Genomic DNA, 54,616 nt, shown 5'->3' on the forward strand with positions numbered 1-54,616 from the left:
CCACGTCAGATGGCCGACGCCTCGTGGCAGCAGCGGGTCGACGCCCTGGGACGCGGCGGCTACCGGCGTTACGACGAACGGACCGCGACCCAGCTCGGTGACGGCGCCCGGCTGGTGCTCGACGAATGGGGCGGGGACCTGCGCAGGATGCGTGAGAAGGCCGACGGCGACGTGGCGGCCCTGAAGCGGCTGCTGCGCAAGGTGCCTGGCCTCGGCCCCACGGGCGCGGACATCTTCCTGCGCGAAGTGCAGGACGTGTGGACCGAGTTCGGGCCCTACCTCGACGCCAAGACACTGCAGGGAGCCGAGCGCCTCGGGCTGCCGCAGAACACTTCCGGGCTGATGCGGCTCGCGGGCAAGGAGCAGCCGGGCGTTCTGGCCGCGGCGCTGGTCCGGGCCGCCCTCGACCGGCAGTTGGCGAAGGACAGCGTCGACCGGGCAACCGACCGCTCCCCCGCCTGATCCAACCGTCGTTTCGGTTGTTCCGAGTGAGAGAGCGACCGACGGGTACGCGGAGGGCCGCCGCACAGAGCGAGGAGACACAGAGGAGACGCATGAGCCCCGACAACAACCGCAAGCACCGGCCCTCGCACGGCGAGGAGCATGCCGAGACGGCCGCCGACGAGGTGTTCCACGAGGTGGAGGATGCCGAGATACGTCTGGTGGACGGCGGTGAGCGGCCCCGCAAGGACGGTGAGGCCGCTGACGCTCTGACGCCGAACGAGGACGCGCAGGAGGACGTACACGAGCGGGACTCCTGACCGCCGAAACGGACAGCTGCAGCACCGAAGACGTACTGGATTCCACCATCAGGAAGGACGACTCACCATGAACACCACGACGGCACGGGACATCATGACCGGCGGGGCTCAGTGTGTGCAGGCACACGACAGCGCCCGACACGCGGCACTGAAGCTGAAGGAGTTGCAGGTGGGCGCCCTGCCCATCTGTGGCGAGAACAACCGGCTCGTCGGCGTCGTGACCGACCGGGACATCACGGTGAAGGTCCTCGGAGAAGGGCTCGATCCGGATGAGGTGGAGATGGGCACTCTCGCGCAGGGAGAAGCCGTGACGATCGGCGCGGACGACGACGTGGACGAGATCTTCGCGACCATGACCAAGCACAAGGTCCGACGCCTGCCGGTGATCGACGGCACCGACCTCGTCGGCATGGTTGCCCTCGCGGACGCCGCCCAGGCCCTGGACGCGCCCGAAGCAGGGCGCCTGATCGAGGCTCTCTCCACCGACTGAGTTCAGCTGACTCAATGCGGCGGGATGAGTAGTTCACGAAGACGAAGGCCGGGCCCGCGCCGCTCACTCCGCCAAGGTCCGCAGCCGCCGGTCCGCCGAGGTCACGCCTCGCGCGCGGCGTGCGAGTCCCGACCAGGGGTTCTTCTCGAGGCGGTCGCCGAGGTCGGTCACCGTCCAGCGGCGGGCGGTCAGTTCGGGTGCGTCCAGTTCATCCCAGGCCAAGGGAACCGCGACGGGAGCGCCCGGCTTGGCCCGGACGGCGAACGGAGCGACGACGGTCTGGGCGTAGCCGTTGCGCGCGACGTCCAGGTACAGCCGCCCCTTGCGGGCGTCCTTGCGGGGCTCGGTCGTCAGCTCCCGCGCGTACCGTGCCGCCAGCGTCTGTGCGACAGAGCGCGCGAAGGCGAGCACGTCGTCGACGTCATCGCGCCGGTTGAGCGGTACGACGACGTGCAGACCGCGTGAGCCGGTGGTCATCAGGCCCGAGGGAAGGTCCAGTTCGTCCAGCAGCTCGTGCAGGCGGTGCGCCGCGCTGCGTACGGGCTCGAAGTCGTCGGCGGGCGGGTCCAGGTCGAAGACCAGGCGGTCCGGGTTGCGCGGCTTGTCGGCGCGGCTCAGCCAGCGGTGCGGGGTGATGCACGCCTGGCCCGCGAGGTAGACCAAGGTCGCGGTGTCGTCGCAGAGCACATGCGTTACCTCGCCGCCTTCCTTGGCCACCGCGGCGCGATGAATCCAGTCGGGGAAATAGTCGGAGACCTCCTTCTGGTAGAAGCGGTTTCCGTCGATGCCGTCCGGCATCCGTTCGAGCATCAGTGGCCTGCCGCGCAGCTCGGGGAGCATGCGTGGTGCCACCCGCCGGTAGTGCTCGGCGAGATCGGCCTTGGTGATGCCGTCCTGCGGGAACAGCTTCTTCTCGGGCCGAGTTACTTCCACCTTGCGTCGTCCGACGCGTAGCTCAAGGGTGGGGCTCATGTGTCACCGCCTCCTTCGCACCGCCCTGGTCAGCCGTTTTCCAGCGTCGTAAGCACACTGTCGTCGAGCCGCGCGAGCAGATCAGCGGGGTCTTCGTAGACCGCGACCGCGCCGGCGCCTTCCAGGTCGGCCCGCGGGATACCGCCCGACAGCAGGGCGACGGGACGGACCCCGGCCCGCACCCCGGCCCGCATGTCCCAGACGGTGTCGCCGATGAACACCGCATCGCCGGCATCGGCCCCGGCCAGCTCCAGCGCGCGACATACCGGGTCCGGGGCCGGTTTGCCCTCAGCCACGTCATCCGCGCTGGCCGTTCCCCCGATCACCTCGTCCGCGTCGATCGCACGCCGCAGTGCTTCGAGTTCCCGGCCACCGGCAGAAGTGGCGAGGATGTTGCGCCAGCCTCGGCCCGCCAGTGCGCGCAAGAGATCACCCGCACCGTCGAGCGGCGCCAGGCGTTCGGAGTAGGCGCCGTACAGCGTCTTGTGCGCGCCGCTGATCTGTTCGTCCTGTTCCTTGTCCCGGTCTTCACCAAGCAAGTGCTCGATGAGGTCGTCGGATCCGAGTCCGATCGCCCGGTGGATGGAGTGCGTGGAAACCCTGTGACCGGCCTGGCGAAAGGCCTCCCACCAGGTCGTCACATGCAGGTGGTTCGTGTCCGCAAGTGTTCCGTCGACATCGAACAGCGCCGCGCGGACCGCGCGTCCCTCAGTCATCTGCCGCTCCGGAGCCGCGGAAGCACGCTGGTTCGGTAGAAGTCGAAGAAGCCCTGCTGGTCGGTACCGATCTGGTTGACGTACACCTCGTCGAAGTCGGCTTCCACGTAGGCGCGAACCGCGCTCACATGCTCCTCCACGTCGTCACCGCAGGTGAAGGCGGAGCGGATCATGTCCTCGGTGACCAGCTCGCAGGCCTGCTCGAAGTGTTTCGGTGTCGGGAGGAGTTGTCCCAGTTCACCCGGCAGGGCCATGTTCGGCCAGAGGCGGTGCACGGTCCGGACGGCCTGGTCACGATCGTTCCCCCAGCAGACCTTCACACCTCCGACAACCGGCTTGTCGGCGCCTCCCCCCTTTCGGAACCGCCCGACCAATTCACGGTCAGGGGTCATGGTGATGAAGCCGTCTCCGATACGTCCCGCCAGCGCGGCCGCTCGAGGGCCGAACCCGGAGATGTAGATGGGCGGTGGCTCGTCCGGCAGGGTGTAGATGCGGGCGTTCTCCACGGTGTAGTGGCGCCCGTCGTGGGTGACCTGCTCGCCCGTAAGAAGCTGACGGATGACTGAGACGGCCTCTTCCAGCATCTCCATCCGCGCCTCGGCGTCGGGCCATCTGTCACCCAGCACATGCTCGTTGAGCGCCTCGCCGGTCCCCACGCCGAACCGGAAACGGCCCTCTGTCAGCGCGGCTGACGTAGCCACCGCCTGCGCGTTGACCGCAGGGTGCATCCGGATCGTGGGGCAGGTGACCAGTGTCGTGACGGGAAGCGAACAGACCTGCGACAGGGCGCCGATAATCGACCATACGAAGGGGCTCTGGCCCTGTTCATCGTTCCAGGGGTGGTAGTGGTCCGAGATGGCGAGAGCCTCGAATCCGGCCTCTTCGGCTGCCCTGGCCTGCGACAGGAGGTCGGTGGGCCCAAACTCCTCGGATGCCAGGAAGTATCCGTAGACGGTCATGGCTCGTTGCGCTCCTTCGTAGCGATCCCCCTCACAGGCTCACGCAGTCCGCGGCGCGGCACCCACTGGAGGGACCTGATGGGTGAACCGTGCCGGTCCGGGGCACTCGGCAGGCGGCCAAGCGCGACGGACAACGTGGAGGGACGCGAGGTCGGCGTCGTCCGGTGGTGGCGGCATCCCATCAGGCTCACGGTGGACAGGCGCCCCTACGTAGTCCCGAACCACGACAGGAGGTTTACATGTTCGACAACACGCTGCCGCTGCTCACCCAAGGCTATGCGTGGCTTCCCGATCTGAGCCGCCGCAAGGGGCCGGGCCTGGTCCGCACCCGGTTGCTGGGCAAGCCTGCCATCGCTCTGCGGGGGCCCGCCGCGGTGGAGTTCTTCTACGACGAGAACCATGTACGGCGACGCTCCGCACTGCCCGAACCGGTCCTCAGCACCCTCTTCGGCAAGGGCGCAGTGCACACGCTTGACGGGGCGGAGCATCGGCAGCGCAAGGCTCTCTTCGTGACGGTCCTCAAGGAAGCGGCCGCCGTCGCGGCGCTGGCGCGCCACGTCGCCGAGGAGTGGGAGCGGTCGAGCCGGCAATGGCCGGGCCACGGCCGGATCACACTCTTCGACGAAGTGAGTGTTCTGCTCACACGAGCCGTGTGCGCTTGGGCAGGCGCCCCCATCGACCACCGATCCGGTGAGGCCGAACAGATCACCCGCGACCTCATCGCCATGGTCGACGGATTCGCGACCGCGGGACCGCGACACTGGCAGGCCCGACGCGCCCGGCAGCGTCAGGAGAAGCGACTGGCCCAGCTGATCGAGGAGGTCCGCGCGACATCGGACCACAGCGCGCAGAACCCATCCGCAGTGCGGGCCGTCGCCCTGCACCGGGACGCCGACGGCGAACTGCTCGACGCACGGACCGCCGCCGTCGAGGTCCTCAACATCCTGCGGCCCACCGTCGCCGTCACCTGGTACGCCGTGTTCGGCGCGCACGCACTGCACCGGCGACCTGAGCTGCGAAAGCCGCTGGCCATGAACGGGGACGACTACGCCCGGGCTTTCGCCCACGAGGTACGGCGCTTCTACCCGTTCGCGCCGTTCGTGGCCGGTCTGGCCCCGCACGACGTGGAGTGGCGCGGAGAGCCGATTCCCGAGGGCACCCTCGTACTGCTCGACCTCTACGGCCAGAACCACGATCCGGGGCTGTGGGAGGCGCCGTACAGCTTCGACCCGGAGAGGTTCACCGACCGTGAGCCCGGCCGCGATGAACTCGTGCCCCAGGGCGGCGGCGAGGCCTCCCGAGGCCACCGCTGCCCTGGTGAAGACGTGACCTTGGCGGTGCTGAGCACCGTACTTCCGCGCTTGGCGCAGTTGGAGTACGACGTTCCCGAGCAGGATCTGCGCATCCCGTTGAAGCGGATGCCCACCAAGCCCCGCAGCGGCTTCGTAGCCGACTTCCCTCCGGAGGATTCCGCTCGGTCACAGACCACGCGTCCTTGACCAACGCCTCAAGACCTGGGCCGGCTGCTCCCGGGTTTCGGAGTGCTGTTCCACGCACCCCTGAGTAAAATCTGCGAAAGCGGGTTACCGACTTCTGAGAGTGAAGGCGGTGGACCACCATGACCCTCGATTCCGCGGAACCGCTCGTTTCGCCGGTGAATTCCCACAATGAGTGGGACCCTCTGGAGGAGATCATCGTCGGGCGCCTCGACGGCGCGACGATCCCCTCCAGCCATCCCGTCGTGACCTGCAACATTCCTCCCTGGGCAGCCCGCCTGCAGGGGCTTGCCGCCGGCTTCGAGTACCCGAACGTGCTGATCGAGCCGGCGCAGGAAGAACTCGACCAGTTCATTGATCTCCTGCGCTCCCTTGAAGTCACGGTCAGACGCCCGGACACGGTCAAGAACAAGGAGACCTTCGGCACCCCCGACTGGTCGTCGCACGGCTTTTGCAACGCCTGCCCGCGTGACAGCCTGCTCGTCATCGGCGACGAGATCATCGAGACGCCGATGGCGTGGCCGTGCCGATACTTCGAGACCCACTCCTATCGCGCGCTGCTCAAGGACTACTTCCGGCGCGGCGCACGCTGGACCGCGGCGCCGAGGCCGCAACTCACCGACGCATTGTTCGAGGACGATTTCTCCCTGCCCGAGGCCGACGAGCCCATGCGCTACATCCTCACCGAGTTCGAGCCCGTTTTCGATGCGGCGGATTTCGTGCGGGCGGGACGCGATCTGTTCGTCACACGCAGCAATGTCACCAATCGGATGGGCATCGACTGGCTGCGTCGCCATCTCGGCCCCGGCTATCGCATTCACGAAATCGAGAGCCGCTGCCGCGCGCCCATGCACATCGACACGACATTCATGCCTCTCGCGCCCGGCAAGGTGCTGGTCAATCCCGAGTACGTCGATGTCGACCACCTGCCCGACGTCCTGAACTCATGGGACGTTCTCGTCGCCCCCGAGCCCAATCCGATCGACGCGCGTCTGCTCAAGCTCACCTCGATGTGCGGCAGGTGGCTCAGCATGAACGTTCTCATGATCGACGAGAAACGGGTGATCGCGGAGCGGCACCACACCAACATGCTGCGCGCGCTCGAAGGTTGGGGGTTCGAGCCGATCCCGTGCGACCTGCTGCACTACGCCCCGTTCGGCGGCTCATTCCACTGCGCGACACTCGACATCAGGCGTCGCGGCACGCTCGAATCGTACGGTCAGTGATCTTGCCCCTCGCTGAGACGGCCGGCGCATTCCAGGAGCAGTGCGTGGACGAAGGCCTGCGGGAGGTTGCCGCGCAGTTGCCGCTGGATGATGTCGTACTCCTCGGAGAACAGGCCGGGAGGTCCGCAGGCGGCCCGGTTCCGTTCGAAGAAGCGCAGGGCGCTCGCCGTGTGCCCCTGTTGGTGCTCGGCCAGCGCCATCATGAAGCCGCACAGCAGGAACGCGCCCTCTGTTTCGGCCAGCGGTCGCGCGTCATGGCGGAAGCGGTAGACGTACTCGTCGCGGGCCAGTTCATCGCAAACGGCGCGCAGGGTGGCGAGAGTTCGGGGGTCGGACCCCGGCAACGCGCCGCGGACGGGTGGCAGCAGGAGCGCCGCATCGACCCCCGGCATGTCCGGCGCCCGCTGCCAGTAGCCGTCGGCGTGCAGGCTGGTACGTGCCGTCTCGGCGTGGACCGTGTCGGCGAGTGAGGTCAGGCGCGCGAGTTCCCTGCCGACGCCGGGCAGCGCGGCGACCGCGCGCAGACCCGCGACGCAGCTGAGCCGGGAGTGGGTCCAGAGCCGGTCGTCGATCTCCCAGATGCCGGCATCGGGCCGGTTCCACAGCTGTTCGACCGCGTCGACCGCAGCCTGGACGGCGCGCCAGCCATCAGGGTCCAGCCGGTCGGATCGGCCCGCGACAGCCAGCAGTTGCAGGGCCTCGCCGTAGACGTCGAGCTGGAACTGCTGGTTCACCCAGTTGCCGATCTTGTCGGTTCCCCCTGGGTATCCGGGCAGATCCAGCGTCTGCTCGGAGGGCACGGCACGGCCGGTGACGGTGTAGGCGGGCTTGAGCTCCGGTCCGTCCTGGAGAAGTCTGGCCGAGACGAAGCCGACCGCGGAGTCGAGCAGGCCGGTGGCTCCGACGCCCGCGGCGGCGATGCCCGCGTAGCACTGGTCGCGGATCCACGCATAGCGGTAGTCGTAGTTGCGGCCCGCGCCCGCGCGTTCCGGCAGACACATCGTGGCGGCGGCGACCATGCCGCCGCCGCTGCTGGTCAGACCGCGCAGGACGGCGAGTGCGTGGTGGGCATCGCGTGTCGCGATGGTCTCCGGGGGCTCGGGGCAGTTGCGTGCCCAGGACGCCTCGGTGGCGGCCCATGCGGTGTCGGGAAGCACCGGCTCCTCGGGCAGCGCGTTGGGCGAAAGTTCCAGTACGAGGTCGTGATGTCCGCCCGGAGGTACGGTCAGATCGAGGGTGAGCAGCTCGCCGCCGCCGTTCGGGGCGCGGGTCGCACGCGCCGCCGTCGCGCCGGTCCAGCGCCAGTTCAGCGGGCCGGTCTTCCCTGTCCACACACCCTGGTGGCCCCGGACGTGGTCACTGCTGTCGCCGCCGAACGCGCCGCGCGGCTCGAGCAACACCCGTACCCGTGCGGGGCAGTCCGTCGCCAGGATCCGGCGCAGCAGCACCACGCGGTCGGGTTCGCCGGGAAAGGCGAGGGCTTCCCGGCACTCGACGGGGCCTTCGCCGGTGATGAAGCGGCTGCGCCAGATCAGGCTGCCCGTCTCGTAGAAGCCGCCCCATACGTGCCGAGGGTCGAGCGGTGTGACGGCGTAGGTGCCGCTGCCTCCCACGAGCGCCGAGAACACGGCGTCGGAGTCCCACCGCGGCGCGCACATCCAGGCGATGTCGCCGTGCGGGCCGATCAGAGCGCCCCGTTCGCCGTCGGCCAGCAGCGCGTATTCCCTCAGCACGTGCGGAGGGAACTCAGGGCCCGCGTCGATCGTGTCCGGCGTCGGCATGACGTGGGAGTCCTCTCCGTCTGAGTCAGGGGGCGGATGTTGAGGGGCCGTCAGGAGCCACCACCGGACCCGCGCCCCGGCAGCATTTCCTGCACCTTGGCCTTGAGACCCTGCCGGATCACGCCGACCCGGTCACTGTCGCCCTTGAGGATGGCCGACGCCGCGGCTTCGATCTGGTCGAGGCCGGCGTGCGGGGGGATCGGCGGTACCGCTGGGTCGGTGCGGAAGTCGATGACGAACGGCCGGTCGGCGCCGAGTGCGCGGTGCCAGGCCGCTTCCACGTCTCCCGGCTTCTCCACCCGTACGCCGTCGAGTCCGATGGATGTGGCGAAGTCGGCGTAGGGCACGTCGGGCAGTGCCTGTGAGGGCAGGAACTGCGGGGCTCCGGACATGGCCCGCATCTCCCAGGTGACCTGGTTGAGGTCCTGGTTGTTGAGTACCGCCACGATCAGCCGCGGGTCCTGCCACTCACGCCAGTACTTGGCGACCGTGATGAGCTCGGCCATCCCGTTCATCTGCATGGCGCCGTCACCCACGATGGCGATGGCGGGGCGTCCGGGATGGGCGAACTTGGCCCCGATCACGTAGGGAACGCCGGGCCCCATGGTGGCGAGGGTGCCGGACAGGGAGCCGCGCATCGTCCCGCGCATGCGCAGATGCCGGGCGTACCAGTTCGCGGCGGAGCCGGAGTCGGCGGCGAGGATCACGTCGTTGGGCAGCAAGGCGTCGAGCGCGTGCACGACGTACTCGGGGTTGATGGGGTCGGCCTCCACCGCGGCACGCCGCTCCATGACCTCCCACCAGCGCGCGGTGTCCTTCTCGATCTTCTTGCGCCAGGAGCCGTGCTTCTTTTTCTTCAGCTGCGGCAGCAGGGCGTTGAGCGTCTCCTTGGCGTCACCCACCAGGTTGACCTCGAAGGGGTAGCGCAGCCCGATCATGTGCGGATCGATGTCGATCTGTACCGCTCGGGCTTGGTCAAGATCGGGCATGAACTGGGTGTAGGGGAAGCTGGAGCCGATGACGAGCAGCGTGTCGCAGTCCTGCATGAGTTCGTACGAAGGGCGGGTGCCAAGGAGGCCGATGGACCCGGTCACGTACGGCAGATCGTCGGGCAGCGCGTCCTTCCCCAGGAGCGCCTTGGCGACCCCGGCGCCCAGCTTCTCGGCGAGCACCTCGACCTCGGCGCGTGCACCCCGTGCGCCCTGGCCGATGAGGATGGCGACCTTCTCTCCCGCGTTCAGGACTTCGGCGGCCCTGGTGATCTCGGCCGCGGCGGGAACGGGCGCGTACGAGGCCATGCCCAGGCTTGACGGCACCATCTTGAACGCGTGGGTCGGCGGTGAGTAGTCCAGCTCCTGCACGTCGGCGGGGATGATGATCGCGGTCACCGTCCGGCGGGCGTAAGCGGTACGCATGGCCCTGTCGATGGCGTTGGGAAGCTGCTCGGGAACCGTCACCATTTCGCAGAAGTCGGAGGCGACGTCCTTGTAGAGGCTCACCAGGTCGACTTCCTGCTGATAGGAACCGCCCATGGCGGTGCGGTTGGTCTGTCCGACGATCGCGACCACGGGAACGTGGTCGAGTTTCGCGTCGTAGAGACCGTTCAGCAGATGGATGGCCCCCGGCCCCGAGGTGGCAGCGCACACACCGACCTTGCCGGAGAACTTCGCGTATCCGACCGCCTCGAAGGCGGACATCTCCTCGTGCCTGGACTGAATGAATTGCGGCTTGTTGTCTGCTCGCCCCCAGGCGGCGAGCAGACCGTTGATGCCGTCACCGGCGTAGGCGAAGACGCGTTCGACATCCCACTCACGCAGTCGCTGAAGGACGTAGTCGGAGACTTTCGTGGACACAGGGTCGGCCTTCCTACTAGGGACGGGACGGGTTAGGGCGGGGCGGTGGGGCGGAAGCTGAGTCTCTCCAGGTGGGGTCGGCCGGCAGCCGACCGTCGGTCCGCCGTCGGTTCGGAAGCCGGGTAACCGCCCGACCGCCCGGGGAAACACCGAGGCCATCCGGCCTTGCCTGGCTGTGAAGGTGCTAGGGCGCGGGGGGGGCGGCTCGGGCGTCGGCGGTACGGGGTCGGGGCCAGGGACGGGGGGCTTGGGGGGCACGGGGTCGGGGCCGGGCGGCGGCACTGGGCCGGGGGCAGGGCCGGGTTCCGGGCCGGGAGGTGACGGCGGGGGCGTGGGGTTCGGCGGGACCGGGTCGGGGTGCGTCGGGTCAGGCCTGCCAGGCGGCTGCGGGACGGTCACGGTCGGTCCCTCCTGAGGTGTTTGAGTCAAAGGTGCGGAGCGGGTTGGTCCAGGGCAGGGGCTGATCCCGCCGTGTCCGAGAGGCGGTAGCGGTCGCCCGTCACGGGGTGTGTGTCGGGGTCCTGTGTTCGTTCAGGGTCCCGATGACCTCGTCGTCGCTCACTTGCTCGAAGTTCTCGTACCAGAGGCCCACCGCCTGGAAGTCGGACGGCTGCAGGAGGCAGACGACGTCGTCGGCTTCCGAGCTCATCTCCGCGGCGGACTCGGGAGGGCAGACGGGGATGGCGAGGATCAGCCGGGCGGGTTCCAGACGGCGGAGATGACGGAGAGCGGCGCGTGCGGTGGCGCCGGTGGCCAGGCCGTCGTCGACGACAACCACGGCGCGGTCCTTGACGTCGGGCATGGGCCGGTCCCCGCGGTAGAGCAGCTCTCGGCGCTTCAGCTCCTCACGCTCACGGGCCACGTCCTGGACGAGACGGTCCTCACTGAGGCCGAGCATGTCCAGTGCCCGCTGGTCGAAGAGCGGCGGGTCGTCGCCCACGATCACGCCGATGCCCGTCTCCGGCCGTCCGGGGAGGCCGATCTTCCGCGCGACGAGCACGTCCAGTGGCGCGCTGAGCGCCCGGGCGACTTCGGCCGCCACCGGCACACCGCCGCGGGGCAGCGCGAGGACGAGCAGATGTGGAAGCTCGCCGCCGGCTGCCCATTCCTTGAGCCGACGGCCGAGTTCCTGGCCGGCTGCCCGGCGGTTGTGGAATCCCATGACGTGATGTCTGCCTCTCTCCCCCCTGGGGACCGAAGAGTCAGCGCCGTCGAGGCTTCTCGTGTCCTTCGGCCCCGCCCCCCTCCGAGGACCCGGCTGCATCTCAACGTAACGTCGCTCCACCTCAGGCGCGCGGCGTCTCTGCCGGGACTCGGCGCTGTGTGTGCTGACGTTCGCCAGGACCCGCACCGCTGCCTGGACACCGTTGCGACCTGACGCCTACTCGTGCACTCCGCGCCGGATCTGCTCCTCTTCGCGCCCACGCTGTTTCTCGTGCACGCCTTCGGCCCGCAGGGGCTCGTCGCGCAGGGCGATGCCGTCGACCTCCTTCTTACGCCCCAGCACCTGCCTGACCCTTGCCTTCACCCAACCCATCCGTCATCACCTCTCTGCCCGGGCCTTTCCGGGTCTTTCCGGGCCTTTCTGTCGGCCTTCGTGATCCGGGTTCCCGCACCGCGGCCTTCCACGCGGGGACGTTCGTCCCACGGTTCACGGGCGCTACGGGCGAGGCTTGGTGGGCAAGTGCAGCGTGGTGCGGGCGCCACCCTGTGGGTGGTTGCTGAACTGCACGTCGATCCCCAGTACATGAGCTTGGCCCATCACGATGGTCAGGCCCAGGCCCTGTCCCTTGCCTCTCCCGGGATCGCCGGTGCGAAAGCGCTGCGGGCCGTCGTCAATCAGCTCCGCGGGATAACCGGGGCCGTGGTCGCGGAAGTCCAGGACCGGGCCGTCCACCCGCACACTCACCGGGGGCGCCCCATGCCGGTGGGCGTTGACGACGAGATTGGCAATGATGCGATCCAGGCGGCGGCGGTCCGTACGGACGTGCGCATCACGCACGACGTGCACCTCACACGCCAGGCCCGTGGCGAGGACCGCTCGGTGCACCAGGGACCCCAGCTCGACTTCGGCGAGTTCGGGCTTCTCCACTCCCGCGTCCAGACGAGAGATTTCCAGGAGGTCCTCGGTCAGGGTGTGCAGGGCCCCCAGGCGGTCGTTGATCATTTCTCTGGGACGGCCCTCGGGCAGCAGCCCGGCGGCGGCCAGCATTCCGGTGAGCGGAGTACGAAGCTCGTGGGCGACGTCCGCGGTGAATCTCTTCTCCGACTCGAGGCGCTGTTGCAGGGATTGCGCCATGGAGTCCAGGGCGACGCCCACCGCTTTGACCGCGTCATGCTCGGCTCCCTTGCCTCCGGCTGCGATGCCGGTGCGTGCGTGCAGGTCCCCCTCGGTGATCTGGCGGGCGACAGCCGCGGTGGCGGCGAGGCGGCGACTGATCCGGCCGGCGATGTAGGTACCGGCCAGCGCCATGCTTCCCGCGGCAAGGACCGCGGATCCCAGGATCGCGGTGTCCATCTGGCGCAGGTGGTCGCGGGTGTCCTCGTAGGGGACGTAGAGAGCCAGGACGTGGCCACCGGCCGGGGCGGCCGCCCACATGACGGGCTTGTTGTCGAGGTCGCCGACCATCACGCCGCGATCGCCTGCCTTGACCAACTCGCGCAACGGCTCGGGAAGCCGCGGCTCATCGATCTGCCCCGTACGGCCTGTGGCAGCCCCTTGCATCCCGTACGAGAAGTCCTTCAGCGCCGAGTCCAACCGCTGGCGTGCCTCCTTGCGCACCTCCTCGACCCGCTGCCGGGTCAGCACGTTGTGGACGAGCACACCGAGGATCGCGGCGACGGCGCACGAAACGGCGGCGATGGTGAGCGCGATCTTCCAGCGCAGGCTGTACGTCCACGACGGGCGCAGGCGCTCCAGACGGCCACTCATCGGGCCTCCGGCCGCGGGGAGGGCTTGGCACACGGGCTGGTGGAGGTGTCCTTGAGTGTGCGGCAGGAGTCGAGCTTGAGCTCATGCAGCGCGATCATGCTGCCGTCCCACACGTAGTGAGACACGTAGACGAGCGACGGATTGGACGTCGGTTCGCGGATGGCGAGGTGTCCGGCGGCAACCTCGACGCCTTCCAGGACGGCCCGGCGCGACAGGACCCGTACGACCGCGCCGCCCTTCTGCGCGTGATAGACGCGCATCTCGCTCAGGCGGCCGTCGACATCCACGGCCGTGACCAGTTCGGATCGGCCGTCGCCGGTGAGATCGCGGAAGATCGGCTTGCGTACACCGCAGGAAGCAAGAGCCGTGCAGGTCTTGAACCGGTCCGCGACCCGCTGGTCGACCAGCCAGCTGGTGCCCTGGTCCTCGCGGTGGGCCGCGGCGGCGTCGGCCTTGATGACAGCGAGCGGGTCCGCGTCCCGCATGTCCCCTGACGCCACTGCGGGCGCTCCGGGCACAGTGGAAGGCTGACCGCGCTGCTGCTCTGTGGGGGCCGGGGAGGGCACGGTGCCTGGCCAGAGTGGGGCGGGCGGCGCGATACTGACGGCAGGACCATCCCGGTGAAGGCCCTCCACATCAGCGCATCCAGCGAGCAGCATGGCCCCGATCCCGGCCAGCGCGACATCGCGCCACACGCCCGCGCACCGCACCACACCGCCTCCCGTGTCCGTCGCCCCATCGTCGCCCGGCTGCCGGCGTCCCGCGCAGCACGTTCCACGGCAGCCCCTGCACGAGTGCGTCCCACCTGCTCTGGATGCCACCTCGGCGGCGAGGCTTCCGGGGGGGGTGCAGCTGTCACGAGGGCGGGTCCTGGCCCCACTGATCCGGGCCGGCCCCGACCCAGTCGATCAGCTCCGGATCGTCGATCGTCGTATCAGCCTCGGGCAAGCCCGCACGGCGTAGATACTCGATCACGTCGAGCAGGTTGTAGGCCGTCCCCACAGTTTTGCCGCGGATCACTACTCGCCGTCCGCCATCCGGCAGCGGCGGGTGCACGATGACAGGCGCGTCTCCCGACATACATTCAGGATCATCCGGACTGGCCGAGCGCGCATCCGGACAGGGATCAGCTGATCGCCGGGCTCGCCGTCCGGGACTTCGCGGACTTACCGGCGGTGGAGATGATGGTCGGACGCCAGCTCCTCGCCGGGGCGCTCGCGAGCCGGTCGTCATCAGCTCTCCGGTGTGTGACCGTCCACGACCCGCAGTGTGGTGACGTCCTTGTCGGCCGCGCCGCGTACGTGACCCGTCGGGGCAGCGACAGTGTGGTGAAGGAAGTCGACGAGTTCCTGGGTGATGACCTCGCCCGGCAGGACGTTGGGGATGCCTGGCGGGTACGCGGACAGTGTGTCGGCGGAGATCCGGCCGACCGCGTCGGCGGCGGACACGGCACGCGACGGGGCGAGGAAGGCTTCCCGGGTGGTCATCCAGACGGGTCCCGGTTGCGGCAGACGCAGCCCGAGCGATGTGCCCGGAAGATCAGGGTGTGACGGGAGAGCGTGCAGCGCTTCGATGAACTGCGGCTCATCCGGAGCCGATCCGGCGCCGACCACAGCGACGATCGCTGCGTCCGTGGCGACCTCCACCAGAATCTGGTGGTGCTTCATGAGCTGCCAGCGTGCCTCGTGGCCGGAGATTCCTCCCGCTCTGGCGTCGATGGCGACGCGTAGAGGGTCGGTGTCGGCGATATCGGGGAACCCATGGAAATCGTCGCTGACCACTCGGAATCGGCCTGCGGCACGGATCGCTGCGCGCATGGCGTCCGCGGCATCGATGGAACGCGCCAGGGCATCGGTTCCATTGACCAGGGTCTGCCGTGCCGTGTCCAGGGACGCGAGGAGAAGCGCGCTGGCACTGGTGGACTGCGTCATGTGGAACACGCGGTCGATCAGCGGCTCCAGCACATCGGCAAAGGGGCCATCGGCCAGGTGCAACATGGCGGACTGCGTCAGGCTGCCCCCCAGTTTGTGCGTGCTCGAGATGACCAGGTCCGCGCCCCGGGCCAGAGCGTTGTCCGGCAGCATGGGGTGGAAACCGAAGTGGGCCCCCCACGCTTCGTCCACGATGAGCGGCACGCCCGCGTGGTGGGCGGCATCTGCCAGTGCCTGAACGTCCGCGGTGGCGCCGAAGTAGCTGGGCGTCACGACATAGGCTGCGGCAGCTCGCGGACAGGCGCTCAGTGCGGCGGCCAGCGCCTCGGCGGTGACGCCGTGGGCTATGCCCAGTTCTTCGTCCACGGAGGGCTGTACGAACGCGGCACGCAGGCCCGACAGTACGAGTCCGTCGATCACACTCGAGTGAACACTTCGCTGCACCACGAGTGTGTCCCCAAGGCCGCGGGCGGCGAGGGTGGCCATGCGGTTGCCCTGCGAGGCCCCGTTGGTGAGGAACCAGGTGCGCCGCGCTCCCCACGCCTGCGCCGCAAGCCCCAGTGAGCGCTCCAGCGGGCTGTCGGGTCCCAGGTCGAGCCCTTCGAGCAGCGGTGGGACGTCCAGGGCCAGCGGCGCCGACCCCACCAGGTCGGCGAGTGCGCCGAAGCGGTGTGCGTCGGCCGAATGGCCGGGAACGTTGAGGCGCAGCCAATCCTTCTCGGCGTACGCCCGGAGCGCGTCGGCATACGGGGCATCGAGCTGGGCTTCAGCCGGGCGTCGGTGACTGGTCAGCGGGGTGGTGCTCATGGTCATGAACGAGAGATTGGCAGGCGGCTGGACTTCAGAGAACTATGCAGTTATCTCTACATCTCCAGTATTGATCTACAGCTGAGACCCACATTCCTACCGCGAGGTGCTCCCGTGCTCGACCTCCGCCATCTGCAGGTTCTGCGTGCCCTCGCCCGGCAGGGGTCGATCGCGGGCGCAGCACGGCAGCTGCACTACAGCCACCCCACGGTCGCCCATCACCTCGCCACCCTGGAAGCCCACTTCGACGCGCCGCTGGTGCATCGCGGATCGCGAGGTACCACGCTCACAGAAGTGGGTGAGGCACTGCTCCCCCACGCCGAAGCCGTACTGGAGCGGATTCTGCTGGCCGAGCGGGAAGTCCGCGATGTCGTGGCACTCGGCACGTCCACCCTGCGGATCGGCACATTCCCGACGGCAGGTGCGCTCCTGCTGCCGCCGGCCGTACGGCAGATGCACGACTCCGGCGTCCTGGTCTCGCTCACCGAGGGTGAACTGCCCGAGCTCCTGGAAGGCCTGCGCTCGCGCGAGTTGCACGCATCCCTCGTCTTCTCCCAACCAGGCGAACGCCTCGATCTGGACGAAGAGTTCGCGCTGCAGCCGTTGCTCGAGGACCCGCTGCTGCTTGTGCTGCCCGCGGACCACCCACAGGCCGCCCAGAAGGAGGTGCCGCTTGAAGCGCTCCGCTCAGAGAAATGGATCATGGGGACGACGGACTGGGACCCCTGCGACCGGGTCCTCTCCTGGGCATGTGGACAGCACGGCTTCGAGCCCGTACATGGCATGCGGACTGACGACTACGCCGTAATGCAGGGATTCGTCGCGGCCGGTATCGGCGTCGCTCTGGCGCCTCGACTGGGCCTGAGCCCTCCGCGCCCAGGCATTGTCGTGAGGCCGGTGGCGGGTCCGCCCTTGGCACGGCAGATCGCCGTGGCGATGTTGCCGGCAACCGCCGCCCCAAGTGCCGGGCAGTTGCTCACAGTGCTGCGTGCCGAGGCTGAGCGCATCCAGCAATCCTGGGACGAAGCGCCCCGGCACTGAGCCTCCTTCGGAAGAACGACCGGCCGTGACGAGATCGGTCGCACATCCGGAACATTGTCGGGGTCACGTCACTGACTGATGCGGCTTCCATACAGCGCTGGGCCCGGGCGGCAATCCTTGCCATCGTGATGACCCGTCAGGGGCCGCAAGCGGCACCCGATGAACGACAAGCACGCCAATCCCTGCTCGGCCCATGGGGATCGGCATGCCACAACTAAAGGAAATCGGGGGAATCATGTCTCTTCGCAGCCGGCTCACGCGCCGCGCACAGGTCACTCTCATAGGCGTCGCCGCCGGAGGTGTCGCGGCCGCAATCGCCGTCGTACCGTCGCTCACCGACAGCACTTCCTCGGAGCCGACGAAGGTCGCCGCCCAGAAGGCGACCGACTACGGGCCCGAGCCCGAGGCCGACAGCAAGCTCGTCACCCAGGGCAGCGAGCTGTCGACCACGGCCACGGCCACGCTCTCGCGGGACACGATGATCAACCGGGCCCGTACCTGGCTCACGGCCAACAACGGCGGCCCGGTCCCCTACAGCATGGAGCGCAACTGGAAGGACGGCTACCGCCAGGACTGCTCCGGCTATGTCTCCATGGCGCTCGGCCTTGGGAAGCCCGGCCTGAACACCGTCGGTCTCGCCGACTCGCAGAACGGCGTCACCAAGCGGCTCAGCGGCATGAGTCAGCTGAAGAAGGGTGACCTGCTGATCGACTACAGCACCACTGACGGCGATTTCCGCCACGTAGTGATCTTCGAGAAGTGGGCCAACACGTCGCACAGCGCCTACTGGGCGTACGAGCAGCGCGGTACGTACGGCACGACCCACCGGCAGCTCAAGTACGGGATCGGCAGTGACAACTACGACCCCTTCCGCCCGGTCAAGCTGGGGGGCGGCGGTGGCGGGCAGCTCCCGTCCCCGGGTGTCTCCTGGCCGATCCTTCAGAGCGGTTCCAAGGGTGCGGACGTGCGGTCCGCCCAGCAGTTGCTGACCGCGCGGGGCTACACGGTCGAGGCCGACGGCGTCTTCGGCCCGAAGACCCGCTCGGCGGCGATCAAGTTCCAGAAGTCCCGGTCCCTGGCCGCTGACGGCGTCATCGGCCCGAACACCTGGTCCAAGCTGATCAAGACGGTGCAGTCCGGCTCGTCCGGCCAGGCGGTGAAGGCAGCGCAGACGCAGCTGAAGGTCTACGGCTACAGCCTCGCGGTCGACGGCAAGTTCGGCTCGAGGACGAAGTCGGCGGCGGTCGCCTTCCAGAAGAACCACGACTTGCAGGTCGACGGCGTCATCGGCCCGAACACCTGGCGCGCCCTGCTCGGCACCCGCTGACACGAGGGGTCCCTGCGTCCGGCCACCGACGGCTCCTTCCCACTGCGCCCGCAGCGGGAAGGAGCCGTCGCTGTACGTGGTCGGCTGCGAGGTCGCTCGAGATCGTGTCGCCCCGGGCCGTCACAACTGACGTACGCGAACGCCGGGAAGGCCCTCCTGCCATCGATGGCCGCGGCACTGTGGCGGCCACTTAGGATCTGCGCATGATCGCTGACTTGCAATGCGTGGTGCTGGACTGCTCGGACCCGGCGGAACTTGCCGCGTTCTACCAGTCGCTGCTCGGTGGGACCGTCAACCAGCAGGACAAACGGTGGGCACTTGGCGATGGCTGGGCCACACTGCACACGCCGTCCGGTCTCGTCCTCGCCTTCCAGCGGGCAGCGGAGTACCAGCCGCCGCTGTGGGCCGACCCGGCCCGGCCCCAGCAGTTCCATCTGGATTTCGGTGTAGCGGACCTGGACCGAGCCCAGGAGCAGGTGCTGGCGCGGGGAGCAACGACCTTGGACGACGGTTCCGACGGGCGGAGTTGGCGTATCTATGCCGATCCGGCAGGGCATCCGTTCTGCCTGGTTCGTCATTGAGAGCTGACCGCCGGAGGCCGTCGCCCCCTTCCCGAGAGCGGAGGGACTAGCGGAGTGGCCTGGTGCCGTCGTCGCGGCTGAGCGTGCCGGCGATGCGTTCGGCGACGGCCTGCCGCAGCTCCGGGTCCAGTCGTTCCGCAGTGAGGGATTCGTACAGCCACAGGCCGTCGGCTGCGAGGCGGGCGATGAACTGATCGAGCGCGGCGGGGTCGTCAGGGTTTGTGGCCGGGGATGGAGCCCACCGCTCCATCACCGCGTCCCAGGGGGCCGCGTGCCCCGGGGTCGTCGATCCTTCGAGCATGAAAAGCAGCTCGGCCCGTGTGGCGCTCTGGGTGGCGACGCGGGCGTAGGCGGTGAGCCGTTCGGCAGAGGTGGNNNNTCCCTCCCCCCGCCGACATGTCCGATTCCCACTGGTCGGCGAGGTGCTGGTGGATGGCCTGGACGAGGTCTTCGCGGGAGGCGAAGTGGTAGAGGAGTCCGCCCTTGGTCAGACCGGACTCGGCGGCGACGGAGTCGAAGGTGACGCTCTTGACGCCTTCGCGTTCCACGACGCGGGCGGCGGCTTCGAGGATCTGGGTTCGCTTGCTGGTTCTCATGGGTGCTCCCGGGCCGGGGGTGTCAGTGGTGTGTGGGGGTGGACAGAGCCGATCCGGGGCCGTGGCGGCGCAGCAAGAGGCCGGTCACGACCGCGCCGACGGCCATGACGGCGGTGACCACGATCATCACGGCGAAGTAGGCGCCGTCGAACGCGTCCGACGCTGCGGTGATCAATGCCTGGTTGTCCTCCCCCGCCAGTGCGAGCGCGGCATCGAGGCTGTCGCGCGCGGAGTCCGGGACTCCGGCGGGCAGGTCAAGGGTGGCGGTGTAGACGGCGGTCATGAGACTGCCGAGCAGCGCGACCGCGATGAGGCTGCCGAACTCGTAGGACACCTCCTCCACGGAGGACGCCATACCGGCCCGGCGGGCCGGTACGTTGCCCATGATCGCGCTGGAGGCCACCGACATGGCCGCTCCCAGACCGGCGCCTGCGATGAGCAGCCCGGTGACGAGCAGCCCCATGTGGGTGTCGAAGTTCAGCAGGACCAGCACGGAGCCGACCGTACTGAGGGCGAGGCCGCCCGCGACGATGGGCAGCAGGCCGACCCTGTGCAGGCTGGCACCGCCGACCATGGCCGTCGGCAGCGCCCCCAAGGCGACGGCGGCGACCAGGAGGCCTGCGCGCAGCGGGGTGAAGCCTTCCACGAGCTGGAATCGCTGCGTGGTGATCAGCTGGATACCGGCGATGGCGAACATGGAGAACCCTGCGGCCAGGACTCCGGCGAGGAACGCCCGGTTGCGGAAGATCGCGAAGTCCAGCAGGGGGTAGGGCAGGCGGCTCTGGCGCCGCGCGAAGGCCCACCCGCCGAGAGCCGCAGCGAGGGCGCCGGCGGCGATGACCAGCGGCGCGGGGTCGGTCTTCGCTGTCTCCTTGATCGCGATCACGAGGCCGACCAGGGCGACGAGCGCGAGGAGCGAGGAGACCAGATCCCACCGCTTGCCGGGGTCCGCGTCGTTGGGCGGCGCGAGGACCAGCGTGGCGACCAGCGCCGCGATGACGACAGGGACGTTGACGAGGAAGACCGATCCCCACCAGAAGCTCTGCAGCAGGAGCCCGCTGACGATGGGGCCCAGCGCGCTGCCCACGATCGCCAGGCTTCCCCAGATCGCGATGGCGACATTGCGCTCGCGTTCGTCGTCGAACGTGATGCGGATCAGGGCGAGCGTCGCGGGCATCATCGCCGCCGCACCGACGGCCAGGAACGCCCGAGCCGCGATCAAGGCCTCCGGAGTCGGCGAGAACGAGGCAGCCAGTGACGCGACTCCAAAGACCACCAGGCCGATCAGGAACATCCGCCGGTGTCCCACCCGGTCACCCAGCGTTCCGCTGCCCAGCAGCAGCCCGGCCATCACCACCGGATAGGCGTTGATGATCCACAAGCCCTCGGAACTGCTCGCACCGAGATCTTCCACCAGCGTCGGCAATGCCGCGTACAGGATGGAGTTGTCCAGCGTGATCAGCAGGAGCCCCGCGCTCACCACCGTCAGCAGCAGCCAGCGCCGCCTCGCACTCAGAACCGTCCCCGGATACTTCTCCGTCAACATCACCTTCGTAACTGTACCTTACGAAAGGTATAGTTACGAAGGTGATGCGCGACCGGGCCCCGCTCGGACAGCGGCAGTCACATCTCACCGACGGCCCGGCTGATGGATGCGCCGCGGGAAAACGCCACGCCGCGCCACCTCTTCCGCCAGGTAGAAATATCTACCAACATGAGCATGCGAATCGGGCCAGAACATTGGAATTCGCGCATTCTTGCGGTCTGTCGAGGGGGTCAGATCTGGCAGCAGGACATCAGCCGACGCGGAGGAGAGCCATGAGAAGTCACGCGAGACAGGCAGTGGAGTGGCTTGCCGCCGCTGCGACGGACCCGCGGGCGTGCAAAAGGGCATGGCACGCGGAGAACGGGACCGCGGTGCTGTCGTCCGGACGGTTTTGGGATGTGCTGAGTGTGCCGGAGGAGCTGGGCCTTTTCGCCCTGGACGTTCTGTTGCGCACCCCGCTGCAGGAGCCCGGCCCCACGCTTGCGGACTTCGCCGCCCATCGGGTGGGCTTCTTCCTGCCCCCGGATCCCGAAAGTCGCTGGGTCGGCTCCGACATCCGTTACGCGGGCAAGGACGCGTGGATTGCCGTACCGGCTCCCCATCGGGCAACGGGCCCCCTGCGGTGGCTCGTTCCTCCCGACGGCAGCGGCACCCTGTTCGCCCCCGCCGCCGTGGAGCTGGCGCTCCAACAGGCCACCGGGATACTCGCCGCCCTCCTCGAACCCGCCGCGCCCCACGACCCCGGCAAGTTGGCCACCGTCATCGGGATCGAGACCCGTCGCGGCCGGCTCGACCCGCACGGGACGGGCGCCCCGGACACCGGCGGAAGGCCGGAGTGATCACGCCCGTCGGTGCGGATTCGTCAACTGACGGGATCCGCACCGGCCCGTGAGATGGTCACGCGTTCCCCCGCCCCGCGTCGGCCCCGGCGTCCACGTCGTCGCGTCTCCCGGCGCTGGGCGGGGCGGTGAGGGCAGTCCACTGCGCATCGTGCCAGCCGGGCACCATCCGCCCCCTGGCCCACCACTCGGCCACCAAGGTGGAGTAGATCGGCGGGTTCGTCCCGTACGCATCGGCGAGTTCGGCGTACGACGGATCGCGCCCCTCCTGGTCCAGGAGACACCCGGTCGTGGTGGAAGTGCTGTCCATGTCACTGCAACACGGGCCGGCCCACCGGCGGCACGCCCACGCTCGCCGATGACCCCGAATCGAGTGAGCATGCCCCCTCGATCGGGGCCATGTACTTGTCGGACAAGACTTCCGCCGCGCAGCCCGCGCAGACCGCACAGACCGCCCAGACCGCGCCTTCCGCTCGGACTCGGTGGCTTGTTCGGCGCTCCTGAATTCTTCCGCGGGCCCGGATAGCGTCGCCATGAGTCCTCTACGCCGGCCACGGCGGCAGAGTTCCGACACGGGAGGCCGGGCAGTGATGAGTCTTGACGGTGCAGGCAGGGCTTCTGCAGCGGCGGCGCGCTATTACGGCACAAGTGATGTCGACGCCTTCTACGACACGGTGTGGGGCGGCGAGGACATCCACACCGGCGTCTACACCCATCCCCACGAGCCGGTCGCTGTCGCCTCGCGGCGCACGGTCGAACTGGCCGCCACGAAGGTCGCCGACAGCCTCGGTCCCGGATCCAGGGTGCTCGACCTCGGCTCCGGCTACGGCGGTCCCGCCCGCTATCTGGCCTCGACATTCGGCTGCCGGGTCGTGGCCCTCAACATCAGCGAAGCGCAGAACGAACGCCATCGCAGGACCAATGCCGAGCGTGGCCTTGATGCCCAAATCGAAGTCGTCACCGGGTCCTTCCAGGACATCCCTTGTCCGGACGGGCACTTCGACGTCGTCTGGTCACAGGAGGCCTTCTGCCACAGCGGCGACCGCGAGGGACTCCTCGCCGAGGCTGCCCGCGTCCTCACGCCACAGGGACATCTGGTCTTCACCGATTTGATGGCAGCCGACAACGCCCCGCCCAAAGCGCTACGGGATGTCATCGCCCGGCTCGAGGTCGACGACTTCGCCACCCCCGCCTTCTACCGGCAACAGCTCACCGACCTCGGACTGACGTCGATCGACTTCGACGACCGCAGCGACCAGATGCTCACCCACTACCTGCGCCTCACCGAGGAGACACAGCAGCGAGCCCGCGAGCTGACAGACCTCATCAGTCCGGCGTACCTGGAAGGCCTCCTGAACAACCTGCCGCTCTGGGTGGAAGCCTGTCGCCAAGGCCTGACCAGCTGGGGCATTTTCCACTGCCGACGCCCATAACATGCCCGCCTGGCATGTGGTGAGGGCCGCTGGTGCCGCGGCAGTGGTTGCGACAGCATGCGGCGCATGGACTGGATGCCTCTGCTCTCCACGCTGGCAGGTGCCGCTATCGGCATCGCCGCCACCCTGATCGCCGATCGCAACCGGTGGCGGCGCGAGGAAGCGCGACACACTCTGGAAGTGCGGCGCGCCGCGTACACCGAATACGCCTCCGCCCTCAAGGACGCGGGGGAAGAGATACGGGCTGTCGCCCTGGGCGATCACATGTCCGAGTCGGCGCGTGACGCGGCGGTGCGCGAAGCCTTCCGCGGGACCGGATTGCACACGGCAAGCGAGCAACTCTGGCTAGTGGGCCCGCCGCTCGTTGTCGCGGCCGGGAACGAGGCGTTTCACAGCCTGCGCCGGATACGCGACGCCTATGCCCGCGGGGTGGCCGTCGGCTCCGCCGAGGACTCGGCCTTCATCCAACAGCGCCGCACGGCCATGGCTGAGATGCGCAGCCGCATGCGTGAGGATCTGGGCATCGGCCCCCTCGGGTTCGAATGACCACCGGCCCGCAGGGCCAGTGGGAGGTCATCACCCCCCAGTGGCAGACCCGTAACTGGAAGCAGGACCGCTTCCGTTCCGCTCGTTCGGGCGCACAGGAGTACGCTGGACGCAGCGGGGACCTTTCGCATGCTGGCGCTCAGGTTGGTCCAGGCCTCGCGGTTCCATGACACCGGGGCCGTCGCGCCCGAGGCAGGTTCCGCCCCATGGCCGAGCGATCATCCACACCCGTTCCCGCCGAAGGCCCTCTCGGGTCGCCGGTGTCCGGCCATGTCGAAGCCCAGATTGCCCGCTCCCCGAACGAGACCACCTGAACGTCCCTTGTTCACGCGCCACCCGCTCACGCAGGAGCAGCCCGAGACCCCGGCCGCGCCATCGCACCGAGGTCAAGGAGTTCCAAATGCCGGCCAGTTCCACCACGTCCACGGCCCATTCCCCTTCGACGGCCGTACCGTCGAACACCGACCCGCCCGATCCGGAGTACGACGGAGCTAGGCCATTCCCCTCACAAGAGCCGACCGCTCCGCGCAGCGGTGGCGAGCGGCTGTACGTAACCGTGACGGCGGTGATCGTCCTTGCTCCCTTCCTGGCGCTGGGACTGGCCGTCTGGCAGCTGTGGGGAAGCCTCATCCATCCCGCTGACGTGCTGCTCGCCCTCGGCCTCTACGCGGTCACGGGCCTCGGCGTCACGGTCGGCTTCCATCGCGGCCTCACCCACGGCGGTTTCCGTGCGGTCCGGCCGGTGCGCATCGCCCTCGCGGTGGCCGGGTCGATGAGCTTCCAGGGGGACGTCATCGGCTGGGTCGCGACCCACCGCCGCCACCACGCCTTCACGGACCGGCCGGGAGATCCGCACTCCCCGTACCGCTACGGCACCCACCTGCGCGGCCAACTGCGCGGTCTGCTGCACGCGCACGTCGGCTGGCTGTTCCGCAACGACACCACGCCCGCCGAGCGTTACGCCCCCGATCTGCTCGCCGATCGCGACATCCGCGCCGTCTCCCGCGCCTTCCCCGCCCTGTGCGTCCTCACCCTCGCGCTGCCGTTCGCTGCGGGCTGGGCCATCGGCGGCACCTGGGTGCACGCGCTGACGGCCTTGCTGTGGGCGGGATTCGTGCGCATCGCGCTGCTTCACCACGTCACGTGGAGCGTGAACTCCCTGTGCCATGTGATCGGGGACCGGCCGTTCCGCACCCGGCGCCACGACCGCGCCACCAATCTGTGGCCGCTGGCCCTGCTCTCCTTCGGCGAGAGCTGGCACAACCTCCACCATGCCGACCCCACCAGCGCGCGCCACGGCGTCGACCGCGGCCAGCTCGACCCCTCGGCCGCCGTCATCCGTCTCCTCGAACGCCTCGGCTGGGTGCACGACGTGCGCTGGCCCACCCCCGATCGCGTCGCCTCCCGCCGCGCATGAATCCGCCCGCTCATCCCGTACGGCAGCCGACAGGAGCTCTCATGGCCACCACGCTGCAGCCCTCGCTCCCCTCACGGCCCCTCCTACGCCTGCGTCTCGCGTCCCCTGGCTCCCTGCCGCACCCCATCGACGGTGCGTGGTGGCCTTCCTCGTACGACCTGCCGACGGAGCTCCCGCTGCTGCTCGCCGGGCTGCCGCGGGCGTGGGGGCGCATCACCAGCGTCACGGTCAACGGGGCGGCCTGGACCCTGGCACCCGGCCGGATGCTCGTGCTCGACCAGGTCGTGCGCCTGCACAGGTCCACCTCCCTCTCCGCCCCGCACACGATCTGCCTGCTGGCCCCCAACCGGGGGCGTTGGGACCTCCTGGTCGTACCGCCCGACACTCCGCAGGACACCGCCGAGCCCCTCATGGCCGCCGCAGCGGGTGGCACCACCTGATCAAGCGGCTGTGCCCGGAGAGTCGGGATCCGTCCGCTGCCAGCGTCAGTGCCGGAGGGGTGAGCACAAGGCTCACACCTCCATGGCCAGGTGGCTCGGCAGGGCCACGAGGGCCGGCGATGACGGGAAGCCGCCACCGTCGCGCGCCTCGTCCTCCTCGGCAACCGGCCCCCGGTCAGCCGCTGAGCCGCCGTGGAGGGCTTGTTCCGCAGCTATCAGCCTGCTCGCGGTTGCCGGAAGGCCGGGGCTCTCGCTCGCCGCGGCCATCAGGCGGGCGGCTGCCGGGGCGCTGCTCTCGGGCGGTATCACCATCAGGTCCCAACGGCCCGCGGTGTAGGACAGCAGCATGATCTTGTGGGGGTCCAGCTCCGTCGTGAACCAACCGACCTTCACCACATGGCCGTTGACGGGTATTTCCCGCGGGACGACCGGCCAGTGCATAGGGTTGACGGCGATGCGGGTGATCCGTCCCCACAAGGGATCCAACACGTCGGCCAGAGTGGAGAGTTCCTGCGCCAAGTCTCGGGTGCGGGGCCACCAGGCGCCGTCCAGGTGCCCTCGGGGGGAGTTCACGGGCTTCAGCGCGAGGCGGACGGTCGGGGCCCTGAAGGGCACGATCCGCAGCGGGGGTCGGTCGGTGGTCGCGGGCATTGCGCGAACCTGTCTCCGGACCGGTGCCTCACGGGGCCCGGCTCGGTGTCGTCACTCGCCGAGAATGACACCGACGTGGAAGCCGGTGCGCGAAAGACTCTCGATGGTTTGAGGCTACTCCCCCGGAGATGAGAACGGACGGCGCCGAGGTGCGGGTTACGAGTCATTGCCCCCGGGCCGCCCGGCGGCCGTGACCTACGGGAGGGCAGGGGCACGATGCGGTCGTCGTACCAGCCGCTAGCCGAAGGGCGCCGTTCCCGTCAGCGAGCCCCGCTCAGGTGCGCAGCAGCCGCTGTGTGATCTCTCGGTACTCCCTCATCGCATGCCGGAGTTCGTTCGACTGTGTTTCGGGGTCATGGTCCTGCCAGCCCTCGTGGAGGGCGCGCTGTCGTTCTGTGAGAGCGGTCTTGAGCTGGGTGATGGCTTCATCGAAGATGCCCTCAGCCTCTTCCAGCGCCTCGAGCGGGCTGTCGGGGAAGTTGTTGAGGGCCTCTTGGAGTCGCTGGGCGAGCCGGTCTCGTTCGTCCGACGGGAGTAGCGGCTCCGGGCCCGTGGCGCGGCGTTCGGTGGAGCCCCGGAGTTTGTCCGGAGCCTGCTGAGCACGTGCCTGGTCGTACATCATCGTGTGTCACTTTCCTGTACGTCGTGTCGGCGGACTGAGAACGGGCCGACTGGCCGATGAGCTGTGCGCCGGTCAGGAACCCGGGCCGACGAGGGGTTCGAAGTCATCGATGAAGGCGCGCGAACCAAGTGCGACACGCGGCGGTTGTAGGACCCAGCGTAGTTGCGCGGCGCGGTGCACGGAGCGCTGTTGCCTCAGGCTGAGGGTGGAGACGTCGCCGAGGCCCTGGCCGGTCGCACGCATCCTCCACCCGCTACGGTCTCCGGATGACCGAACTCCCCGCCTTGCATGCCACCCGTGAGGCCTACGACGCCATCGCTCCCACCTACGCGGAGCTGTTCCACGACTCTCTGCGTGACCGTCCCCTGGAGCGCGCCCTTCTGAGCGCCTTCGCGGAGCTGGTACGGGCAAATGGCGACGGCGAGGTCGCGGACCTCGGCTGTGGGCCGGGGTACGTCACAGCTCACTTGCGCGGGTTGGGCCTGAACGCCTTTGGTGTCGACACCTCCCCCATGATGGTCGGGCTCGCTCGCGAGGCCTACCCCGGGCTTCGGTTCGAGGTCGGCTCGATGGCCGCGCTGGACATCGAGGACGGCGCGCTGGGCGGGGTGCTCTCACGGTGGTCCGTCATCCACACCCCGCCGCAGGACGTGCCCGCCGTCCTGGCCGACATCGCCCGGGTCCTGGCACCCGGCGGGCACCTGTTGATCGACTTCCCCGCCACCGACGGCCCTCAGCACGAGACGCAGGCCTACGACCATGCGGTGGCAACGGCCTACCGCTGGTCGCCCGACCGTTTCGCCGCGCTCCTGCGCGACCACGGATTGGCTGAGACGGCCCGCACGGTGATCGAGCCGAAGCCCACCGACCAGCGGCAGTTCCAAGAGGTCCAGCTCCTCGCCTGCAAGGCGTAGACCTGTCTACTTCGGGCAGTACTCCGCCTCGATGACGGCCTGGCTGTTCCCCGCCCAGTCGCCGTTGAAGTTGACGGAGAGGGAGTGCTTGCCGTCCGGCGTGGTCACGGCCTGGGACGCCGAGCCCTGGATGTTGCCGCCGTGTCCCCAGACCGAAACGCCGCAGGACGGCTCGAACTTCATCAGCCCCAGCCCGTAGCCCGTGATCAGACCGGCCCCGCTGACCGGGACGGTGGTCTTCATTTCCCTGAGCTGCTCCGCGGGCAGCAGCCTGCCGCCAAGCAGAGCCGAGTAGAAGCGGTTCAGGTCACCGGAACCGGAGATCATCGCGCCCGCCGAACCTGCGGCCGACGGATTGAGCTCGGTGACGTCATGGGTCGGGTCCGTCGGCTTCGGCGCCAGGGAGAGCTTGGAGTACGCACGGGAGCTCGGCTTCGGCATCGACGATGCGGTGCGCGGGACGGAAGTGGCGTACAGGCCAAGGGGCTTGACGATGCGCCGCCCGATCTCGTCCTCGTACGCGTGGCCCGAGACCTTCTCGATGATCATTCCGGCCAGCGTGTAGTTGGTGTTCGAGTAGCTCCAGCCCGCGCCCGGGTCGAAGAGCGGCTTGTGGCGCATGGCGATGCCCACCAACTCAGCGGGCGTGTAGGTGTCGTAGCGGTGATCCAGGAACTTCTCGGTGAAGCCCCGCTCCAGGAACTCCGGGTCGGCGGTGTAACTGAAGATCCCGCTGGTGTGGTTGAGCAGCTGCCGCACGGATATCCGGCGGCCGTCGTGTCCGTTGCCCTGAACCACGCCGGGCAGCCACGTGTCGACCTTGTCGTCGAGGCCGAGTCTGCCTTCCGCCTCCAACTGGAGCAGCACGGTGGCCACGAAGGTCTTGGTCATGCTGCCGATCCGGTAGCGGTCGACCGCTGAGCGCGGCGCGCCCGACTTGAGGTCCCCGACGCCCGCAGTGCCTGTCCAGATCGAGTACCGGTCATCGACCTGTCCGGTGGCTCCGGGCACCCCGTCCTTGACCGCGGCGTCCAAGGCCTCCTGGGTCTGAGCATGTCCCACGCCGACACCGGCCGCTGCGGGTGAGGAGAACGAAGCGACGGTCAAGGCCGCCGCTGCCGCCAGACCCACTGCGCCCAACCGTGCTGTGCTCCCTGCCATCTGCTGCCCCTTTCGGTTGCTGCGATCGGCGGCAACGGCCGTACCGCGCGGCACCGCGGTTGCCTGTTCCTCGAACCGGATGACCGGAAGCTAGGGCAGAGGGACCGACCGCGGCTTCGTCGTGGTCGACAACGTGGGGCGGGGCACTCATCGTGAGCTACGAAGAGAGGAACAGAGAGCAGATGCGTCGCCACCGGGCTTGGGAGCGTCACGTCGTGCGACGGAACCGGAGCGAGGCTCTGCGCGCCACAGCTCGGCTGATCAGTCGTGGAGCGGGATTAGGATCGTTCACCGGCAATCGGACACACGGGCCAGCTGTTTGAACGCTCGCCCGCGTCCGGAGTGCCGGACGCAAGCCGGTCGGCGCAGTGCGGATCGGTCACTTCAGGCATCGGGGGTTCCGTGTCCGCGCTGGGCGCCATTCTGCTGCTCGCCTTGCTGGCCCTGATCGTCGGCATCGTCTACATGCTGGCTTCATCCGGCCCTACGTTCCGCTGGGCCAACCGCACGGGTCGCAACTGTCCTGGCTGCGGCGGCTTCCGGGTGACCACCGTCGTCAGCGACGACCGGCTCAACGGCTACCTGGAGTGCCGTGCCTGCCACCGAGTCTGGGACCCCGCTGCCCACCGCGGACGGTGAGTCGACAGGCACAGCGCAGACCTCCGAAACCTCTGGAGATCATCCCAACTGACGTGTTCACCAGGGCCGGGCGACCTGCCCCGGCGGGCACTCACGCCATCTCCGGCAGGTCCATCAGCGCGAGCTTGGCCGGGTCGATCACGACCGCGATGTCGGTGATCCGGCCATCGACGACGGTGAACGCGAGGACCGAGAGCGGGGCGCCGTCCTCGCGCCAGGACATGACCCCCGGGAGGCCGTTGACGAGCACCGCCCGCCCCTGTGTAGCCGCGCTGGCGGACAGTTGCGCACCGGCTGCGATCTTGGTGGCGCCGAGGGTGACGACTACACCGGACGGGGTGTCGACGCTCAGTTTCACCTCGGGGTCCAGTACCCGCAGCAACTCCTCGAAGTCACCGCCGCGAGCCGCCGTCAGGAAGGCCTGCACCACCTCTCGCTGCTCCCGTCCGACGGCGGACGGCCGCTCGATCGCCCGCACCTTCCTGCGGGCGCGGCTTGCGAGCATCTTGGCGGCGGCGGTGGACTTTCCGAGGATCTGGCCTATCTCGTCGAACGGCACCGCGAACAGGTCGTGCAGCACGAACGCCAACCGCTCGCTCGGCCCCAGCGATTCCAGGACGACGAGCAGCGCGAGCCCGACCGAGTCGGCGAGCACCGCGTCGTCCTCGGGAGCAGGACCGTCGTCGAGTGTCACCACGAGCTCGGACAGACCGTCGTCGTACGACGCCTCCGGGCGGGCCTGGCGTGATCGCAGGGCATCGAGGCTGATCCGGCCGACCACCGTGGTCAGCCAGCCGGCGAGGTTGTGGATGGTCGCCGTGTCCTGGCGGGAGAGGCGCAGCCAGGCCTCCTGGACCACGTCCTCCGCGTCGGCGTGCGATCCGAGCATGCGGTAGGCGACCGCGCGCAGCCGGTCGCGCTGGGACTCGAACGCCTCGGCCACCGGGTCCATCGGGTCCGTCGGGGCCATCGGGCTGGTGTCAGACATGTTGTTACCTTCCTCGGCTCTGCTCCGTCATGGGTGATGACGGGCCCCAAGGGGCGCAGGTAACCGATGAGCCACCGATGAAGGAGCAGGACCGATGGAAGCACGCATGACAAGCCCGGCAAACCCCGACGTGATCACAGCAATTCAGTACCTCTACAAGGCGCTTCACTCCGGGGGCGTCGACAAACACCTGCTGTCGCTGGTCCATCTGCGTACCAGCCAGATCAACGGCTGCAGCCCGTGCATTTTCGCCTCGATCGAGTCGGCGAAGAAGGCCGGTGAGACGGACGAGCGGCTGCACAACGTCGTCGCGTGGCGCGATACGCCCTTCTACACAGAGGAGGAGCGGGCGGCCCTCGCCCTGGCCGAGGCCGCCACCCGGCTCCAGGACGGCGCGCCGGGCGTGACCGACGAGATCTGGGACGCCGCCGCCGACCACTTCAGCGAGGAGCAACTGGGCGCGATCATCCTGGAGATCGCGATGACCAACTTCTTCAACCGGATCAACCGCACGCTCCGGGAGCAGGCCGGCAAGACCTGGTGAGCCGGGCGGGCCTGGCGGCGGGAGGGGACGAGGAGCCTCGCCGCCGCCAGGGAACTCAGCTTGCCGGTGCCGTGCACCTGCGCGGAAAACGGCTCAGACGACCATGACCCGGCGCCCGCGCGTGTGACCGGCTTGGCTGTCGATGTGTGCCGCCGAGGCCTCGGCGAGCGTGTACGACTTCTCGACCGGGATGTGGAGCTTTCCCCGCGAGATGAGGTCGGCGGCCTCTGCGAGCGCTTCGGGCACGCTCCCGGCCACGCCGGAGAAGCGGACACCGAGTTCCGGCGCAGCGAGGTCGGCGATGGAGATCACCTTCTGCGGGTCCCCGGTCAGCTCGACCAGCTCGCGGATCACGCCTGACCCGGCCAGATCGAGAGCCGCGTCGACATGGCCGATCTGGCGCACCCGCTCGACCCAGCCCTCGCCGTACGTCGCTGCGAGGGCGCCCAGGCTCCGCAGATAGTCCTGGTTCGCGGCTCCGGCCGTGCCGATCACCGTGATCCCGCGGTCGCGGGCGATCTGCAGCACCGCCGACCCCACTCCCCCGGACGCACCGCTGACCAGCAGCGTCTGCCCGGGCTGCACACCGACCTCGCGGATGATGCGCAGCGCGGTCTCCACGACCGAGGGGTATCCGGCCGCTTCTTCGAACGTCAGCCCCTCGGGCATACGGGCCCAGGCCGACAGTACGGCGAACTCGGCATAGGTGCTCGAGCCTTCGCCGAACACGTGGTCGCCGACCTCGACCCCTTCCACGCCCTCGCCGACCTCGTCCACCACCCCCGAGGCGTCAAGGCCGACTCCGGCGGGCAGCTCGATCGGATGGGCCCCCAGGACCTGCCCTTCACGGATCCTCCAGTCGACGGGGTTCACGCCCGCCGCTCGCACGGCGATACGGATCTGGCCGGGGCCCGCGTGGGGCTCCTCGGCGTCTATGAGTTGCAGTACGTCAGGACCGCCGAACTCGGCGAAGTTCACTGTCTTCATGCGGCCGACCGTAACACTAACGGTTAGGGTTTAAGAACGGTTACAGCTTTGCACTTGATAGTGTCAGGGCATGACCGTGCCGACCGGACGCCGTGAACGCAAGAAAGCCGCGACCCGCCAGAAGATCGCCGACACCGCCCTGCGGCTCTTCCTGGAACGCGGGTACGACGCGGTGGGTATCCGTGACGTGGCCACCGAGGCCGACGTGGCCGTCACCACGCTCTTCTCCCACTTCGCCTCGAAAGAGGCCCTGGTGTTCGAGCAGGACGCGGACTTCGAGCAACGCCTCACGCAGGCAGTCGTCGACCGGGCACCGCACGAGCCGCTCATCCCGGCGCTGCGCCACGAGATCCAGGCCCTGGTGCGACATTGCACGGCGGACAGCGCCGCCCCGATCTGGCGCATGATCGACGAATCACCCGCCCTGCGGAAGTACGAGGAGTCGATGAGGCTGCGCCATGCGGAGTCCCTGGCAACGGCCATCGCCGCCGATCCCGACCTGTCACGGACCGCAACGGCCTGCGGGACGATCGCGAGGTTCGTGATCGACGCCTATTCGCTGGCCCGCGAGGCGGCCGATCCGGACGCCGCGGTGGACGAGATCTTCCCGATGATCGAGGCGGCCTGGGAGGCAACCCGCCCAACTCCGCCGCTGCCCGCAACGGGTGACGACCGGGACACCCAGGGCTGACAGACTGCTCGCCGAAGGTCTGCTCCCCCGCCTGGCTAGGCTTCGAGAAATTCAAGGGCCTTTGCGACGAATTCGTCGTGGTACTGGAAGATCCCGCCGTGTCCGGCGTCGGGGTAGAGGGGCACAAGTTCGCCCTGGGGCAGCCGTGCGGCCAGGTCGAGCGTGTTTTCGCTGGGCACCATCCGGTCGCTCTCACCGTTTGCCACCAGGGTCGGATGGTGAATGCGCGAGAGGTCTTCCGGCTCCTTGAGGCCCCAGCGGTGGATGGCCTTCAGCTGGGCGCGGAACGACGACAGCGAGATGGCTCTGTCGCGGTCGTGCGTGCGCTCCTTCAGCCGTTCCAGGAAGGCACGCCCTGCCCGTCGGCCGCCCTCGGTGTCGGTGAAGAAGAGGAACTGCTTGGGATCCTGACGGGTCAGGGCGCCCTTCAGCGTGTCTCGGACGGTGAGTGCCGTGACCTTGTCGATGCCGGGGCCTCCGGCGGGGCCCGTGCCCGCGAGGATGATCTTGCGTACGAGACGCGGTTCCTGTGCCGCGACGACCTGGGCGATGAAGCCGCCCATCGACAGGCCGAGCAGGTCGACCTGGTCGGACCCGAGGGCCCGGATGAACAGCACCGCGTCGTGGGCCATCGCCTCGATCGTGTCGGGCGTCGAACCATGTGACGCGCCGACTCCGCGGTTGTCGAAGGTGATCACTTGGCGTCGGGCGGCGAGTCCGTCGATGACGCGTGGATCCCAGTTGTCCAGGACCGCGGCCAGGTGGTGGAGGAGAACCAGCGGTACGCCTTCCTGCGGACCGAGCTGCCGGTAGACGAAGTCCACTCCGTTCACAGACACGGAACGGGTCGGTGCGCTCTGATACGACGACGGGGTGGGGGTGGGGTTGGGGGAACTCCGCGGTGCGCTCATGACCGGGTCCTAGGGATGGTGGGGATGCGGAATCTTCTCGTTGCCTGAGGGTGGAGGGGCTGGGGGGCTGCCCTCGCTCGCCCTCACGTCATCGTGACGACGACCTTTCCGGCCTTTGCGCGGCCCTGCTCCACGTACTCCAGGGCCTGTCGGGTCTCATCGAACGGGAAGACGCTGTCGACGACAGGACGGATCTTCCCGGCCTCGATGAGCGGCGTGAGTTCACGCAACTGGTCTCCGCTTGCCTTCATGAACAGGAACGAGTACGTCACGTTGCGACGCTTGGCGCTGCGCCGGATCTTGAAGCTCAGCGCGTTCATCACCAGCCGGACGATCAGGTTCGCCCCCAGCTCACGGGCGAAGGCCGCGTCAGGAGGCCCTGCGACGCTGATGACCTTCCCGCCGGGCTTGAGCACCTGCAGGGACTTCTCCAGTGTCTCGCCGCCAAGGGTGTCCAAGACGACGTCGTAGCCGTCAAGGACCGTCTCGAAAGCCTGCTTCTTGTAGTCGACGACGACATCCGCGCCGAGCTCCTTCACCAGGTCGACCTTGGTGGTGCTCGCGGTAGTGGCGACCTGCGCGCCCAGCTGCTTCGCCAGCTGGATGGCGATGGTGCCGACGCCGCCGGAGCCCGCGTGGATCAGGACCTTCTGACCCGGCCGCACCTGTGCCCGCTCGACCAGTGCCTGCCACGCGGTCAGAGCGACCAGGGGAAGAGACGCGGCCTCCTCCATGGTGAGCGTGGCCGGTTTGATCGCCACGTCATCCTGGTGAACGGCGATGAGTTCGGCGAACGTGCCGATGCGGTCCTTGTCAGGCCGCGCATAGACCTCATCGCCCACCGCGTACCGAGTGACAGCCGATCCCACCTCGACCACCACACCGGCGAGGTCGTTGCCCAGGACGAGCGGGAGACGGTACGGCATGAAGGCCTTGAAGGCCCCGTCGCGGAGCCGGAGGTCCAGCGGGTTGACGCTCGCCGCGTGGATGCGGACCAGGACGTCGTCGGCGCCCACCTGCGGGGCAGGCATCTCACCGGGCCGCACGCCGGGCCGATCGCCGTACCGCTCGATCATGAAGGTCTTCATCGTCTTCTCCGTTCCTCGTCCGCGAGGGACGGGATCTCAGTTCGTCCTGGGCTTGTCCCGGAACGAGACGCTGTGGCGTCAGGCCACCGGGGCGGCCGGGGCGACGACGCGGGCGGCGTCGCCTCCCTGGACGCCGTTCAGGGAGGCGGCGATCCCTTCGTGGGGAACGCCGAGCGGCACCGCGCTGGCGTCGGACAAGCGGGCGAACTGCTCGGGTGTCAGCTGAACGTCGAGAGCGCTCAGGTAGCCGTCGAGCTGGGCGAGGTCGCGCGGCCCGATGATGGGCACCAGCGAGGCCGCCGAGCGGGCGGCGCGCTCCCGCACCCAGGCGACCGACACCTGGACCGGCGTCACGCCGGCCTCCTCGGCGACGGCCAGCACGGTGTCGACGACGGCGGTCTTCTGATCGGTGCTCTCCGTGTGGATGACCGCTCCCAGGTCGCTCAGGCGCCCCTCGCTGCTGCGCCGGTACTTGCCGGTGAGCAATCCGCCGCCGAGCGGAGACCACAGCGCGGCGCCGAGTCCGAGGCTCTCGGTCATCGGCAGCAACTCACGGTCGGCGCTCCGCTCGACGAGGCTGTACTCGTACTGAATGCCCACGATGGGCGCCCAGTTCTTCAGGTCCGCGAGGGTCACGGCCCTGGAGACCCGCCAGGCGGGGAAGTTGGACAGGCCGACATGGTGGATCTTCCCTGAGCTGACCAGGTCGTCGAGCCCGCGCAGGATCTCTTCCATGGGGGTGAGCTGGTCTGGAAAGTGCACCCAGAGCAGGTCGATGTAGTCGGTGCCCAGACGCTTCAGGCCGGCCTCCACCGATGCAACCATGTTCTTGCGGCTGTTGCCCGTCGTGGAGATGCCTGGCTGCGGCGCGGCCCCGAGGGTGAACTTGGTGGCCAGGACGAAGTGATCCCGGTCGGCGGAGACGAACTTCCCCGTCAGCTCTTCCGACTGGCCGAACTGGTAGGCGTCCGCGGTGTCGAGGAAGTTGCCGCCCGCTTCGGCGAAGCGGTCGAAGATGCGGCGGGCCTCGTCCGGCTCGGCGCCGGCCCCCCAGCGGGTGCCGAAGTTCGCCGTGCCGAGCGCGTACTCGGACACGCGCAATCCCGTCCGGTGTCCGAAGGTCGTGTAACGCATCAGGGGTCCTTACTCCAGGAAGTCGATGAGAGCGGCGGTGCGGCGGTGTGTCTCAGGCCGCGTTCGGCTCAGCGGCGAGGTGCTGCTTGACGTGCCGGGTGACCTCGTCGGCGAGGATCTCGGGCAGGCCCGTCTCGATGCCGTGCAGGGCCTGTGCGGCGACATCGGCAGGGTCGGACTTCTGGTCGGCGGGGACGTCCGCGCCCATGTCGGTGTCCATGTATCCGACGTGCAGCGCCGAGACGGCGATGCCGCGCGGCGCCAGCTCCTCGCGGGCCGCGTCGGTCAGCGCCCATGCCGCGGCCTTGGCGGCGGCGTAGGACCCGAGGCCGGCGGGGTGCAGCCAGGACAGGACGGACAGGACGTTGAGTACGGCGCCGCCGCCGTTGCCCTCGATGACGGGAGCGAAAGCCCTGGTCACGGTGAGCGGACCGAAGAAGTTCGTCTCCATCTCCAGACGCACCGCGTCCAGGCCGCCCGCGATCAGGGGCGTGGCGGTGGAGATGCCCGCGTTGTTCACCAGCAGCGTCGCGTCGGATGCGGTGCGGGCCGCGGCCCGTATCGACTCCTCGTCCGTCACGTCCAATCGCAGCGGGGTGACACCCGGCAGGTCCACCGTCTCGGGGCGGCGGGCCGTCGCGTACACCTTCGCCCCGCGTTCCACGAGCTGGGCGGCCAGATGCCGCCCGAGCCCCCGGTTGGCTCCCGTGACCACCGCGACCGTGTTCTTGAGTTCCATGTCCGCTCCCGTCCCAGCGTTGCGGGCGACAAGCGGCCCGCACGATTTAGATTACGATGACAATCTAAAACCTAGTCTAGGATAGATGTCAATCGACATCCACTCGGGAGGTGGCTGATGGGCCGCGTATCGCAGGCACAGGCCGAGGAGAACCGCCGACGGGTCGTGGAAACCGCGTCCCGGCTGTTTCGGGAGCAGGGCACCCACGTCAGCGTCGCCGACCTCATGAAGGCGTCCGGCCTGACCCATGGCGGCTTCTACAAGCAGTTCGCCTCCAAGGAGGCGCTCATCGACGAAGCCACCACCCACGCGTTCGACGAACTCACCCAGCTCCACAAGAACGATCTCGAGCAGCACGCCGGACAGCGCGACGCCGCCCAGCAGGCGCTGATCGACGCCTACCTCTCGATCGAGCACCGCGACAGCGCGGCGGACGGGTGCCCCGTCGCCGCGCTCGCCACCGACATGGCGCGCGACCCCGGAGATCGCGAGGCCCATCGCGTCTACACCGAGGGAGTGGGCGACTTCGCCGATTTCCTCGCCACCGAGGACCAGGACGGCCTCACCCGGCTGTGCACCATGCTCGGAGCCCTCGTCCTGGCCCGCGCCACCAAGGGCTCCCCGCTCTCCGAAGAGATCCTCACCGCCGCACACACAGGGCTTACGACCACCATGTGATGAGCCCGGTCACGGGCGCGCGATGTTCCGCCGACGACTCCACCGGCCCGGAGGTGTCTCCCGTATGCCTGCGGCTCGACCGACGCATGCCCCAGGATGTGGGGAGCACCAGTGATCCGCCGACGGCAGCGGCTCCAAGGGGAGGCATTGTGGCAGAACTCGTGATGGCGCTGGGGGACGGCGACGAGGAGATGGCCGTATTCGAGGTGGACGCCGAACAGTTGGGCACGGACCTGGGACTGGCGGCCGGAGACGGCGTGGTGGGCAGGGCGCAGACAACGCTCCAGGAAGCCCTGGACGGCGTCAGGCCGGCTCTGGCACAAGTCGCGGAGACCATCAGGGAGTTGAAGCCCGACGAGACGGAGATCCAGTTCGGCCTCAAGATGGGCGGCGAGACCGGGGTGATCATCGCCAAGGGAACAGCAGAGGTGAACTTCGCCGTCCGGATGGTCTGGAAGAGCAGCTGATTCCCGTGCATGCCCAGCGCGAGGGACTCATCGTCAAGATCCGGGTCGCCACATCGGAATCGCCCATCGGGGTCGGATTCGTCGTCGGCGAGAAGCACATCGTCACCTGTGCCCACGTGATCAACGCCGCGCTCGGGCGGGACAAGGGTGTTCGCGAGCGCCCCTCGGACGCGGCGCGCGTTCAGGTGGAGTTCGTGCTGCTTGGCGATGCCGAGGGCGCACCTCTGCGGCACTGCCGAATCGCCGCCTGGGATCCGCCGGCCGGCGCCGGGCGTCCAGGGCGCGACGTCGCGGGCCTGATCCTGGTGGGTGGTGACACCCTGCCGGTCGGCGCAGGTCCGGCCCGGCTGGTGGACGCCCGGGTCGGTCTGGCGAGTGACGCGGCGGTGTCGGTGTTCGGATACGCCGGTGCGCCGGACCGGAAGGCCAACGGGGCCTGGAGCACCTGCGTGCTCCGGGGCGCCGTCGGCGGCGGTCTGATCCAGCTGGACTCCGCGGCGGAGTCGGCTCTGCGGGCGCAACCCGGGTACAGCGGAGCGCCGGTCGTCGCCACCGACCGGTGGGGCGACTCCGTAGTGGGCATGCTCGCCATCGCGAGTCGTGGCGGCGCGGCTCAGGACGCGTACGCAGTGCCGCTGTCCGAAGTCGCCGCCGCCTGGCCGGAAGCCCTTGGACGCACGGTGCTGCCGCCCTGTCCGTACCGCGGTCTGCAGGCCTTCACCGCCGCGGACGCGCAGTCCGGGGTGTTCGTCGGCCGGGAACGCGAGGTCGAGCGGCTGCGCGACATGGTGAAGGCCCAGCCCTTCGTCATGGTCACCGGCCCATCGGGGGTCGGGAAGTCCTCGCTCGTCGCCGCCGGCCTGCAGCCCGCTCTCGCCACCGACGGATGGAACGTCGCGTCCTTCCGCCCGGGTGTGACGCCGTACGAGTCGGTCGCGCGCGCACTGCTCGACCTGGAACACCCCGGTGGGGATCACTCACTCGAACAGCTGGACAACCGAGCCCGAGCGGTACGGGAGGAGGGATTCTGGCCCGTGGCATCACGGGTCGCGGTGCTCACCGGCCAACGGCTCGCACTGATGGGTGACCAATTCGAGGAGATCCTCAGCGGCGGGTCGGACAGCGAGAAACCGCTGGAGTATTTGCAGCAGTTGCTGCCGCCCCCGGACGCGGCCCAGGACCCGCATGTGCGACTGGTGTGCACCCTGCGTTCGGACTTCCTTCCCGAGCTCCTGGAACTGCCTGATGTGGGGCCGCGGCTGCAGGACCGTCAGCTGAATGTCTCGCCACTGGACGAAGCCGCCTTGACCCGCGTGATCGTGGAACCGGCCCAACTGGCCGGGGTCGCTTTCACTCCCGGCCTGGCCGAGAAGATCGCCTGCGAGGCCAGTAAGGCTGCCGGCAGCCTCCCCCTGCTCGAATTCACCCTGACCGAGTTGTGGCCGATGCAGCACAACCGTCGGATCAGCTTCGACAGTTACCACGGACTGGGGGGCGTCTCCGGGGCCCTGAACCAGCATGCGGAGAAGGTGTACATCTGGCTCTCCGAGCAACTGGGCCTCGACGAACCCCGGATCAGACGTGCCCTCCTCACGATGGTCCGAGCCCGCGGCGGCGCCACCAGCGCAGTGCGTGTCACGGCCCGCCGGTCCCATCTGGACAGCGACTGGTCGATCGCCCAGTTGCTCGCCGACCCTGAACGCCGTTTGGTCATCCTGGGCCCGGAAGGCCCCGACACAGCCGAAATCGCGCACGAAGCGCTGATCCGGGAGTGGAGTCGTCTGGCCACCTGGGTGGAGGAGGACGCCGACTTCCAGCAATGGCTGACGCTCGTGGAGGAGCGGGCCCAAGGCAAGGACAAGGACCTGCTGTCCGCGACCCGCGTGGCAGAGGCACAGCACTGGCTGGCCGAACGCAGACCCGATATCCCCTCCGAGGTCGCCGACCTGATCGAGCACAGCAGCGCCGAGATACTCAAGCACCAGCAGACCCAGCAACTACTCAGCCAGTCACAGGAGTTGACCGAGCAGCTCCGCACACGGTCGGCGCAGCTCGAAAGCCACCAGCAGGCCCTGCAAGCCTCCCACGCCGAACTCAAGGTCAAGAACATCGAGATCGAGGAGGCCCGGCAGGTCCTCGAGGAGCGCAACGAGCAACTCGCGCACTCCATGCGCTACAAATCAGAGTTCCTGGCGAACATGTCGCACGAGTTGCGCACGCCGCTCCAATCCCTGCTGATCCTGGCCAAGTTGCTCGCCAGCAATTCGGAGGCCAATCTCTCGCCGAAGCAGGTCGAATTCGCCGAGACCATTCACGGCGCGGGATCGGATCTGCTCCAATTGATCAACGACATCCTTGACCTCTCCAAGGTCGAGGCGGGCAAGATGGAAGTGTCGTCGACCCAAGTGGTCCTGCCACAGCTGATGGACCACGTGGAGGCCACGTTCCGTCCCCTGACGACGGAGAAAGGTCTCCATCTCGCCATCCGCGTATCTCCTGACCTCCCCGCCACGTTGCCCACTGATGAGCAACGCCTGCTCCAGGTGCTGCGCAATCTGCTGTCCAACGCGGTCAAGTTCACCGACTCCGGCAGCATTGAGCTGACCATCGGGTTCGCCGGCTCCCGGGTGCCGATGGTGATTCGTGAGCAACTGCGCGATTCAGGCTCACTGCAGGGCGCGGACTCCGAGTTGATCGCCTTCTCGATCACGGACACGGGCATCGGCATCGCGGCCGACAAGATGCCGGTGATCTTCGAGGCGTTCAAGCAGGCGGACGGCACCACAAGCCGCAAATACGGCGGCACCGGACTTGGGCTCTCCATCAGCCGGGAGATCGCCCGACTGCTCGGCGGCGAGATCCACGTAAGCAGCGAACCTGGGCACGGATCCACCTTCACGCTCTACCTCCCGCTCCATCAGCCACACACTGCCGCCGCGCCTGCCATGCCTCCTGCTCCCCCAGCAGGCATCGAGGCGGCCCGGTCTCCGTCCCCCAGCGCCGACGGCAGCCTCTCCCCCGACGCTCCGGTCACGTTCCACGGCGAACGTGTGCTGATTGCCGACGACGACATCCGCAATGTGTTCGCGCTCACCGTCCTGTTCGAGAACCGCGGGCTGGTGGTGCTGTATGCCGAGAACGGCCGGGAATGCATCGAAGTCCTCGAGCAGTCCGGCGATGATGTGGCGCTCGTACTGATGGACACCATGATGCCGGAAATGGACGGTTACGAAACGACCGCAGCCATCCGCAAGATGCCGCGGTTCTCGGATCTCCCCATCATCGCGCTCACCGCCAAGGCCATGAAGTACGACCGCGAGAGGGCCCTGGAGTCCGGTGCTTCCGGCTACGTGACCAAACCAGTCGAATCCGAGGAGCTGCTCTCCGTGATGCGGCGTTGGATGACGTGAGGCGGCACGAAGGCGAGCGTAGGAGCACGCGCGGAAGCACAACAAGCGCTGAGGCGACCGCAACTGACTTCCTATCAGCACTGTTCGACTTGGCTGATCCTGTCGAAAACTGTGCCGCTTCAACCGGTGTCGGCGCCGCGGTCCTGGGCAGCCATGCCAGTGAACCGGTGGCATCGCACCGCCTGGTTCTCGCAGCCGATGCCACCGGTCCTGTACTCCCGGGGCACCGGCGTTCCCGCGTACCGGTCCCACGGTTGAGGCGGGTCCGGTCGCGTAGGGGAGCTCAGCGCGACCGGAACTGCCCACCTTCAGTTTCCTCTTGAGGCAGGCGCAGGGAGAGGACTCACCGAGCCCATTTCCTCTACGCCCCGAGCCTGTCGAGCGTTGGACTCGAACACCACTATGCGGGCAGGGTGAGGGCCGAATGGGCCGGTCGTCCCTCCGCGGAGGGCATGGCGCTGAGATTGCGCAGCATGTCGTTGCGCTGCTCCAGGGCCCGCGAGGTGGTCGGGAAGAGGGTGGCATCGCCCTCGCCGACCTGCTCCTGGTTCACGGTCACAAACTCACGGGTACGGCGGTCGTAGGCAGCGAAGCCCGCGGCGTGGTCCCGTTCGGCCAAGGAGTCGGCGAGCATGTACGCGCCGACGAGCGCAAGGCTGGAGCCCTGTCCGGTAAGGAACGAGGGTGCGTACGCGGCGTCGCCCACCAGCGCCACCCTGCCGCTGGACCAGCGGGGCATGCGGATCTGGCTGACCCCGTCGAAGAACAGGTCGTCCGCGTCGTGCATGGCGGCAAGCATGCCCGGGACCTCCCATCCCGCGTCGGCGAAGACCGCGGCGACCAGGTCCCGTTGGGCGTCCGGGCTCCTGAACGCGTCGAACGGCGGTTCAGGGTGGGCGAAGTTCAAGAAGGCGTGCACGTCGTCGTTGTCCCCCACGGCGTACAGTGCCGCGGCCCTGCCCGGGGTGTTCCACATCATGAGCTCGTGGGAGAGCCCGAAAGTGTTGCGCATGGTGAACCCGGCGAAGCAGTAGCCGAGATACCGGTGGAACTGCTCTTCGGGGCCGAACAGGAACTCGCGGGTGCGTGAGTGCAGACCGTCCGCGCCGAACACCATGTCGAACGTACGCCTGCTGCCCCCGCGGAAGGTGACGTCGACCCCGTGGCCGGACTGGTCGAGGGTGTCGATGGAGTCGTTGAACAAGAACTCCACGTCATCACGGACCGCCGTGTGGAGAGCGTTGGTCAGATCCCCGCGCCGCACCTCGAGATCCTGTCCCGCGACACCGCCGGTGACGGTGTGCGGGTTGACCGAGGCCACCTCGCTGCCGTCCCCGTCGAGGAAGGTCAGCCGGCGCAGGTCGATGTGCGCGTCCCGCAGTCGCGGCAGGATTCCCATCCTCCGGACGACCTCAAGTGCGGTGCCACGCACGTCAATGGGGTAACCACCGTCACGAAGTGTGCCCGCCTTCTCGACCACCGTGACCGCGAATCCGTGGCGGTTCAGCCAGAACGCGAGGGCGGGCCCCGCGATGCTGGCCCCGGATATGAGGACCTCGCGCCTCGGCTTGGTACGGATGCCCCTCAACTGATCGGTGTGGGTCATTCCTTGACTCCTTTGCTCATGGTGCGGGCGACAAGCAGGGCCAGCGCGGTGACGACGCCGGCTATGACGAACCCGGTCACGAAGGCTGATTCGGCTGGGACGTTCGACCCGGAAGGGGTCCCGGCGCCGAGGAGGGCAGCACCCATCTGCGAACCCACGGCCATGCCGAGCACGCGGGTCACGAGGACCAGGCTGGTGGCGATGCCGGTGTCACCTTGATCGACGGATGTGGCGGTGCTTGTCACCATCGCCGTGACGCACAGGCCGTTGGCGAGCGCGATCATCATCTTGCCGATGACGAGGTGCCAGACCTCGGTGTGCACGGCTGCCAGGGAGATCAGGGCGGCGGCCATGATGACGATCCCGGCGGTGGCCATGGCACGCGAACCGAAACGCCGCGCCCCGATCCCGCTGATCGGCCCGGCCAGCGTCGCGGCCACGGTGCCGGGCAGCAGGTAGAAGCCGATCTCGGTGGCGCTGGCCCCGAAGCCGTACCCGTCGGCGGACACATCGAACAACTGCGGGACGAGATAGACCGCCATCGCGGTACCGAGGCAGATCACGAACGTCAGCACACACGACTTCCATATCGCGGGCCGCGCCAGCATGCGCAGATCGATCATCGGCGAGGCCGCACGACGCTCGACGGCTATCCATCCGGTCACGAAGGCGGCCAGAAGCACGATGAGGGCGCCGAGCACGAGTGGCTGCGATGCGATGTCGGGCGCAAGCGCCAGCACGAGCATGAGCGTGACCAGCGTCCCGCTCAAGAGACCCAGGCCGAGCCAGTCGACGCCGGCGTCGTCCGACCGGCGCGGCGTGTCATCCGGCATCAGCCTGTTCACCGACACAGTGGCCCCGATGACCGCGATCGTCGGCAACGCGAACATCCAGTGCCGGGACAGCCCTTCGGCCACGGGCCCGGCCGACAGCATTCCCGCCATCCCGCCACCCACGAACAACCCGCTGACCACCCCGATGGCCACCTTCGAATCTCCATCGGGGAGGTGTTCGCGCACCAGGATGAACGACAGGGGCAGCGCGCCCACCATCGCCCCCTGCAGTACCTGGCCGAGCAGCAGCACGGGCAGGTTCGGCGCCAGCGCTGACACCAGGCCACCGGCCGACACCACCGCCATCAGCCGGATCAGGACCCGTTTTCCGCCGTAGCGGTCGCCGAACTTGCCTGCGACCGGCGTGATGAGCGCGCCGGTGATGGCGAGCACGATGCTGAGTAATCCCCCTTCGGCGCGGCTCATGTCCAGCTCGCGTTGCAGGAGCGGGAGCGTCGGCGCCACCACCGACTCCAGGGCACCGGTGGAGACTGCCAGCAGGCCGAGGGCCCAGACAGCGGGTTTCCCGATGCGGACCGGGGGAGCCAGAGTTGCGGTCATGGACGTCCTTTCCGTCGTTGCCGGGCGAGTCAGGAGTCGGCCCGGGGGGCGCGGTGTGCTTGGTGGACAGGTCCGAGGTCGTCCGGCGGGGTGAACTCGGGGAAGCGGCAACCGAGTTGTCGCATGCACAGCATTACACTACACCGTGCAGTGTAGGACAGTTAAGATGTGCCCATGCCGACCACGAAGACACTGCGCGAGGGGTCCACGCCGAAGCGGGCCGCCATCCTCTCGGCCGCCCGGGAACTGTTCCTCGCCGACGGCTTCGACCGGTCAAGCGTCGACGCTGTCGCCGCCCGCGCCGAGGTGTCCAAGCGGACGGTCTATGACTACTTCGGCGACAAGAAGACGCTGCTGCAAGCAGTCGTCGACGCCGTCGGCCAGTCAATGATCACCACGATCCGGCGCACCCTGGACGACACCCTCAGCGACCGCACGGAGGGCGCCGACCTCGAAGACGCTCTGGTCACGTTCTCGATGCGCATCTCGACCGACATGCTCGGCTCGGCGGAGTACGCAACGCTGCAACGGCTGGTCCGGGCGGAATCCGGCCACCTTCCGCATCGGGGCTACAACTCCATGGCCGACACCCCCGACGAGGCGATTGCCGAGCGGTTCGCCGCCTTCGCCGCGGCCGGTCTGCTCGACGTCCCCGACCCCCGGCTCGCGGCCGACCAGTTCATCGCGCTGACCTTCGGCGTCGCGCTGGACAGGCTCGGTTCCGCGAATGCCGCGGAGGACACCCGCGTCCGGCCACTCGTCGTCGAGGGAGTGCGGACGTTTCTCCGGGCATACCGAACCGCGTAGGGCTGGGGCAGCACGAAAGGGCAGTGACCGTCAGCCCACGTTCCAAAGGACCAACCGTGTGGCCGCCCTGAACCGGAATCACACTTCCTGTTCCGCCGGGCGTCCAGGACGACTCCGCGCGATTCCGGTCAGTGTTCCGGCCAGGGCGATGCACACCACGCTGACGCCGATGCCCAGGCACGTAGCGGTAACACCGACCCCGGCCGCCGCAGTCGTGACAGCGGCGGCCCCCAGCGGGCCGAGTGCCGAATGCGTCGTCCAGAACGCAGCGGTGACCCGCCCCAGGAGATGGCTGGGGGTCACCTCCTGGCGCAGCGACATGGAGCAGGTTCCCGCGATGCTGGTGCAGAAGAACAGCATCGCGGCGGCGAGCGCACCGACCACCAGGACGCTCTCCGACAGTCCCAGGCACAGCACAGCGGTACCGCCCAGGACGAAGGCCCCGATCCAGCTGGTGCCGAACCCGAGGCGTTCGCGGACACGCGCGACAGCGAAGGACGCCAGACATGTGCCGAGCGTCCCGGCGGTCAGGACGTAGCCGACGGTGCTGTCCGGGTGTCCGAGGTCCTCCTTGACCCGGAAGATGAGGAGGTCAGTCAGCCCGTACGTGAGGAAGGTCAGCAGCGAGAGCAGCACGGTCAGGGGGCGCAGCACCGGATGGGCCCACAAGAACCGTATGCCGGCCAGGAATTCCCGTCGCACACCGGCGCGTTCGGCCGCATCAGGAGTGTCGGCCTGCCGGTCAGGACGGATCTTCACGAAGAGAATGCCGATGGCCGAGAAGGCGAAGGTGGCAGCATCGACGCCGATGGCCGCGGCGGGGCCGACGGCGGAGGCGATGAAGCCTGCCAGTGCCGGACCGCCGGCACTGGCGGCCGCGTAGGTACCGAACAGATGGCCGTTGGCTCTGGTGATCTGGCTGCGCGCGACAATGGCGGGAACAACCGTCACGTAAGCCACATTGAACAGCATCATGAAGACGCCGGCGGCCGGGACGACCACGTAGACCAGCCACATCGGCGTAGCGAAGAGCCAGGCCAGCGGGATGAGAGCGAAGAGCAGGCAACGTGCCCCGTCAGCCACCATGAGAAGTCGACGGCGGTCCACACGGTCGACGATCACACCGGCGAACAACCCGGTGACGATTGAGGCGACGCCGGTCAGACCTGTGACGAGGCCCATCTGCACGACCGAACCGGTGCTGTGCAGAACGAGGAGTGGGATCGCCACGTACGAGAAGGAGTCACCGAGGGCAGACAGGGTCTGGATGGCCAGAAATATCCGGTAGTTGGGGTTGGCCCATAAACCAGGAGGGTCCTGTTCCGTCCCGTCCGCTGCCGCTGTCGCGTCTTTGCGCGCATCACGTGTAGACACGCCCCGCCCTTCTCGCGATGGCCGCAGCGATTAGATCACGGGCCGTCAGTCCGTGTCTCCGGCATCTACATGTGAAAGAACGGGCATCCAGAGTGGCCTGTGATCGGCCGGATGCCGTCTGTTCACGGGTGGGTGAACGCCCATAGCCTGTGCGACCTTCGCGCTCTTGGGGGTCTCGTGAACGGTCTCCGTGCGGTCATTTTCTGCCTTGTGCTCGCGTGTGCCGCGGTCGTGTCGCCGGCCGCGGCTGTGACGCCCACCGCGGCTGTGCAGCCGAGTTGGTCGGCGCTGCCGGTGCCTGCGGCGGCCCCTCCCGTGACGGTGTCCGATCTCGCCGCCCGCGGGCCGGGCGAGGCGTGGGCGACCGGGTACGAACACGCCGCCGATGGACTGCGGCCGATGTTGTACCGGTGGGACGGCACGGCGTGGAGCCGGGACACGACCTTCCCCGGCGCCGGCGAACTGGGCTGGCTCGGCAAGGTGCAGTTCGTCGGCAAGGAGGTGTGGATCTTCCACAACCGCGAAGGGGCGGGAGAGATCCTGCGCCGGTCGGCGGGAGGGTGGAGCGCCGTCCCGCTGCCGCAGACCCTGTGGACCTACCAGGACTTCACCGCCGTACCAGGTGCCGCGTGGGTGGTCGGTGAGGACGACACCGGGCTGAAGGTGTTGCACTACGACGGTTCCGGCTGGACCACGCAGGCCGCCCCGGACGGAGTGCTGTACCTGATGGGGATCACCGCGCGTACTGCTACCGACGCCTGGGCCTGGGCGGACACCACCACCGGGACCGCCATCCTCCGCTGGGACGGCACGGCGTGGCGGGACGCGAAGGTGCCGCTGCCGCCGAACAGCAACGTGCACACGACCCTGCTCGAACCATCCGGCCGGGTCACGATCGGCGGCAGCCAGTACACCGACGGCGTGGCCCGCACCTACCTGATGACCTGGAACGGGCGCGCCTGGCACACCACTTACCCACCGCTGGGCGACACCTACACGGAGGCCATGGTGCGCGGCGCGGACGGCGCGCTGTGGCTGCCGGTGCGCAGCGACCGCGCGTTCCAGTCGAAGTACGCACGGGTGGACGGCCGCCGCACCACCTTCGCCTACGGCCCTGAGCGCACGAACGCGATCGACGTCAAACCGCGTGCGCTGACGAAGGCCGGGTCCTCACTGCTGTCCTTCGGGACCGTCGAGATCTACGGCTCGAAACCAAACCTGATGAGCGAGCGGCTGGGAGGCTGACCATGGCACGGAGACTTCTCGTCACTGCCCTCGCTTTCGCCATGGCCTTCATGGCCGTCATGGCATCGGCCGCGGCGGAGACCCGGTCCTGGCAACACGTTCCGGTCCCGGCACAGGTACGCCCACAGGCCGGGCTGAACGAGGCCGTGGCGTTCGGGCCCGACCGTGCGTGGGCGGTGGGTTCCGACGCCGTCGGCCGCGAGGCGCCGGGCTTCCCGCTGATGCTGCGCTGGGACGGCACGGCGTGGCAGCGCCAGAACCTGCCCGGCGTCCGCTGGCAGGGAGTGCTGCTGTCCGTCGCCGCGACCTCACCGAACGCGGTCTGGGCCGTCGGCCGCGACTCGACGGGCGGCGCCCGCCTCCTCCGCCACGACGGCAAGGTCTGGAACGAGAGCAGGCCACCGCGCGGTGTCGTACTGACCAAAGTCGTCGCCGGCGGCGGTGAGACCTGGCTGATCGGTTCGCGGGACGGTGCGCAGGTGTTGCTGCGCCGGGACGGGAGCGGCTGGCGGGACGTACCGGTGCCGCCGGGAGCCGTGTACGGCCTGCACATCCTGGCATCCGACGACGTCTGGGCCGCGGGCGACACCAACTCCGGTGCGGCCGTCTCGCATTGGGACGGGCAGGCGTGGCAGCAGACGATCGTGGACGGATTCCCGCGGTCGGCCGTGAGCAGTGTGCTCGCGGTCTCACCGACGGAGGTGTGGGCGGGCGGCACGGCCGGATTCGTCGGCGGCCCGGTCGGCAAGCCGATTCCGCCCCTGCTGGTCCGCTTCGACGGGCAGGCATGGAACCGCGTCACCGTGCCCACCGACTTCGGCTCGATCAGCTCACTGGCGCCCACCGCGTCCGGCGAGCTCGGCTGGGTCGCGGTGGCCCGCTCGCAGAAGTACGGCCCGCCGGGCAGCTGGCCGCCGTTCGTCCCCGGACCGGATTTCCTTGCCTGGAACGGCCAGTCGTTCACCGGGCACAGCGAACCGGCGGTGGCCGGCGAGGGCGAATCCTCGGCGCTGCGGCTGGCGCCGGTGCCGGGCACGGAGACGGTGTGGTCGGTCGGCCGCGCCGACGGTCCCGAAGGCACCTTCGCCCCGCGCATCCTGCGGTTCGGCTGAGCTGACGAACGGGGCTCCGTCCGAAGCCAAGAAGGGTGGGCAGTGCCACACTGGCAGCATGGGAAAGCCGCAGACGATCGATGAGTACATCGAGGGCTTCGCGGGGCAGGGCCGCGAGGTGCTTGAGCAGGTACGGGCGCTGGCCCTCGATGCGGTACCCGCGGCGAGCGAGGCGATCAAGTGGGGCCATCCCGCGTGGGTTCACCCGTCCGGGACGATCCTGTTCATGGTCAGCGGCCACGCGAAGCACGCGAACGTCGCGTTCACCCCCAGCACCCGCGAGGCGTTCGACGCCGCCCTCGCCGACTTCGCCACCGGCAAGGGCTCGGTCAAGCTCCCGTACGGCCAACCGGTGCCCGGCGACCTGCTGCGGCAGATGATTGCCTTCCGTGTGCGCGAGCACGAGGACGACGGCGTGCTGTGGATGTGACGGCCGTGCTATCCGGGAAGGGTGCCGATGTCGACGCCGGTCAGGTCACGGCTGGCGTCCCACAGCCGCGCCGCGACGTAGGTGTCGGCGAGGTGGTCCCACACCGGTACGCGTCGGGGCTCGCCGCGCAGGCCGAAGACGCGCGGTCCCCACACCTGGCCTCCACGCACGGCAGGGTCGAGCACCGCCCGGACCGCGGGCCACGCGCCCGCGTGCTTGCCCTGGAGCAGGAGCGCCGCGGGCGCCGCCCTCAGCCGTGCGCCGGCAGTGCGCGCATGGACCGGCGGCCGTGACGGTGTGAGGGAGTCCAGCCCGCCGCCGGGATGGGCCACCACGCTCGCCACCGTGCTGTCGACAGCGCGCAGGCGGCGGTCGAGTTCGACGCCGAAGTACATCTGCGCCAACTTGGAACGTCCGTAAGTGCGCTTGGGCCGGTAGTCCTTCCGGGACTGCAGGTCGTCCAGGTCGAGCCGCTCGGACTTCGCCGCGAAGCTGCCCATGGTCACGATGCGGGCCGTCGGCGCAGCCGACAGCAGCGGCATCAGCCAATGGGTCAACGCGAAGTGCCCGAGGTGGTTCGTGCCGAACATGAGCTCGTGGCCGTCGCCGGTCTCCGTGCGCGGCGGGTCGTCAAGCGCGACACCGGCGTTGTGGACCACGGCGTCGAGGCGTTCCACCTCCAGTGCTTCCACCGCTGATGCGAGTGACGAGAGGTCGGCGAGGTCCAGCCGTATGGCCCGCACCCGTGCGCCGGCGACACGCTCACGGATCGAGGCCATGGCGACCTCGGCCTTCCCGGGATTCCGGCTGCCGAGTACGACGGTCGCTCCGGTCGCCGACAGCTGCTCCGCGACGAAGTACCCGATGCCTGCGTTGCCGCCGGTGACCAGAAAGACCGCGTCATCGGCACGCGGCAGCCGTCGGACGTCCCAGGGCAGGTTGGTGGAGGGCGTGGACGACATGGCGACGGGGCTCCTTGCTGTTGAGGGCGGCCGGGGCTGCTTCGCCGACCAACTCGACACTCACTGTTCCAGCGGCCACCGACACATCGCCGGTGGATCACCGACAGCCCCGCCGGACGACCGACATCCCGCCGACGCGGTGCCGGTCGGCGGGACTGCCATGGCGGACGGGACGCCCCCGCCCGATTCGGCATTCGGGGGAACCAGCGTGTCCGGAGCCCGGCACGGGCGTTGACCAGCTCAGGCGCCAAAGAGCGGGGTGCTCCGGCCGCGTGCTGTCGTGTTGAGGCTGGCTTGGCGCCTTTCAGCTGATTGAACCCAGAGAGAAAGAAGTATGTCTGCCATGAAGAAGACGATGAGCGTGGCGCTGGCCACTGGTGGTCTCGTGATGGGCGCTGCCGGTCTCGCGTCCGCTGACGCCGGTGCCCAGGGTGCTGCCGTGGGCTCGCCGGGCGTGATCTCGGGCAACCAGGTCCAGGTCCCGCTTCACATCCCGGTCAACGTGTGCGGCAACACCGTCGACATCATCGGCCTGCTCAACCCGGCCTTCGGCAACACCTGCGTCAACAGCTGACCAGGCGTACCGCACCGTAAGAGCCAGCTGGTTCCACACGGTCTGAGCGGGTGTGCCGCCGATGTTCCCTTCGGCGGCACACCCGCTTATCTTTTGCTGGCGCTGAGCCTGGTGGACCGGCACGCCCTCTTCCGACGCTGCCGTTTGGTGAGGGAGGAGAATGAGCGGCATGGCCATGGTGAAGGACATCGATGTCCGCGGTAGGCAGCACTGCGAGACGACGGCGCTTGGCGTGCTGTTGCGGCATGAGGGGCTCGACCTGTCCGAGCCCATGCTGTTCGGGCTCGGCTCCGGGCTGTCCTTCATCTACTGGGACAGCAAAGGCATGGGCTTCCCCTTCCTTGGAGGCCGGGTCAAGCCGTTCGAGCTCACCAGGAACCTGGCCGCCGCACTCGGGCTCGAGCTGCTGATCGGGGAAACCACCTCCCCGCGCAAGGCATGGCAGAACGTCAAGGCACCCATCGACGCCGGTCGGCCGGTCGGCCTTCAGCTCGACAGCTATCACCTGGACTACTTCAGCACCAAGGTGCACTTCGGCGGACACGTCGTGGCCATGTACGGCTACGACGAACACGACGCCTACCTGGTGGACACCGAGCCGCAGGGCGGAGCCGTCTCGACCAGCCTCACCGGCCTGGCCAGGGCCAGGGCCGAGCGCGGCCCCATGACCGCCAGGCACCGCTCCTTCACCATCACGGCACCCAGCGGCCTGACGTCACCGCAGGACCGGATCATCCCCGCCATCAAGACCTGCGCCGACGCCTTCCTGAAGCCGCCCATCGCGAACCTGGGCCACCGGGGCATCGAGAAGACCGCCGAGCAAGTACCGAAGTGGCTGCGGCGCAGCGACAATCCGCGAGAGGACCTGCCACGGGCCGCCGTCCTCATGGAGCGGGCCGGCACCGGCGGCGCCCTGTTCCGCAATCTCTACCGGGACTTCCTCGCCGAATCCGCCCAGCTGATCGACAGCAGCCACCTGCGTACGGGCCACAGCCTGTACTCCGAAGCCGCCACCCTCTGGACACAGGTGTCCGCACTCATCGCGGCAGCAGGGGAATCCGGCGACGCGAGCGACGCGAAGACCCTCGCGCAGGCCGGGTCCGTCCTCCACGAGATCTCGCGCATCGAACGCGATGCGATGCGGGCACTCAGCATGCTCTAGGGGAGCTTGATCCCCTGTCGGGTACCTCGGCCGCCTTGCCGCTGTCGCGGCTGCCCTCGTCGGCGTTGCCCACGTCCAGGTCCCAGGGGTCCTGCTCGTCCGTCGCCTGCTGGTCCGGTGGGTCCCTGGGAACAGGCGTGCTGTCCTCGCCGGGGGAGGCCGGTATCCGATCACTCACGATGTCTCCTCCTTGGCCGTTCGGCTCTTGGCCGGAGCAGGTACCCGCGGACGGCGCGACGACACGTCGCGATGGCGGCCGCAGTCGGACAGACAGACCGGTTGCGGACCGGTTGCGGACCGGTTGCGGACCGGTTGGTGCCGCGGCCTTGTGCGTCGAGCCGGGACGATGCCCGGATCTTCGTAGCTTCTACCAGTGCGGAGGTCCGCCGTGGCCCGTAGAGACTGCCGACCAAGAGCCGCGGCATGCCCCGGCGACGGGGCCGCGGCCAAGGGCATACCGAAGGAGTACAGCACCATGAGCGCGCAGCAGTACGACGAGATCGGTGAGGCGTACGAGGGGTTCAAGGCCCTGCCGTTGGAGCAGTTCGCGGTAGTGCCCAGCTTCCTGGCGATGGTCGGCGACGTGCGCGGCAAGTCGGTCCTCGACCTGGCCTCCGGCACCGGCTTCTACAGCAGGGAGTTCAAGCGGCGCGGCGCCACCGACACCCTCGGTGTCGACATCTCCGGCGAGATGGTCGCCGTGGCACGGCAGTTGGAGGATCGCGATCCTCTGGGTGTGCGCTATGAGGTCGGTGACGTCGCCCAACTGCGGCCGCTCGGTGCGCGCTTCGACATCGCTCTGGCCGTCCAGATGCTCAGCTACGCCCCGGACATCGCCACCACGGAACGCATGTGCCGCAACATCCACCGGAACATGAAGGCGGGCGGCGAGCTGTTCGTGCTCAACCAGTCGCCTGCCTTCCGATTCGACGGGCCGGGCCCGGACAAGTACGGCTTCCGTAGCGAACTCACCGGCGAGGAAGGCGAGACGGGACCGCAGGTGAAGATCACGGCGCTGCTCGACCCGGCACCGGTCTCGTTCGTCGCCAACCTGCCGCGCCGCGAGGTCTACGAGAAGTGCCTTCAGGCGGCCGGATTCAGTGACCTGACCTGGGTGCCGCTGACGGTTTCGGAAGCCGGCGTGCGCGAGTTCGGTGCGGGCCACTGGGCGGACTTCCACGCCAATCCCCCGCTGGAGATGCTGCGTTGCCGTGCCTGACGGCCGACCCTGCACCCCGGCGGCTTCGCCCGTCCTGAGGGTCGCACTGGGGAGGGCGTTGCCGGCCGCCGGGGTGCACGGTCAGTGTCGTCCCGCCCGCTTCAGGGCGTCTTCGGCCTGCTCGGCCAGGGCGGCCACGAGATCGGCGGCGGGGGGCAGGTCCGTGATGAGGTCGACCGCCTCGCCCGCCCATACCGGCAGCGGGGTCACCTCGCCTCGTACCACGTCTTCTTGATACGCCCGTTGGGCCTGGGGATCCGCGGCGAGTTCGGCTTCCCTGCCTCGCCATTGGTCGAGGTAGCGATGGCCCAGGGTGCGAGCGGTGTACCGCGAGGGCCACTGGGAGCCGCGGGCGATGTCCAGGACGCGGTTGCGCTCGGTGTCCTGTCCGCGTCCCTCGACGATCGCGGTGGCGATCGACGGGGGAACCAGGGCCTCAGCCGTGGCCTGGAAGCGGGTGCCGATGAGGGCCCCCGAGGCCCCCAGGGCCAGGGCCGCGGCCACGCCGCGCCCATCGGCGATCCCGCCGGCCGCGAGCACCGGCACAGGTGCCGCCAGGTCCACCACCATCGGCACGAACGGCAAGGTGGACCGCCCCTGTCGGGCGCCGTGTCCACCGCTTTCGGTGCCCTGCGCCACGATGACGTCGGCGCCCAGGTCCACCGCCTGCCGCGCCTCCTCCAGATCGGTGACCTGAACGATCAGTGCCGGGCCGGCCCGGCGGATGCGCTCGACGAATGGGCTCGGGTCCCCAAAAGACAACATCACCGCTCTGGGGCCATGCTCCAATACTCGCTCGACCGAGCCGGTATCGATCGCCCAGGTCAACAAGCCGACACCCCAGGGCCCGTTGCCCCGGCTCACGATGGGCAGCTCACGGGCCAACCAGTCCGCGTCGCCGTTCCCTGAGCCCAGCAGCCCGAGCCCGCCGCCGCGCGAGACGGCCGCCGCCAGATCACCACCGGCCGAACCCCCCATCGGCGCCAGCGCGATCGGATGCCGCACACCGAACAGCTTGGTGAATGCCGTCGACAATGTCATGCCCGCCATCATGGCTGTGGCCACCGACCAGCGTCACGTCACATCACGTCACCTACAGGGAAGCTCGGCGCCCGCCGCCTACTTCGGCGGGTTGAGCTTGCGGAAGTACGTCCAGCTGGTCTCGTTCGGCTCGCTCCACTTCTCCGGGGCCTGGGCGAACTCCGGGTGGTGGTCGGCGATATAGGCACGGGTGCGCTCGGGGACCTCGGCGTACGAGCCGAGCTTGCGACCCCGGCAGTGATAGGTGAGGCCACCGGGCCGCTGGCCGCGGGCCATCCACGGGAGCCACTGGGACATCCGGGTCCACGACATGGTGGCCGGGACGCTGGGCGCCGGTCCTGCCAGGTCGGCGCGGTCGGCGAAGAACTGGAAGAGT

At 68.7% G+C, this 54,616-nt stretch carries 55 protein-coding genes and 3 pseudogenes (2 of these 58 cut by a window edge); 28 read left to right on the forward strand and 30 right to left on the reverse strand.

The window, feature by feature from the left end:
* From ABD378_RS20405 to ABD378_RS20415, 3 genes are all read left to right on the forward strand, one after another.
* Positions 1-462, forward strand: partial view of an HhH-GDP family DNA glycosylase gene (locus ABD378_RS20405; RefSeq protein ID WP_344522358.1) — the 3' portion only. It extends 201 nt beyond the left edge of the window; 462 of the gene's 663 nt are visible here — the last part of the coding sequence; its start codon lies off the left edge, out of view; it ends in the stop codon at positions 460-462.
* Positions 463-554: 92 nt separating this feature from the next.
* Positions 555-761: a hypothetical protein gene (locus tag ABD378_RS20410; RefSeq protein WP_344522359.1), complete on the forward strand. Its 207-nt coding sequence runs from the start codon at positions 555-557 to the stop codon at positions 759-761.
* Between the two features lie 67 nt (positions 762-828).
* Positions 829-1,251 carry a CBS domain-containing protein gene (locus ABD378_RS20415; RefSeq protein ID WP_344522360.1) on the forward strand — a complete coding sequence of 141 codons (423 nt, stop codon included), beginning with the start codon at positions 829-831 and terminating at the stop codon, positions 1,249-1,251.
* Between the two features lie 63 nt (positions 1,252-1,314).
* On the opposite strand, the gene ligD is transcribed toward ABD378_RS20415, so the two are convergent.
* The 3 genes from ligD to ABD378_RS20430 are packed head-to-tail and all read right to left on the reverse strand — an operon-like array spanning position 1,315 to position 3,898.
* Positions 1,315-2,223 carry a non-homologous end-joining DNA ligase gene (gene ligD, locus ABD378_RS20420; RefSeq protein WP_344522361.1) on the reverse strand — a complete coding sequence of 303 codons (909 nt, stop codon included), beginning with the start codon at positions 2,221-2,223 and terminating at the stop codon, positions 1,315-1,317.
* Positions 2,224-2,252: 29 nt separating this feature from the next.
* Positions 2,253-2,939: an HAD family hydrolase gene (locus ABD378_RS20425; RefSeq protein ID WP_344522362.1), complete on the reverse strand. Its 687-nt coding sequence runs from the start codon at positions 2,937-2,939 to the stop codon at positions 2,253-2,255.
* Positions 2,936-3,898, reverse strand: coding sequence for an LLM class F420-dependent oxidoreductase (locus ABD378_RS20430; protein ID WP_344522363.1), 963 nt, complete (start codon positions 3,896-3,898; stop codon positions 2,936-2,938). The genes ABD378_RS20425 and ABD378_RS20430 overlap by 4 nt, the downstream gene beginning before the upstream one ends.
* Positions 3,899-4,137: 239 nt before the next feature.
* Here ABD378_RS20430 and ABD378_RS20435 point away from each other — a divergent pair, with 239 nt between their 5' ends.
* On the forward strand, positions 4,138-5,397 hold the full coding sequence (locus tag ABD378_RS20435; protein ID WP_344522364.1) for a cytochrome P450: 1,260 nt from the start codon (positions 4,138-4,140) through the stop codon (positions 5,395-5,397).
* 119 nt (positions 5,398-5,516) lie between these two features.
* Positions 5,517-6,620 carry an amidinotransferase gene (locus ABD378_RS20440; RefSeq protein ID WP_344522365.1) on the forward strand — a complete coding sequence of 368 codons (1,104 nt, stop codon included), beginning with the start codon at positions 5,517-5,519 and terminating at the stop codon, positions 6,618-6,620.
* Here the strand turns inward: ABD378_RS20440 and ABD378_RS20445 are convergent.
* The 8 genes from ABD378_RS20445 to ABD378_RS20480 form a co-directional block, all read right to left on the reverse strand.
* A complete protein-coding gene (locus ABD378_RS20445; protein WP_344522366.1) occupies positions 6,614-8,401 on the reverse strand; it encodes a glycoside hydrolase family 15 protein in 1,788 nt (595 codons plus the stop codon). The genes ABD378_RS20440 and ABD378_RS20445 overlap by 7 nt on opposite strands.
* A 50-nt stretch (positions 8,402-8,451) precedes the next feature.
* Positions 8,452-10,254 carry a thiamine pyrophosphate-requiring protein gene (locus ABD378_RS20450; RefSeq protein ID WP_344522367.1) on the reverse strand — a complete coding sequence of 601 codons (1,803 nt, stop codon included), beginning with the start codon at positions 10,252-10,254 and terminating at the stop codon, positions 8,452-8,454.
* A gap of 499 nt (positions 10,255-10,753) precedes the next feature.
* Positions 10,754-11,416 carry a phosphoribosyltransferase gene (locus ABD378_RS20455; RefSeq protein ID WP_344522368.1) on the reverse strand — a complete coding sequence of 221 codons (663 nt, stop codon included), beginning with the start codon at positions 11,414-11,416 and terminating at the stop codon, positions 10,754-10,756.
* A gap of 219 nt (positions 11,417-11,635) precedes the next feature.
* Positions 11,636-11,791 (reverse strand): hypothetical protein, encoded by a 156-nt coding sequence (locus tag ABD378_RS20460; RefSeq protein ID WP_344522369.1) that lies wholly within the window; start codon positions 11,789-11,791, stop codon positions 11,636-11,638.
* Positions 11,792-11,914: 123 nt separating this feature from the next.
* A complete protein-coding gene (locus ABD378_RS20465; protein WP_344522370.1) occupies positions 11,915-13,186 on the reverse strand; it encodes a sensor histidine kinase in 1,272 nt (423 codons plus the stop codon).
* Positions 13,183-13,686 carry a hypothetical protein gene (locus ABD378_RS20470; protein ID WP_344522371.1) on the reverse strand — a complete coding sequence of 168 codons (504 nt, stop codon included), beginning with the start codon at positions 13,684-13,686 and terminating at the stop codon, positions 13,183-13,185. The genes ABD378_RS20465 and ABD378_RS20470 overlap by 4 nt, the downstream gene beginning before the upstream one ends.
* 355 nt (positions 13,687-14,041) lie before the next feature.
* Entirely contained in the window at positions 14,042-14,266 is a 225-nt protein-coding gene (locus ABD378_RS20475; RefSeq protein WP_344522372.1) for a hypothetical protein, read from the reverse strand.
* 152 nt (positions 14,267-14,418) lie between these two features.
* Positions 14,419-15,930, reverse strand: coding sequence for an aminotransferase class I/II-fold pyridoxal phosphate-dependent enzyme (locus ABD378_RS20480; RefSeq protein WP_344522373.1), 1,512 nt, complete (start codon positions 15,928-15,930; stop codon positions 14,419-14,421).
* Positions 15,931-16,038: 108 nt separating this feature from the next.
* Between ABD378_RS20480 and ABD378_RS20485 the strand changes: the two genes are divergently transcribed.
* The 3 genes from ABD378_RS20485 (at position 16,039) to ABD378_RS20495 (ending at position 18,873) form a co-directional block, all read left to right on the forward strand.
* On the forward strand, positions 16,039-16,965 hold the full coding sequence (locus tag ABD378_RS20485; RefSeq protein ID WP_344522374.1) for a LysR family transcriptional regulator: 927 nt from the start codon (positions 16,039-16,041) through the stop codon (positions 16,963-16,965).
* Positions 16,966-17,200: 235 nt separating this feature from the next.
* A complete protein-coding gene (locus ABD378_RS20490) occupies positions 17,201-18,292 on the forward strand; it encodes a peptidoglycan-binding domain-containing protein (protein ID WP_344522375.1) in 1,092 nt (363 codons plus the stop codon).
* A 203-nt stretch (positions 18,293-18,495) separates the two neighbouring features.
* Positions 18,496-18,873: a VOC family protein gene (locus ABD378_RS20495; protein ID WP_344522376.1), complete on the forward strand. Its 378-nt coding sequence runs from the start codon at positions 18,496-18,498 to the stop codon at positions 18,871-18,873.
* Positions 18,874-18,919: 46 nt separating this feature from the next.
* Here the strand turns inward: ABD378_RS20495 and ABD378_RS20500 are convergent.
* Together ABD378_RS20500 and ABD378_RS20505 are read right to left on the reverse strand one after the other, a co-directional pair.
* Positions 18,920-19,469, reverse strand: a pseudogene (locus ABD378_RS20500) (TetR/AcrR family transcriptional regulator).
* A gap of 22 nt (positions 19,470-19,491) precedes the next feature.
* Positions 19,492-21,015 (reverse strand): MFS transporter, encoded by a 1,524-nt coding sequence (locus ABD378_RS20505; RefSeq protein WP_344522432.1) that lies wholly within the window; start codon positions 21,013-21,015, stop codon positions 19,492-19,494.
* Positions 21,016-21,413: 398 nt separating this feature from the next.
* Here ABD378_RS20505 and ABD378_RS20510 point away from each other — a divergent pair, with 398 nt between their 5' ends.
* Positions 21,414-21,854, forward strand: coding sequence for a hypothetical protein (locus ABD378_RS20510; protein ID WP_344522377.1), 441 nt, complete (start codon positions 21,414-21,416; stop codon positions 21,852-21,854).
* A 58-nt stretch (positions 21,855-21,912) separates the two neighbouring features.
* Here ABD378_RS20510 and ABD378_RS20515 read toward each other — a convergent pair whose 3' ends face one another.
* Positions 21,913-22,164: a hypothetical protein gene (locus ABD378_RS20515; RefSeq protein ID WP_344522378.1), complete on the reverse strand. Its 252-nt coding sequence runs from the start codon at positions 22,162-22,164 to the stop codon at positions 21,913-21,915.
* Between the two features lie 280 nt (positions 22,165-22,444).
* On the opposite strand from ABD378_RS20515, the gene ABD378_RS20520 reads away from it, so the two are divergent.
* From ABD378_RS20520 to ABD378_RS20535, 4 genes are all read left to right on the forward strand, one after another.
* Complete coding sequence (locus ABD378_RS20520) at positions 22,445-23,287, forward strand: SAM-dependent methyltransferase (protein ID WP_344522379.1); 843 nt, start codon at positions 22,445-22,447, stop codon at positions 23,285-23,287.
* A 66-nt stretch (positions 23,288-23,353) separates the two neighbouring features.
* Positions 23,354-23,833 carry a hypothetical protein gene (locus ABD378_RS20525; protein ID WP_344522380.1) on the forward strand — a complete coding sequence of 160 codons (480 nt, stop codon included), beginning with the start codon at positions 23,354-23,356 and terminating at the stop codon, positions 23,831-23,833.
* A gap of 400 nt (positions 23,834-24,233) precedes the next feature.
* Positions 24,234-25,250 carry an acyl-CoA desaturase gene (locus tag ABD378_RS20530; RefSeq protein WP_344522381.1) on the forward strand — a complete coding sequence of 339 codons (1,017 nt, stop codon included), beginning with the start codon at positions 24,234-24,236 and terminating at the stop codon, positions 25,248-25,250.
* A 41-nt stretch (positions 25,251-25,291) separates the two neighbouring features.
* Positions 25,292-25,690 carry a DUF5994 family protein gene (locus ABD378_RS20535; RefSeq protein WP_344522382.1) on the forward strand — a complete coding sequence of 133 codons (399 nt, stop codon included), beginning with the start codon at positions 25,292-25,294 and terminating at the stop codon, positions 25,688-25,690.
* 72 nt (positions 25,691-25,762) lie between these two features.
* Here the strand turns inward: ABD378_RS20535 and ABD378_RS20540 are convergent, their stop codons facing one another.
* Entirely contained in the window at positions 25,763-26,341 is a 579-nt protein-coding gene (locus tag ABD378_RS20540; RefSeq protein WP_344522383.1) for a DUF5994 family protein, read from the reverse strand.
* Positions 26,342-26,615: 274 nt separating this feature from the next.
* Positions 26,616-26,960: a hypothetical protein gene (locus ABD378_RS20545; RefSeq protein WP_344522433.1), complete on the reverse strand. Its 345-nt coding sequence runs from the start codon at positions 26,958-26,960 to the stop codon at positions 26,616-26,618.
* A 269-nt stretch (positions 26,961-27,229) separates the two neighbouring features.
* Between ABD378_RS20545 and ABD378_RS20550 the strand changes: the two genes are divergently transcribed.
* Positions 27,230-27,877: a class I SAM-dependent DNA methyltransferase gene (locus ABD378_RS20550; protein WP_344522384.1), complete on the forward strand. Its 648-nt coding sequence runs from the start codon at positions 27,230-27,232 to the stop codon at positions 27,875-27,877.
* Positions 27,878-27,883: 6 nt separating this feature from the next.
* On the opposite strand, the gene ABD378_RS20555 is transcribed toward ABD378_RS20550, so the two are convergent.
* Positions 27,884-29,038, reverse strand: coding sequence for a serine hydrolase domain-containing protein (locus ABD378_RS20555; protein ID WP_344522385.1), 1,155 nt, complete (start codon positions 29,036-29,038; stop codon positions 27,884-27,886).
* Positions 29,039-29,440: 402 nt separating this feature from the next.
* On the opposite strand from ABD378_RS20555, the gene ABD378_RS20560 reads away from it, so the two are divergent.
* Positions 29,441-29,677 carry a hypothetical protein gene (locus ABD378_RS20560; protein WP_344522386.1) on the forward strand — a complete coding sequence of 79 codons (237 nt, stop codon included), beginning with the start codon at positions 29,441-29,443 and terminating at the stop codon, positions 29,675-29,677.
* 91 nt (positions 29,678-29,768) lie between these two features.
* On the opposite strand, the gene ABD378_RS20565 is transcribed toward ABD378_RS20560, so the two are convergent.
* A complete protein-coding gene (locus tag ABD378_RS20565) occupies positions 29,769-30,647 on the reverse strand; it encodes a sigma-70 family RNA polymerase sigma factor (RefSeq protein ID WP_344522434.1) in 879 nt (292 codons plus the stop codon).
* Positions 30,648-30,759: 112 nt separating this feature from the next.
* Between ABD378_RS20565 and ABD378_RS20570 the strand changes: the two genes are divergently transcribed.
* Positions 30,760-31,209 carry a carboxymuconolactone decarboxylase family protein gene (locus ABD378_RS20570; protein WP_344522387.1) on the forward strand — a complete coding sequence of 150 codons (450 nt, stop codon included), beginning with the start codon at positions 30,760-30,762 and terminating at the stop codon, positions 31,207-31,209.
* Positions 31,210-31,302: 93 nt separating this feature from the next.
* Here ABD378_RS20570 and ABD378_RS20575 read toward each other — a convergent pair whose 3' ends face one another.
* The gene (locus tag ABD378_RS20575; RefSeq protein ID WP_344522388.1) at positions 31,303-32,196 is read right to left on the reverse strand and encodes an NADP-dependent oxidoreductase; all 894 of its coding nucleotides are present in this window, start codon (positions 32,194-32,196) and stop codon (positions 31,303-31,305) included.
* A 70-nt stretch (positions 32,197-32,266) separates the two neighbouring features.
* On the opposite strand from ABD378_RS20575, the gene ABD378_RS20580 reads away from it, so the two are divergent.
* Positions 32,267-32,887 carry a TetR/AcrR family transcriptional regulator gene (locus tag ABD378_RS20580; RefSeq protein ID WP_344522389.1) on the forward strand — a complete coding sequence of 207 codons (621 nt, stop codon included), beginning with the start codon at positions 32,267-32,269 and terminating at the stop codon, positions 32,885-32,887.
* Positions 32,888-32,922: 35 nt separating this feature from the next.
* Here the strand turns inward: ABD378_RS20580 and ABD378_RS20585 are convergent, their stop codons facing one another.
* The 4 genes from ABD378_RS20585 to ABD378_RS20600 all read right to left on the reverse strand — a co-directional run bounded on the left by ABD378_RS20585 (position 32,923) and on the right by ABD378_RS20600 (position 36,759).
* Positions 32,923-33,726, reverse strand: coding sequence for an alpha/beta fold hydrolase (locus tag ABD378_RS20585; RefSeq protein WP_344522390.1), 804 nt, complete (start codon positions 33,724-33,726; stop codon positions 32,923-32,925).
* Between the two features lie 155 nt (positions 33,727-33,881).
* Complete coding sequence (locus ABD378_RS20590) at positions 33,882-34,886, reverse strand: NADP-dependent oxidoreductase (protein ID WP_344522391.1); 1,005 nt, start codon at positions 34,884-34,886, stop codon at positions 33,882-33,884.
* Positions 34,887-34,964: 78 nt separating this feature from the next.
* Positions 34,965-36,020, reverse strand: coding sequence for an aldo/keto reductase (locus ABD378_RS20595; protein WP_344522392.1), 1,056 nt, complete (start codon positions 36,018-36,020; stop codon positions 34,965-34,967).
* A 52-nt stretch (positions 36,021-36,072) separates the two neighbouring features.
* Positions 36,073-36,759 carry an SDR family oxidoreductase gene (locus tag ABD378_RS20600; RefSeq protein WP_344522393.1) on the reverse strand — a complete coding sequence of 229 codons (687 nt, stop codon included), beginning with the start codon at positions 36,757-36,759 and terminating at the stop codon, positions 36,073-36,075.
* A gap of 117 nt (positions 36,760-36,876) precedes the next feature.
* On the opposite strand from ABD378_RS20600, the gene ABD378_RS20605 reads away from it, so the two are divergent.
* From ABD378_RS20605 to ABD378_RS20620, 4 genes and pseudogenes are all read left to right on the forward strand, one after another.
* Entirely contained in the window at positions 36,877-37,437 is a 561-nt protein-coding gene (locus ABD378_RS20605; RefSeq protein WP_344522394.1) for a TetR/AcrR family transcriptional regulator, read from the forward strand.
* 149 nt (positions 37,438-37,586) lie between these two features.
* Positions 37,587-37,904 (forward strand): CU044_2847 family protein, encoded by a 318-nt coding sequence (locus ABD378_RS20610; protein WP_344522395.1) that lies wholly within the window; start codon positions 37,587-37,589, stop codon positions 37,902-37,904.
* A gap of 5 nt (positions 37,905-37,909) precedes the next feature.
* Positions 37,910-39,694: pseudogene (locus tag ABD378_RS20615) on the forward strand (nSTAND1 domain-containing NTPase); the annotation flags it as partial.
* A gap of 132 nt (positions 39,695-39,826) precedes the next feature.
* Positions 39,827-41,314, forward strand: a pseudogene (locus ABD378_RS20620) (ATP-binding response regulator); the annotation flags it as partial.
* Between the two features lie 400 nt (positions 41,315-41,714).
* Here the strand turns inward: ABD378_RS20620 and ABD378_RS20625 are convergent.
* A complete protein-coding gene (locus ABD378_RS20625) occupies positions 41,715-42,920 on the reverse strand; it encodes an FAD-dependent monooxygenase (protein WP_344522396.1) in 1,206 nt (401 codons plus the stop codon).
* Positions 42,917-44,314 (reverse strand): MFS transporter, encoded by a 1,398-nt coding sequence (locus ABD378_RS20630; protein ID WP_344522397.1) that lies wholly within the window; start codon positions 44,312-44,314, stop codon positions 42,917-42,919. Before ABD378_RS20630 ends, ABD378_RS20625 begins: the two co-directional genes overlap by 4 nt.
* 174 nt (positions 44,315-44,488) lie before the next feature.
* On the opposite strand from ABD378_RS20630, the gene ABD378_RS20635 reads away from it, so the two are divergent.
* Positions 44,489-45,121: a TetR/AcrR family transcriptional regulator gene (locus ABD378_RS20635; RefSeq protein WP_344522398.1), complete on the forward strand. Its 633-nt coding sequence runs from the start codon at positions 44,489-44,491 to the stop codon at positions 45,119-45,121.
* A gap of 78 nt (positions 45,122-45,199) precedes the next feature.
* Here ABD378_RS20635 and ABD378_RS20640 read toward each other — a convergent pair whose 3' ends face one another.
* On the reverse strand, positions 45,200-46,495 hold the full coding sequence (locus ABD378_RS20640; RefSeq protein ID WP_344522399.1) for an MFS transporter: 1,296 nt from the start codon (positions 46,493-46,495) through the stop codon (positions 45,200-45,202).
* A 177-nt stretch (positions 46,496-46,672) separates the two neighbouring features.
* On the opposite strand from ABD378_RS20640, the gene ABD378_RS20645 reads away from it, so the two are divergent.
* Genes ABD378_RS20645 through ABD378_RS20655 form a run of 3 tightly spaced genes read left to right on the forward strand, consistent with a single transcriptional unit; the run spans position 46,673 to position 49,282 of the window.
* Entirely contained in the window at positions 46,673-47,740 is a 1,068-nt protein-coding gene (locus tag ABD378_RS20645) for a hypothetical protein (RefSeq protein ID WP_344522400.1), read from the forward strand.
* Between the two features lie 2 nt (positions 47,741-47,742).
* Complete coding sequence (locus ABD378_RS20650) at positions 47,743-48,852, forward strand: beta propeller repeat protein (RefSeq protein ID WP_344522401.1); 1,110 nt, start codon at positions 47,743-47,745, stop codon at positions 48,850-48,852.
* Between the two features lie 58 nt (positions 48,853-48,910).
* Positions 48,911-49,282 carry an iron chaperone gene (locus ABD378_RS20655; protein ID WP_344522402.1) on the forward strand — a complete coding sequence of 124 codons (372 nt, stop codon included), beginning with the start codon at positions 48,911-48,913 and terminating at the stop codon, positions 49,280-49,282.
* Between the two features lie 8 nt (positions 49,283-49,290).
* Here ABD378_RS20655 and ABD378_RS20660 read toward each other — a convergent pair whose 3' ends face one another.
* On the reverse strand, positions 49,291-50,244 hold the full coding sequence (locus ABD378_RS20660; RefSeq protein ID WP_344522403.1) for an SDR family NAD(P)-dependent oxidoreductase: 954 nt from the start codon (positions 50,242-50,244) through the stop codon (positions 49,291-49,293).
* Positions 50,245-50,587: 343 nt separating this feature from the next.
* Here ABD378_RS20660 and ABD378_RS20665 point away from each other — a divergent pair, with 343 nt between their 5' ends.
* Complete coding sequence (locus tag ABD378_RS20665) at positions 50,588-50,818, forward strand: chaplin (protein ID WP_344522404.1); 231 nt, start codon at positions 50,588-50,590, stop codon at positions 50,816-50,818.
* 169 nt (positions 50,819-50,987) lie between these two features.
* On the forward strand, positions 50,988-51,980 hold the full coding sequence (locus tag ABD378_RS20670; protein WP_344522405.1) for a BtrH N-terminal domain-containing protein: 993 nt from the start codon (positions 50,988-50,990) through the stop codon (positions 51,978-51,980).
* Here the strand turns inward: ABD378_RS20670 and ABD378_RS20675 are convergent.
* Positions 51,967-52,158, reverse strand: a complete 192-nt coding sequence (locus tag ABD378_RS20675; RefSeq protein WP_344522406.1) for a hypothetical protein — start codon at positions 52,156-52,158, stop codon at positions 51,967-51,969. The genes ABD378_RS20670 and ABD378_RS20675 overlap by 14 nt on opposite strands.
* A 297-nt stretch (positions 52,159-52,455) precedes the next feature.
* Here ABD378_RS20675 and ABD378_RS20680 point away from each other — a divergent pair, with 297 nt between their 5' ends.
* Positions 52,456-53,199 (forward strand): class I SAM-dependent methyltransferase, encoded by a 744-nt coding sequence (locus ABD378_RS20680; RefSeq protein WP_344522407.1) that lies wholly within the window; start codon positions 52,456-52,458, stop codon positions 53,197-53,199.
* 81 nt (positions 53,200-53,280) lie between these two features.
* Here ABD378_RS20680 and ABD378_RS20685 read toward each other — a convergent pair whose 3' ends face one another.
* Both ABD378_RS20685 and ABD378_RS20690 read right to left on the reverse strand, forming a co-directional pair.
* Entirely contained in the window at positions 53,281-54,252 is a 972-nt protein-coding gene (locus ABD378_RS20685; RefSeq protein WP_344522408.1) for an NAD(P)H-dependent flavin oxidoreductase, read from the reverse strand.
* A gap of 66 nt (positions 54,253-54,318) precedes the next feature.
* Positions 54,319-54,616, reverse strand: the 3' portion of a protein-coding gene (locus ABD378_RS20690) for a DUF1838 family protein (RefSeq protein WP_344522409.1). The gene runs 449 nt beyond the window's last position; only the last 298 of its 747 coding nucleotides appear in the window; its start codon lies off the right edge, out of view; the stop codon is at positions 54,319-54,321.

Origin of the sequence: Streptomyces rectiviolaceus, from assembly GCF_039533825.1 — a bacterium.
GTDB classification, from domain to species: Bacteria; Actinomycetota; Actinomycetes; order Streptomycetales; family Streptomycetaceae; genus Streptomyces; species Streptomyces rectiviolaceus.

What these genes read in the sequence shown, in the direction of transcription:
- ABD378_RS20410 (WP_344522359.1), top strand. Translation starts at nt 555, where the DNA reads ATGAGCCCCGACAACAACCGCAAGCACCGGCCCTCGCACGGCGAGGAG.
- ABD378_RS20415 (WP_344522360.1), top strand. Translation starts at nt 829, where the DNA reads ATGAACACCACGACGGCACGGGACATCATGACCGGCGGGGCTCAGTGT.
- ligD (WP_344522361.1), bottom strand. Translation starts at nt 2,223, where the DNA reads ATGAGCCCCACCCTTGAGCTACGCGTCGGACGACGCAAGGTGGAAGTA.
- ABD378_RS20425 (WP_344522362.1), bottom strand. Translation starts at nt 2,939, where the DNA reads ATGACTGAGGGACGCGCGGTCCGCGCGGCGCTGTTCGATGTCGACGGA.
- ABD378_RS20430 (WP_344522363.1), bottom strand. Translation starts at nt 3,898, where the DNA reads ATGACCGTCTACGGATACTTCCTGGCATCCGAGGAGTTTGGGCCCACC.
- ABD378_RS20435 (WP_344522364.1), top strand. Translation starts at nt 4,138, where the DNA reads ATGTTCGACAACACGCTGCCGCTGCTCACCCAAGGCTATGCGTGGCTT.
- ABD378_RS20440 (WP_344522365.1), top strand. Translation starts at nt 5,517, where the DNA reads ATGACCCTCGATTCCGCGGAACCGCTCGTTTCGCCGGTGAATTCCCAC.
- ABD378_RS20445 (WP_344522366.1), bottom strand. Translation starts at nt 8,401, where the DNA reads ATGCCGACGCCGGACACGATCGACGCGGGCCCTGAGTTCCCTCCGCAC.
- ABD378_RS20455 (WP_344522368.1), bottom strand. Translation starts at nt 11,416, where the DNA reads ATGGGATTCCACAACCGCCGGGCAGCCGGCCAGGAACTCGGCCGTCGG.
- ABD378_RS20460 (WP_344522369.1), bottom strand. Translation starts at nt 11,791, where the DNA reads ATGGGTTGGGTGAAGGCAAGGGTCAGGCAGGTGCTGGGGCGTAAGAAG.
- ABD378_RS20465 (WP_344522370.1), bottom strand. Translation starts at nt 13,186, where the DNA reads ATGAGTGGCCGTCTGGAGCGCCTGCGCCCGTCGTGGACGTACAGCCTG.
- ABD378_RS20475 (WP_344522372.1), bottom strand. Translation starts at nt 14,266, where the DNA reads ATGTCGGGAGACGCGCCTGTCATCGTGCACCCGCCGCTGCCGGATGGC.
- ABD378_RS20480 (WP_344522373.1), bottom strand. Translation starts at nt 15,930, where the DNA reads ATGACCATGAGCACCACCCCGCTGACCAGTCACCGACGCCCGGCTGAA.
- ABD378_RS20490 (WP_344522375.1), top strand. Translation starts at nt 17,201, where the DNA reads ATGTCTCTTCGCAGCCGGCTCACGCGCCGCGCACAGGTCACTCTCATA.
- ABD378_RS20495 (WP_344522376.1), top strand. Translation starts at nt 18,496, where the DNA reads ATGATCGCTGACTTGCAATGCGTGGTGCTGGACTGCTCGGACCCGGCG.
- ABD378_RS20505 (WP_344522432.1), bottom strand. Translation starts at nt 21,015, where the DNA reads ATGTTGACGGAGAAGTATCCGGGGACGGTTCTGAGTGCGAGGCGGCGC.
- ABD378_RS20515 (WP_344522378.1), bottom strand. Translation starts at nt 22,164, where the DNA reads ATGGACAGCACTTCCACCACGACCGGGTGTCTCCTGGACCAGGAGGGG.
- ABD378_RS20520 (WP_344522379.1), top strand. Translation starts at nt 22,445, where the DNA reads ATGAGTCTTGACGGTGCAGGCAGGGCTTCTGCAGCGGCGGCGCGCTAT.
- ABD378_RS20525 (WP_344522380.1), top strand. Translation starts at nt 23,354, where the DNA reads ATGGACTGGATGCCTCTGCTCTCCACGCTGGCAGGTGCCGCTATCGGC.
- ABD378_RS20530 (WP_344522381.1), top strand. Translation starts at nt 24,234, where the DNA reads ATGCCGGCCAGTTCCACCACGTCCACGGCCCATTCCCCTTCGACGGCC.
- ABD378_RS20535 (WP_344522382.1), top strand. Translation starts at nt 25,292, where the DNA reads ATGGCCACCACGCTGCAGCCCTCGCTCCCCTCACGGCCCCTCCTACGC.
- ABD378_RS20540 (WP_344522383.1), bottom strand. Translation starts at nt 26,341, where the DNA reads ATGCCCGCGACCACCGACCGACCCCCGCTGCGGATCGTGCCCTTCAGG.
- ABD378_RS20545 (WP_344522433.1), bottom strand. Translation starts at nt 26,960, where the DNA reads ATGTACGACCAGGCACGTGCTCAGCAGGCTCCGGACAAACTCCGGGGC.
- ABD378_RS20550 (WP_344522384.1), top strand. Translation starts at nt 27,230, where the DNA reads ATGACCGAACTCCCCGCCTTGCATGCCACCCGTGAGGCCTACGACGCC.
- ABD378_RS20555 (WP_344522385.1), bottom strand. Translation starts at nt 29,038, where the DNA reads ATGGCAGGGAGCACAGCACGGTTGGGCGCAGTGGGTCTGGCGGCAGCG.
- ABD378_RS20565 (WP_344522434.1), bottom strand. Translation starts at nt 30,647, where the DNA reads ATGGCCCCGACGGACCCGATGGACCCGGTGGCCGAGGCGTTCGAGTCC.
- ABD378_RS20570 (WP_344522387.1), top strand. Translation starts at nt 30,760, where the DNA reads ATGGAAGCACGCATGACAAGCCCGGCAAACCCCGACGTGATCACAGCA.
- ABD378_RS20575 (WP_344522388.1), bottom strand. Translation starts at nt 32,196, where the DNA reads ATGAAGACAGTGAACTTCGCCGAGTTCGGCGGTCCTGACGTACTGCAA.
- ABD378_RS20580 (WP_344522389.1), top strand. Translation starts at nt 32,267, where the DNA reads ATGACCGTGCCGACCGGACGCCGTGAACGCAAGAAAGCCGCGACCCGC.
- ABD378_RS20590 (WP_344522391.1), bottom strand. Translation starts at nt 34,886, where the DNA reads ATGAAGACCTTCATGATCGAGCGGTACGGCGATCGGCCCGGCGTGCGG.
- ABD378_RS20595 (WP_344522392.1), bottom strand. Translation starts at nt 36,020, where the DNA reads ATGCGTTACACGACCTTCGGACACCGGACGGGATTGCGCGTGTCCGAG.
- ABD378_RS20600 (WP_344522393.1), bottom strand. Translation starts at nt 36,759, where the DNA reads ATGGAACTCAAGAACACGGTCGCGGTGGTCACGGGAGCCAACCGGGGG.
- ABD378_RS20605 (WP_344522394.1), top strand. Translation starts at nt 36,877, where the DNA reads ATGGGCCGCGTATCGCAGGCACAGGCCGAGGAGAACCGCCGACGGGTC.
- ABD378_RS20625 (WP_344522396.1), bottom strand. Translation starts at nt 42,920, where the DNA reads ATGACCCACACCGATCAGTTGAGGGGCATCCGTACCAAGCCGAGGCGC.
- ABD378_RS20630 (WP_344522397.1), bottom strand. Translation starts at nt 44,314, where the DNA reads ATGACCGCAACTCTGGCTCCCCCGGTCCGCATCGGGAAACCCGCTGTC.
- ABD378_RS20635 (WP_344522398.1), top strand. Translation starts at nt 44,489, where the DNA reads ATGCCGACCACGAAGACACTGCGCGAGGGGTCCACGCCGAAGCGGGCC.
- ABD378_RS20650 (WP_344522401.1), top strand. Translation starts at nt 47,743, where the DNA reads ATGGCACGGAGACTTCTCGTCACTGCCCTCGCTTTCGCCATGGCCTTC.
- ABD378_RS20655 (WP_344522402.1), top strand. Translation starts at nt 48,911, where the DNA reads ATGGGAAAGCCGCAGACGATCGATGAGTACATCGAGGGCTTCGCGGGG.
- ABD378_RS20660 (WP_344522403.1), bottom strand. Translation starts at nt 50,244, where the DNA reads ATGTCGTCCACGCCCTCCACCAACCTGCCCTGGGACGTCCGACGGCTG.
- ABD378_RS20665 (WP_344522404.1), top strand. Translation starts at nt 50,588, where the DNA reads ATGAAGAAGACGATGAGCGTGGCGCTGGCCACTGGTGGTCTCGTGATG.
- ABD378_RS20670 (WP_344522405.1), top strand. Translation starts at nt 50,988, where the DNA reads ATGGCCATGGTGAAGGACATCGATGTCCGCGGTAGGCAGCACTGCGAG.
- ABD378_RS20680 (WP_344522407.1), top strand. Translation starts at nt 52,456, where the DNA reads ATGAGCGCGCAGCAGTACGACGAGATCGGTGAGGCGTACGAGGGGTTC.
- ABD378_RS20685 (WP_344522408.1), bottom strand. Translation starts at nt 54,252, where the DNA reads ATGATGGCGGGCATGACATTGTCGACGGCATTCACCAAGCTGTTCGGT.